44 protein-coding genes, 2 tRNA genes, 3 rRNA genes, 1 other RNA gene and 1 pseudogene (2 of these 51 cut by a window edge) are annotated in these 57,671 nt (G+C 58.7%); 19 read left to right on the top strand and 32 right to left on the bottom strand.

Translation table 11 applies throughout. The features are described 5' to 3' along the window. The 7 genes from AB4P97_RS27830 to rimJ form a co-directional block, all read left to right on the top strand. Positions 1-647: the final stretch of an FAD-binding and (Fe-S)-binding domain-containing protein gene (locus tag AB4P97_RS27830; RefSeq protein ID WP_042557570.1), read on the top strand. 2,164 nt of this gene lie to the left of the window's left edge; only the last 647 of its 2,811 coding nucleotides appear in the window; its start codon lies off the left edge, out of view; it ends in the stop codon at positions 645-647. 129 nt (positions 648-776) lie between these two features. After that, positions 777-1,058, top strand: coding sequence for a hypothetical protein (locus AB4P97_RS27825; RefSeq protein WP_047299691.1), 282 nt, complete (start codon positions 777-779; stop codon positions 1,056-1,058). Positions 1,059-1,255: 197 nt separating this feature from the next. Next, positions 1,256-1,531 carry a hypothetical protein gene (locus tag AB4P97_RS27820; RefSeq protein ID WP_042557568.1) on the top strand — a complete coding sequence of 92 codons (276 nt, stop codon included), beginning with the start codon at positions 1,256-1,258 and terminating at the stop codon, positions 1,529-1,531. 96 nt (positions 1,532-1,627) lie between these two features. Continuing rightward, positions 1,628-2,020: a transfer-messenger RNA gene (ssrA, locus tag AB4P97_RS27815) on the top strand. A 134-nt stretch (positions 2,021-2,154) separates the two neighbouring features. Next, positions 2,155-3,081, top strand: a complete 927-nt coding sequence (locus AB4P97_RS27810; RefSeq protein ID WP_395601896.1) for a hypothetical protein — start codon at positions 2,155-2,157, stop codon at positions 3,079-3,081. Positions 3,082-3,338: 257 nt separating this feature from the next. Further along, complete coding sequence (locus AB4P97_RS27805) at positions 3,339-3,710, top strand: DUF6124 family protein (RefSeq protein WP_210702710.1); 372 nt, start codon at positions 3,339-3,341, stop codon at positions 3,708-3,710. Positions 3,711-4,016: 306 nt separating this feature from the next. Continuing rightward, complete coding sequence (rimJ, locus tag AB4P97_RS27800) at positions 4,017-4,604, top strand: ribosomal protein S5-alanine N-acetyltransferase (RefSeq protein WP_395601895.1); 588 nt, start codon at positions 4,017-4,019, stop codon at positions 4,602-4,604. Positions 4,605-4,717: 113 nt separating this feature from the next. Here the strand turns inward: rimJ and AB4P97_RS27795 are convergent, their stop codons facing one another. After that, positions 4,718-5,551: a phosphatase PAP2 family protein gene (locus AB4P97_RS27795; RefSeq protein ID WP_042557565.1), complete on the bottom strand. Its 834-nt coding sequence runs from the start codon at positions 5,549-5,551 to the stop codon at positions 4,718-4,720. Then, positions 5,548-6,219, bottom strand: coding sequence for a histidine phosphatase family protein (locus AB4P97_RS27790; RefSeq protein WP_115147494.1), 672 nt, complete (start codon positions 6,217-6,219; stop codon positions 5,548-5,550). The genes AB4P97_RS27795 and AB4P97_RS27790 overlap by 4 nt, the downstream gene beginning before the upstream one ends. Before the next feature lie 252 nt (positions 6,220-6,471). Between AB4P97_RS27790 and AB4P97_RS27785 the strand changes: the two are divergent. Together AB4P97_RS27785 and AB4P97_RS27780 are read left to right on the top strand one after the other, a co-directional pair. After that, positions 6,472-7,485 (top strand): annotated as a pseudogene (locus AB4P97_RS27785) (methyl-accepting chemotaxis protein); the annotation flags it as partial. Positions 7,486-7,527: 42 nt separating this feature from the next. Then, a complete protein-coding gene (locus tag AB4P97_RS27780; RefSeq protein ID WP_395602971.1) occupies positions 7,528-8,391 on the top strand; it encodes a methyl-accepting chemotaxis protein in 864 nt (287 codons plus the stop codon). A gap of 179 nt (positions 8,392-8,570) precedes the next feature. Here the strand turns inward: AB4P97_RS27780 and AB4P97_RS27775 are convergent, their stop codons facing one another. The 6 genes from AB4P97_RS27775 to AB4P97_RS27750 form a co-directional block, all read right to left on the bottom strand. Then, positions 8,571-9,944: a DUF1329 domain-containing protein gene (locus AB4P97_RS27775; RefSeq protein WP_273877766.1), complete on the bottom strand. Its 1,374-nt coding sequence runs from the start codon at positions 9,942-9,944 to the stop codon at positions 8,571-8,573. A gap of 149 nt (positions 9,945-10,093) precedes the next feature. Beyond that, positions 10,094-12,052 (bottom strand): DUF1302 domain-containing protein, encoded by a 1,959-nt coding sequence (locus AB4P97_RS27770; protein WP_042557562.1) that lies wholly within the window; start codon positions 12,050-12,052, stop codon positions 10,094-10,096. A gap of 48 nt (positions 12,053-12,100) precedes the next feature. Beyond that, a complete protein-coding gene (locus tag AB4P97_RS27765) occupies positions 12,101-13,390 on the bottom strand; it encodes a phospholipase (RefSeq protein WP_395601894.1) in 1,290 nt (429 codons plus the stop codon). Positions 13,391-13,622: 232 nt separating this feature from the next. Then, positions 13,623-15,191, bottom strand: coding sequence for an FGGY-family carbohydrate kinase (locus AB4P97_RS27760; protein ID WP_395601893.1), 1,569 nt, complete (start codon positions 15,189-15,191; stop codon positions 13,623-13,625). A gap of 20 nt (positions 15,192-15,211) precedes the next feature. Next, the gene (locus AB4P97_RS27755) at positions 15,212-16,804 is read right to left on the bottom strand and encodes a glycerol-3-phosphate dehydrogenase/oxidase (RefSeq protein WP_395601892.1); all 1,593 of its coding nucleotides are present in this window, start codon (positions 16,802-16,804) and stop codon (positions 15,212-15,214) included. 5 nt (positions 16,805-16,809) lie between these two features. Beyond that, entirely contained in the window at positions 16,810-18,405 is a 1,596-nt protein-coding gene (locus tag AB4P97_RS27750) for an FAD-binding oxidoreductase (protein WP_395601891.1), read from the bottom strand. Between the two features lie 209 nt (positions 18,406-18,614). Between AB4P97_RS27750 and AB4P97_RS27745 the strand changes: the two genes are divergently transcribed. Both AB4P97_RS27745 and AB4P97_RS27740 read left to right on the top strand, forming a co-directional pair. Next, positions 18,615-19,631 (top strand): AraC family transcriptional regulator, encoded by a 1,017-nt coding sequence (locus tag AB4P97_RS27745; RefSeq protein WP_042557556.1) that lies wholly within the window; start codon positions 18,615-18,617, stop codon positions 19,629-19,631. A 513-nt stretch (positions 19,632-20,144) separates the two neighbouring features. Further along, entirely contained in the window at positions 20,145-20,510 is a 366-nt protein-coding gene (locus tag AB4P97_RS27740; RefSeq protein ID WP_115148397.1) for a DUF6124 family protein, read from the top strand. Between the two features lie 136 nt (positions 20,511-20,646). On the opposite strand, the gene AB4P97_RS27735 is transcribed toward AB4P97_RS27740, so the two are convergent. The 4 genes from AB4P97_RS27735 to AB4P97_RS27720 all read right to left on the bottom strand — a co-directional run bounded on the left by AB4P97_RS27735 (position 20,647) and on the right by AB4P97_RS27720 (position 24,818). Further along, positions 20,647-21,015, bottom strand: coding sequence for a glyoxalase superfamily protein (locus AB4P97_RS27735; RefSeq protein ID WP_042557554.1), 369 nt, complete (start codon positions 21,013-21,015; stop codon positions 20,647-20,649). A 118-nt stretch (positions 21,016-21,133) separates the two neighbouring features. Continuing rightward, complete coding sequence (locus AB4P97_RS27730) at positions 21,134-22,591, bottom strand: amidohydrolase family protein (protein WP_395601890.1); 1,458 nt, start codon at positions 22,589-22,591, stop codon at positions 21,134-21,136. Position 22,592: 1 nt separating this feature from the next. After that, the gene (locus AB4P97_RS27725; RefSeq protein ID WP_047299666.1) at positions 22,593-23,453 is read right to left on the bottom strand and encodes a MurR/RpiR family transcriptional regulator; all 861 of its coding nucleotides are present in this window, start codon (positions 23,451-23,453) and stop codon (positions 22,593-22,595) included. A gap of 15 nt (positions 23,454-23,468) precedes the next feature. Next, positions 23,469-24,818: a GntP family permease gene (locus tag AB4P97_RS27720; protein WP_395601889.1), complete on the bottom strand. Its 1,350-nt coding sequence runs from the start codon at positions 24,816-24,818 to the stop codon at positions 23,469-23,471. 351 nt (positions 24,819-25,169) lie between these two features. Here AB4P97_RS27720 and AB4P97_RS27715 point away from each other — a divergent pair, with 351 nt between their 5' ends. Beyond that, positions 25,170-25,331, top strand: a complete 162-nt coding sequence (locus AB4P97_RS27715; protein WP_273878320.1) for a hypothetical protein — start codon at positions 25,170-25,172, stop codon at positions 25,329-25,331. 9 nt (positions 25,332-25,340) lie between these two features. On the opposite strand, the gene AB4P97_RS27710 is transcribed toward AB4P97_RS27715, so the two are convergent. The 4 genes from AB4P97_RS27710 to AB4P97_RS27695 form a co-directional block, all read right to left on the bottom strand. Further along, entirely contained in the window at positions 25,341-25,958 is a 618-nt protein-coding gene (locus tag AB4P97_RS27710; RefSeq protein ID WP_395601888.1) for a Fic/DOC family protein, read from the bottom strand. Between the two features lie 139 nt (positions 25,959-26,097). Continuing rightward, positions 26,098-26,991, bottom strand: a complete 894-nt coding sequence (locus tag AB4P97_RS27705) for an NAD-dependent epimerase/dehydratase family protein (protein WP_395601887.1) — start codon at positions 26,989-26,991, stop codon at positions 26,098-26,100. Positions 26,992-27,094: 103 nt separating this feature from the next. Further along, positions 27,095-28,006, bottom strand: a complete 912-nt coding sequence (locus AB4P97_RS27700; protein ID WP_395601886.1) for a LysR substrate-binding domain-containing protein — start codon at positions 28,004-28,006, stop codon at positions 27,095-27,097. A 127-nt stretch (positions 28,007-28,133) separates the two neighbouring features. Next, a complete protein-coding gene (locus tag AB4P97_RS27695) occupies positions 28,134-28,724 on the bottom strand; it encodes an NAD(P)H-dependent oxidoreductase (RefSeq protein WP_042557548.1) in 591 nt (196 codons plus the stop codon). Between the two features lie 184 nt (positions 28,725-28,908). Between AB4P97_RS27695 and AB4P97_RS27690 the strand changes: the two genes are divergently transcribed. Next, positions 28,909-29,223 (top strand): putative quinol monooxygenase, encoded by a 315-nt coding sequence (locus tag AB4P97_RS27690; protein WP_273878323.1) that lies wholly within the window; start codon positions 28,909-28,911, stop codon positions 29,221-29,223. Here AB4P97_RS27690 and AB4P97_RS27685 read toward each other — a convergent pair. After that, positions 29,213-29,977 (bottom strand): sulfite exporter TauE/SafE family protein, encoded by a 765-nt coding sequence (locus AB4P97_RS27685; protein ID WP_395601885.1) that lies wholly within the window; start codon positions 29,975-29,977, stop codon positions 29,213-29,215. The two genes, AB4P97_RS27690 and AB4P97_RS27685, sit on opposite strands and share 11 nt — an antisense overlap. A 230-nt stretch (positions 29,978-30,207) precedes the next feature. On the opposite strand from AB4P97_RS27685, the gene AB4P97_RS27680 reads away from it, so the two are divergent. From AB4P97_RS27680 to AB4P97_RS27665, 4 genes are all read left to right on the top strand, one after another. Continuing rightward, positions 30,208-31,089: a LysR substrate-binding domain-containing protein gene (locus AB4P97_RS27680; protein ID WP_395601884.1), complete on the top strand. Its 882-nt coding sequence runs from the start codon at positions 30,208-30,210 to the stop codon at positions 31,087-31,089. Positions 31,090-31,134: 45 nt separating this feature from the next. Then, positions 31,135-31,710, top strand: a complete 576-nt coding sequence (locus AB4P97_RS27675; protein ID WP_395601883.1) for an NAD(P)H-dependent oxidoreductase — start codon at positions 31,135-31,137, stop codon at positions 31,708-31,710. A 48-nt stretch (positions 31,711-31,758) separates the two neighbouring features. Further along, positions 31,759-32,130, top strand: a complete 372-nt coding sequence (locus AB4P97_RS27670; RefSeq protein WP_042557543.1) for a MerR family transcriptional regulator — start codon at positions 31,759-31,761, stop codon at positions 32,128-32,130. Positions 32,131-32,236: 106 nt separating this feature from the next. Next, positions 32,237-32,587, top strand: a complete 351-nt coding sequence (locus tag AB4P97_RS27665; RefSeq protein ID WP_023969491.1) for a cupin domain-containing protein — start codon at positions 32,237-32,239, stop codon at positions 32,585-32,587. Positions 32,588-32,750: 163 nt separating this feature from the next. Here AB4P97_RS27665 and mmsB read toward each other — a convergent pair whose 3' ends face one another. Continuing rightward, entirely contained in the window at positions 32,751-33,653 is a 903-nt protein-coding gene (gene mmsB / locus AB4P97_RS27660) for a 3-hydroxyisobutyrate dehydrogenase (protein WP_042557542.1), read from the bottom strand. Positions 33,654-33,663: 10 nt separating this feature from the next. Further along, entirely contained in the window at positions 33,664-35,190 is a 1,527-nt protein-coding gene (locus tag AB4P97_RS27655) for a CoA-acylating methylmalonate-semialdehyde dehydrogenase (RefSeq protein ID WP_042557541.1), read from the bottom strand. 149 nt (positions 35,191-35,339) lie between these two features. On the opposite strand from AB4P97_RS27655, the gene AB4P97_RS27650 reads away from it, so the two are divergent. Beyond that, entirely contained in the window at positions 35,340-36,287 is a 948-nt protein-coding gene (locus tag AB4P97_RS27650) for a LysR family transcriptional regulator (protein WP_042557540.1), read from the top strand. On the opposite strand, the gene AB4P97_RS27645 is transcribed toward AB4P97_RS27650, so the two are convergent. The 13 genes from AB4P97_RS27645 to AB4P97_RS27585 form a co-directional block, all read right to left on the bottom strand. After that, complete coding sequence (locus tag AB4P97_RS27645) at positions 36,284-36,742, bottom strand: OmpA family protein (RefSeq protein ID WP_210624826.1); 459 nt, start codon at positions 36,740-36,742, stop codon at positions 36,284-36,286. The genes AB4P97_RS27650 and AB4P97_RS27645 overlap by 4 nt on opposite strands. A gap of 41 nt (positions 36,743-36,783) precedes the next feature. After that, positions 36,784-38,052 carry a diguanylate cyclase domain-containing protein gene (locus tag AB4P97_RS27640; protein ID WP_042557538.1) on the bottom strand — a complete coding sequence of 423 codons (1,269 nt, stop codon included), beginning with the start codon at positions 38,050-38,052 and terminating at the stop codon, positions 36,784-36,786. Further along, on the bottom strand, positions 38,049-38,624 hold the full coding sequence (locus tag AB4P97_RS27635; protein WP_042557537.1) for a YfiR family protein: 576 nt from the start codon (positions 38,622-38,624) through the stop codon (positions 38,049-38,051). The genes AB4P97_RS27640 and AB4P97_RS27635 overlap by 4 nt, the downstream gene beginning before the upstream one ends. Before the next feature lie 119 nt (positions 38,625-38,743). Next, entirely contained in the window at positions 38,744-40,852 is a 2,109-nt protein-coding gene (gene recD / locus AB4P97_RS27630) for an exodeoxyribonuclease V subunit alpha (RefSeq protein ID WP_395601882.1), read from the bottom strand. Further along, positions 40,849-44,538, bottom strand: a complete 3,690-nt coding sequence (gene recB / locus AB4P97_RS27625) for an exodeoxyribonuclease V subunit beta (RefSeq protein WP_395601881.1) — start codon at positions 44,536-44,538, stop codon at positions 40,849-40,851. The genes recD and recB overlap by 4 nt, the downstream gene beginning before the upstream one ends. Next, positions 44,535-47,987 (bottom strand): exodeoxyribonuclease V subunit gamma, encoded by a 3,453-nt coding sequence (gene recC / locus AB4P97_RS27620; RefSeq protein WP_395601880.1) that lies wholly within the window; start codon positions 47,985-47,987, stop codon positions 44,535-44,537. The genes recB and recC overlap by 4 nt, the downstream gene beginning before the upstream one ends. A gap of 154 nt (positions 47,988-48,141) precedes the next feature. Then, a 5S ribosomal RNA gene (rrf, locus tag AB4P97_RS27615) occupies positions 48,142-48,257 on the bottom strand. 157 nt (positions 48,258-48,414) lie between these two features. Continuing rightward, positions 48,415-51,308, bottom strand: a 23S ribosomal RNA gene (locus AB4P97_RS27610). Between the two features lie 241 nt (positions 51,309-51,549). After that, positions 51,550-51,625, bottom strand: a tRNA-Ala gene (locus AB4P97_RS27605). 10 nt (positions 51,626-51,635) lie between these two features. Then, positions 51,636-51,712 (bottom strand) — tRNA-Ile (locus AB4P97_RS27600). A 123-nt stretch (positions 51,713-51,835) separates the two neighbouring features. Beyond that, a 16S ribosomal RNA gene (locus tag AB4P97_RS27595) occupies positions 51,836-53,372 on the bottom strand. Together the 16S, 23S and 5S rRNA genes with 2 tRNA genes alongside form the textbook arrangement of a ribosomal RNA operon. 630 nt (positions 53,373-54,002) lie before the next feature. Next, positions 54,003-55,496 carry a CoA-acylating methylmalonate-semialdehyde dehydrogenase gene (locus AB4P97_RS27590; protein ID WP_115145860.1) on the bottom strand — a complete coding sequence of 498 codons (1,494 nt, stop codon included), beginning with the start codon at positions 55,494-55,496 and terminating at the stop codon, positions 54,003-54,005. Between the two features lie 76 nt (positions 55,497-55,572). Then, complete coding sequence (locus AB4P97_RS27585) at positions 55,573-56,922, bottom strand: aspartate aminotransferase family protein (protein WP_042557532.1); 1,350 nt, start codon at positions 56,920-56,922, stop codon at positions 55,573-55,575. A 138-nt stretch (positions 56,923-57,060) separates the two neighbouring features. Between AB4P97_RS27585 and AB4P97_RS27580 the strand changes: the two genes are divergently transcribed. Continuing rightward, positions 57,061-57,671: the 5' portion of a LysR family transcriptional regulator gene (locus tag AB4P97_RS27580; protein WP_042557531.1), read on the top strand. It continues 310 nt past the right edge of the window; only the first 611 of its 921 coding nucleotides appear in the window; it begins with the start codon at positions 57,061-57,063; its stop codon lies beyond the right edge, outside the window.

Below are 57,671 nucleotides of genomic sequence, written 5' to 3'. Positions count from 1 at the left end.
AGCAGATGTCGCTGTACGACAAAACCCGTGGACTGCTGGAAAAGGCCGGTTACCAGGTAGTCTTTCCCGACAATCAGGACAATCTTTGCTGCGGCCAACCATTCGCCTCCAAAGGCTATGCCGAACAAGCCGAGCATAAGCGTCAGGAGCTGATCAGCGCGCTGCTCCACGCAAGTCGCGGCGGGCTCGATCCGATTTATTGCGACACCAGTCCGTGCACGCTGCGGTTGGTGCAGGACGTGGGAGATGTTCGCCTGGATCTGTACGACCCGGTGCGTTTCATTCGTACGCATCTGCTCGATCGGCTGGATTTCACGCCTCAGGAAGCACCGATCGCCGTCCACGTGACGTGCAGCACTCAGCATTTGGGCGAAAGCCAGGCGTTGATTGATCTGGCGCGCAAGTGCAGTAAGAACGTGGTGATTCCGGAAGGCATTCATTGCTGCGGTTTCGCGGGGGACAAGGGCTTTACCACGCCGGAACTGAACAGCCACTCGCTGCGCACGCTCAAGGACGCGGTGCAGCATTGCAGTGAGGGGATTTCCACGAGCCGGACGTGCGAAATCGGACTGACGCAACATGGCGGGATCGACTATCACGGCCTGGTTTATCTGGTGGATCGGGTCACCCGAGCGAAGGCCTGCTGAAGAAAATCAGAACCCTTGAGCGGGACGGTAGTCCACAGAACAGGCCTCGAACAGTCGGGGCCTGTCCTTCTTTCGTTGACCCTACTCACGGTCAGCGAAGTCCGGATTCCTCAGTGCAAGGAGATTCCCATGAAGCGTTCTGTACTGTTCGGTCTGTTCGTTACTGCCTCGATGATGGCGTCCACTTCGTTCGCCGATAGCAAACCGTCCAGCTTGTGCGATGCGAATTTGCAGACAATCGACAACTCCAAGGCCCAATACCAGACATCACCGGATCTGAATGCGCGCGTCTCGGCGAGTGTCAGCAAAGCACAGGCTCTCAAGGCCCAAGGCAAAACAGACGAGTGCCTTGTTGAAACCCAGCAGACCCTTCTGGAAATCCAGAAGTCTACGGGTGACACCAAGAAATGATCACGGACCGACTGGGTTGGCCTCATCGACATGTTTTGGTGAACCAACCTTTTCATACCATGTGTAAAAAAAAACCGAATTCCTGAGCGCAGCTATAGTCGATTGATCAAGCCCCAAGCAAACGAGGCTTGTAGCGACCTCGGAATAGCCGCCAGACCGCCCGGCAGCACCGAGACCAACCGTTCTAGGAGATACCTATGAAGCATTCTGCAATAGCTGGATTGTTCATCGCTGGTGCCCTGCTGACGTCGCCGGTATTTGCGGCAGACAAAGACCTTTGTGCCGGGAATCTTCAAATTATCAAGGACTTCGAGACCAGCCAGCCGGCTCTTTCGGAAAATACCGACGACAACATCAAAGCCGCCCGGGAAAAAGCTGAAATGGCTCAAAAAGCCGGGAATGACAAGGAATGCGTTGCGATCACCTCCAACGTGGTCACGAAAATACAAACTCGTAATCCTGAAAATAAATGACGTACCAGAAGGCCAACCTTCGGGTTGGCCTTGTCCGCCGATTGGCGTACACTGCGCAGGCTTGTTGCTCACCAAGATGTACAGAGCAATGAGTTCGGGGCCGTTTAGGATTCGACGCCGGTTGCGAAACTTTAGGTGCATGCCGAGTTGGTAACAGAACTCGTAAATCCACTGTTGCAACTTCTTATAGTTGCCAATGACGAAACCTACGGGGAATACGCTCTCGCTGCGTAAGCAGCCTTAGCCTTCCCTTCTGGTACCTTCGGGTCCAGCAATCATCAGGGGATGTCTGTAAACCCAAAATGATTGTCATATAGAACAGAATCGCCGTGCAGTACGTTGTGGACGAAGCGGCTAAAACTTACACAACTCGCCCAAAGCACCCTGCCCTTCGGGTCGCTGAGGGTTAACTTAATAGAAACGGCTACGCATGTAGTACCGACAGCGGAGTACTGGCGGACGGGGGTTCAAATCCCCCCGGCTCCACCAACTCAACGACAAAGCCCGCCCAGTGCGGGCTTTGTCGCATCTGGAGATCGGGATTTGATCACCAGCCCGGTTGGACGCGCGTGCCGCCCCGGATCTATGCTTCGGAGCACACAGGCAATAACCCAAGGAATCTCATGAACATCTGGCTCGGCGCCGCACTGGCTGCCCTACTTTCACTGTCTGCCCACGCCGCGACTACCGACATCTCGCCAAGAATCCAGCAGGTCAACTACAAAAGTGGCTATGGCAGTGTGCAGTTCAAACAGTCGATCAAGGGCTATAAAACGGCTGAGTACAAACTCAACGCCAAGGCTGGGCAGATACTGACCGTGGACTTCAAGCCCACCAACACGTCTGCCTACTTCAACATCACCGCCAAAAACTCCGATTACGCCCTGTTCAACGGCTCGATGATGGGCAATCACTTTCTCGGCTCGCTGCCCGCCGATGGCGAGTACACGGTGCAGGTCTATCTCATGCGCAATGCTGCCCGGCGCAATGAAGTGGCCGATTACGCGATTTCACTGAGCCTCGCCAACGGCGACGCTGTGGATAACAACGCGGCATTCGACCAGAACCTGGAGCTGCAGGGCATCCACTTTCATGTAAAGACGGATCAGGTGGATGGCAAATCCATCGTGCGTATCGAACCCAAGGGCCTGGAAATCGATAACACGGTGCAAACCCGTCCGCTCAACGGCAACATCGTCCGCGCCGAGATTGGCGACCTGAATAACGACGGCTCACCTGAGATCTACATTTTCACCCGTACGCCTGGACGCAGTATGCCGGGCGAACTGATCGCCTACTCCGCCAACAACAAAAAATCCCTGAGCGAAATCTATCTGCCGCCCATCAGCGAAAACCCGAAAATCGCCGACGGATATCAGGGAGAAGATTCATTTGCCGTAGTGGAGAACACGCTGGTGCAGCGCTTCCCGGTTTACAACAACGCCGACGCGGGTGCCGGCCGGACGGGGAAGATGCGGCAGGTTCAGTACAAGTTGGTGGCGGGAGAGGCAGGGTGGATTTTGCGTGAGGATAAGGTGACGGAGTATTGAGCCAGACGCTCTTTCCAGTCGACAAGAAAAAGCTCGCTGCAACGAGCGTTTCTGCACTCACAGTGCCCCCGACAGTTATCCATCCATTGCTCTCACTTCCTACATTTCACGTCCTAGGAAATTTCCCTCAACACGCGTCGACTTTCATGAACTGGTGCACCAATTTCCACGGCGCTACCCTCCACGCTTCGCTGCCATCCAGCGGGCGGTTTGCCAGGCCGCAGCCGCCGAGATCGTTCACTCCACGGAGCTACGTCATGAAAAAAATCACCCGACTCACGCTTGTCGGTCCGGTCCCGGCCGACGCGCAAACGCCCGGCCAGAAAACCCACGCCAGCGTCACAGGCTCAAACCAAAGAAAACCCCGCCGTACCGTGCCACTCAAGCAAATGTTCAGCGTGCGCGAAGATGTCGACACGATGACCCTGCTCACGCATGCCAGTGATCTTCTCGAATCCCTCGCGCTCATCAGCGCAAACTTTGCGGATGAGTGCGACGGCTCCCAGCGCCATATTGCGGTGGCCATCAAGCAATTGAGCGCATTGGCCGAGATTGTGGTTTGCCGGGCACGGGATCAAGTTGTGCAGCAGGGATCGCCCGCTTCACCGCCCCCTGAAGTGCGCCATTGATGATTGAAGTGGGCGCGGACCGACCGCTTGTCAGACCGGGTCAGGGCAGCTCATCGAGATGAATTTTTCTTCACTGCTGCGACTCAACCAACGTTGTAAAGTCCGCTCGCTCATTCAAGAAACTACGGTTCGCCCGCGGCTCTCCCGCGGGCTTTTTTTTGCCTGTTGTCTGGCTCCCTTCAGAAAACCGACTCACCTGAGATCCCCCCACAACTTTCCGTAGAGGATCAGGCAACTCACAACCCGTTTGTATTTTTGGGCGCTCCGGGCAATTCTGTCCTTTGACACCCCTGCCCGGAGCGACCGATGCCGTTGTTGACCCTGCCCTGCCAACGCCTGACGCTCGCCATCCTTGCCCCGGATCAGGCCGAACTGGAAAGCGACTTCTATCAACGCAACCAGCGCCACCTCGCGCCGTGGTCGCCTATTCGTACGACCGACTATTTTTCCACTGCACAGATTCGCCGTCGTCTAGAGATCCAGGGCAGCGCCTTCGACGCCGGGTTGGCGATGCATTTCGCGCTGCTGAGCGCGGACGGCCAGCAGATGATCGGCGCCTGCAATTTCAGCGGCATCATTCGCGGGGCGTTTCAGGCGTGTTATCTGGGATACCACATCGACGCAACGCAGCAAGGCCAGGGCCTGATGCAAGAAGCGCTGGAGACCGGTATTAGTTACATGTTCGAGACCCAGAACCTGCACCGGATCATGGCCAATTACATCCCCGGCAACGAGCGCAGTGCACGGTTGTTGGAGCGACTGGGCTTCGAGCAGGAAGGCTACGCCAAGGCGTATTTGAACATTGCCGGACGTTGGCAGGATCATGTGCTGACTGCGCTGGTCAATCCGGGCTTCGAAGCACCGGATCAGCGCTGGTCACGACGGCTGGGGTGAGATTCACAATTTGTTCAGCATTGGCGGCTTATGGTCGGGCGGCACGCTGATTCGTCAGCGACTGAATCAGTGTGGCGAGGGAGCAAGCTCCCTCGCCATCGCTTATCCGCTGGTCAATTGAACGGCATTTCCAGACCTGACGGGGTTTGGGCGGGCAGACATTGTTCATGTTTCTGCAACACAGGTCTCTCCAACCGCGCCCGCCCATAAAACGCCAGCGCCGTCAGCAAACACGCGAACCAGACAAAGATTGCGGCCCAGAACGTGTGGGACATGTAGTGCCAGCCCTGCAGAACTCGCGTCGTGCCGTAGATGAAACCAAGCAACAACGAGCCCCACAACAGCGCGCTGGAAAAGCGCCACTGATACCGGCGCCCCACAAAGTACAGCGCCAGCATGGTGAAGCCGCCAGAGGCGTGCCCGCCCGGCCAGCATCGGCCGCTACCGGCTTCATGGAACAGCTGAAAATTGCTGTACCACTCGATGTGGGCCATTTTGCCGCCGTACAACGTCGTCTCGATCGGGCAGTAAACGCTGGTGTGGGATTTGAGGAAATGGATCACACCCGTGCAGACCGCAAACGCGACCACCACAAACAGAAAATCCCTACGGTGATCAGCGGTAAATCGCAACACGGGAGCGACTTTGCTGCGTTCCAGAAATGCGCCAAGTCGCTGATGCTTCTGCGGATTGACCAGCGGCCAGACCACCGACAGCATGGCGCCGATCAGGGCAATTTCGGCGGTCCAGTTGGGGATGATCCGCGCCCATTTGTGGGTGATTTTTTCGAACAAGTGAATCTTGTCGAGCGGAAAGGTCTGGGTCAGCGGATCGAACAGAAGGTTGCTGAAGGCGATGTCGATGCGGGTCATGTCGAACAGTAAAAACACCAGCGCCGCACAGGCCAGCGGGATGCCGAAGTTATAAGCGTAAAAACGAGCGTTCATCGGTTGGTCACCGTGCGCCAGTCGGAGGCTTCAATAAAACCGAGCATCTGTGGAGCCGCCGGGTTGGCAGCGGAGACGAACAACGAAGCGCCGTAACCGAGATCGGAGCCCGCTACTTTCAGATCTTTTTCCAGTTGTTCCATGCATTCGCTGTGCGTCACCAGAATCAGGTTGCGACCGGCGATCTTGTGGGCAAGCGCATCGCGCAACATGCGACCCTTGCAGTTGATCAGCCAGTCGTCGCCAGTGGCGGCATGGTTGAACATGTAACCGGCGGTCTGCACGGTACGCATGGTCGGGCTGTTGTAGATATCGGCGTTAGTCAGGCCCAACTGCTCGAACTGCGCACCGACGCTAACAGCTGCACTGCGTGATCGGTCGGTGATGCCATCACGGCCACTCAGACACGGCGCTCTGGAGTGATCGCAGCGCTCGACGTGGCGCACCAGCACGATCATGTCGCCCTCTGCCCATCCCCGCGCCAACGCCTGCGCGCCGGTGATGTTGCCGTGGGCAAGATCCGGCACCGCGGCCGGTGCGAGCAGCCACAGGGTCAACGGAATCACCAGCACCGATGCCGCCAACACCACCCAGGTGTTTCGAAAACGGGCCAGACCACTCAGATCAATCGAGCGATTGACGCCAAACAGATTCAGTCTCAATTCCACAAAAGCCGCCTCGCTAGCATGCATCACTTGTCATTCGATGCGACAAAGCTACCGACGCCCGCGTGGGCAGCCAGTGAAACCCATGTGAAAAAAGTCTTGGGATAGCTTGTTACAAATTCTGTCCGACAAAAAACCTTTCAGCTCTCGCGTTCGCTGCCGATACAGACCTGCTAACACCATTGCTGGCTCAAAAAACAACAATCTTCCAGCTTACCGACGATCAAGAAACACAAGTTTCTGGAGGATATTGTGATGAATAGCTGGTTCGGCAACATCAGCGTGAACATGAAACTGGGCCTGGGCTTCGGCCTTGTCCTGGCACTGACCTGCGTTTTGGCCCTGACCGGCTGGACCAGCCTGGGCGGCCTGATTGACCGCAGTAACTGGATGAGCGACATCACCCAGCTCAACTCCGGCCTGACCAAACTGCGCGTGGTGCGCCTGCAATATATGCTGACCAACGGCGACGAAACCGCCGCGCAGAATGTACAGACCACCCTCGACGGTTTCGCCGCGCAACAGCAGAAGCTCATCAGCAGCTTCAAGAGTCCGGAAAACGTCAAGCTGCTCAAGGAGCAGGCGGCGACCATCGCCGAATACCAGACGTCCCTGAACAAAATGCGTAACGCCTATCGCACCGGCAACACCGCGCGCGACACCATGAGCGTCAACGCCGAGAGCGCGTACAACCTGATCGAATCGATCAGCAAGCGCGTTCAGCAAATGGACATGAGCGAGCAGCGTTTCGAGCAGTTCCAGGCCATCAGTGCCGCCAAGGAAGCGTTCATCCTCGCCCGTTACGAAGTGCGCGGCTACACCGCCACCACCAACGCCGAAACCGAGCAGAAAGCCATCGCCCAAATCGACGTGGCGATCGCCAGCCTCAAACAGCTGAATGTGCATTTCGCTGATACTCAGCAAGATGCCCTGCGTCAGCTGGAAACGGCGTTGACCAATTATCGCAGCGCGTTGATGGCCTATAAAAACGCCAACAGCGAAGCCGTGCAGGCGCGTAAGGAAATGACGGATCAGGGCGCCACCATCGTGACCCTGAGCGAGCAGCTGTATCAGATTCAGCTTGATCGTCGCGACATCGAAAGCGCTCAGGCGCGTACCTTCCAGTTGATCAGCACCCTGCTGGCCCTGCTGGTTGGCGTGATTGCCGCGGTCATCATCACCCGTCAGATCACCCGCCCACTGCGAGAAACCCTGGCCGTGGTCGAGCGCATCGCCAGCGGCGACCTGACCCAGAACGTCACCGTCACCCGCCGCGACGAACTCGGTGTGCTGCAACAAGGCATCGCGCGTATGGGCGTCACCCTGCGCGACTTGATCAGCGGCATCCGCGACGGCGTGACCCAAATCGCCAGTGCTGCCGAAGAGTTGTCGGCCGTTACCGAGCAGACCAGCGCCGGTGTAAACAGCCAGAAGATCGAAACCGATCAGGTCGCCACCGCCATGCACGAAATGACTGCCACCGTGCAGGAAGTCGCGCGCAACGCCGAGGAGGCTTCGCAAGCAGCCGCTGCGGCTGACGGCGAAGCACGTGAAGGCGACAAGGTCGTGAACGAGGCCATCACACAGATTGAGCGTCTGGCCAGCGAAGTGGCGCGCTCCACTGAAGCCATGAGTGTGCTGCAACAGGAAAGCGACAAGATTGGCAGCGTCATGGACGTGATCAAAGCCGTCGCCGAACAGACCAACCTGCTGGCGCTCAACGCCGCAATTGAAGCGGCACGTGCCGGTGAAGCCGGTCGTGGTTTCGCCGTGGTCGCCGACGAAGTTCGTGGCCTGGCCCAGCGCACGCAGAAATCCACCGAAGAAATCGAAGGCCTGGTCGCCGGTTTGCAGAACGGCACCCAGCAGGTCTCGACAGTGATGAACAACAGCCGCGCCCTGACTGACAGCAGCGTCGCCCTGACCCGCAAGGCCGGTGCATCGCTGGAAAACATCACCCGCACGGTGTCGAACATCCAGTCGATGAACCAGCAGATCGCCGCCGCTGCCGAACAACAAAGCGCCGTGGCCGAAGAGATCAGCCGCAGCATCATCAACGTGCGCGACGTGTCTGAGCAGACCGCCGCGGCGAGTGATGAAACCGCCAAGTCCAGCGTTGAACTGGCACGGTTGGGTGGTCAGCTGCAGCAGATGGTGAGCCACTTCCGCGTTTGATCCTGATTTCGCGCTGAAGCTAAAAACCAATCGCGGGCAAGCCCGCTCCCACAGGGTTCTGAGTCGTTCACAGATGTTGTGTTCGACTCAGAACGTGTGGGAGCGGGCTTGCCCGCGATTGCGTTAGAACAGCCACCTCAGAATTCCCCCGCCTTATGTAGGGGGGCGTGGTTCTTTCTTTATCGAGTGCCGCGTTGGCGCAATGCCGACGGCATGAAGTACGCGTCCTCAGGCGCAGGTTGGGCGAAGTCCACGGTTTCCGATTCTTCGTTGTCGAGGTTCTGCACGTAGTAACGGCGTGCCTGCAAGTCGTGGAAAACGTCGAGCGCACTCCAGGTGGTGGGCAGGTCGTAGAAGTTTTTCAGGTAGGCCATCGACACGCGCCACAACTCCCCTCGCCCGTCGTATTGATCGACCAACGCAGCCCCCCAACTGTCCTCATCCAGAAACAGCACGCGCTTGGAATAGATGTGCCGCGAACCCGGCTTGAGGTTGCCTTCCACCACCCACACGCGGTGCAGCTCATAGCGGGTGAATTGCGGGTTGAGGTGGCCGGGGGTAAGCAGTTGCGCGTACTTCACGTCGGGGCTGCCGACTTTGTAGTTGTTGTAGGGAATGTAGATTTCCTGCTTGCCCTTGAGCTTCCAGTCGTAGCGATCCGGCGAACCGTTGAACAGGTCGGTGTCATCGGCAGTGCGCAGGCCATCGGACGAGGCGATCGGCGTGTCGTACGCAAGGTTCGGCGCGCGGCGCACGCGGCGTTGGCCGGCGTCGTAGATCCAGGCCTGGCGCGCATCCTTGAGCTGATCGAGGGTTTCGTGCACCAGCGCTGCACCGCCCGCCAGCCGTGCCGGACTTTTCACAAATGCCACGTAGTAGAAGAGGATGTTTTTCAGGTCGGCAAACTGTCCACCGGGACGGTAATAGTTGAACAGCGCTTCCTGCTGCGAGGTCACCAGTGCGAAGCTGCCATTGCGCTGGACCGGCGCCTCGGAGGCACGGCGTACGACGTAGATGCCGCGATAACGGGTGATGTGATTCCACAGCACTTCGACGCCATCCTTGGGCACCGGGAACGGCACGCCGCCATAGGCATCGGAGAACCCGCTGCCACCTTCGAGCAGCTTGGCCGAGGTCGCATTCTTCAGGGTGTTGTCATACAGCCATTGCGGCGCCGAACCTGATCGACGCGAAGGATAGACCGGCATCTGGAAGGTGTCAGGGTAGCTGTTGAAAAGCGCAATCTGGCCCGGGCTGAGATGGGATTTGTACTGGTCGAGGTTGGCTTTGGTTATGGTGAACAACGGTTTGTCCGCTGCAAACGGATCGGGGTGATGCTGGCCCGGTTTGTAGCCTGCCGGGGCCTGGGTGATGCCGCCGGTCCAGGCCGGGATAGTGCCCGCTGCGTTGCCGGCGCGCTCGGCACCGAGTGGGGTCAGGGTGGTTTTCAGTTGTTCGGCTTGCTGGGGGGTGATGGCGGCCAGTGCAGTGCCGGCGGCCAAACTTAGCCACAACGCGAGTGATGTTTTTGTCAGCCTTGAAGTGTGAAACATGATCTTCTCCAGAATGCAGAAAACTGTGGGAGCTGGCTTGCCAGCGATAGCGGTGGGTCAGCCACCATTGATGTCGAATGTGCTGCCGTCATCGCGGGCAAGCCCGCTCCCACAGGGAAAATGAGTGCCCCAGAAACTGCGTCTGAAACTCAAAGGAAATACTTGAGGTTGAACCCGACGTTGTCGCGATCGCGAATGCCGTTGTTCTGCCCGCCGCCGTAGAACTCGGTGTACTGCAACTCGGCCTCGAGCTTGTTCTGGTAGTTGGCCTTGATCCCCAGCGTGTAGGCCTTGCGACCTTCGATGGTGTTGCCTGCCTGATAGCTGTTGCCCTTGAAATCATCCTTGTAGACGACGTACGGCGAGACGTTGACCCCGGCGTAGACGTCGTTCCACGTGCCGTTGAGCATCGCCGTGTAGCTGTAGGAATCGCGGTTGACCTGATCGTCACGCTCACCGCCGGACACATAGGAATAGTTACCGGTGCCGGCGTAATAACGATTGCTGCCGTCGAAAGCGGTGTATTGCAGGTTGCTGCCGCGCAGGTGCTCGGAGGCCAGTTCGAAGATGCCGAACAACGAGTCGAACGACCCGGTCGGACCAAAGTTGTAGATGGTGCCCAGCGAGGTATTGAACGCTTCAACGCGCTCGGCGTTGTTGATCTGGCTGTCGAGGGTGACCATTTGCCCGCCGACATTGATCGACTGGCCCGTTACCGCCGCAGCCGCACCGTTGGCCAGATCGCCGATCAGGTCGTTGGTGGCCGCAACGCCGATGGGCAGGTTCGGCCGATAGGCCACTTCACCGAACACCGAAGCCTCGCCCAACGTGGTGTTGAAGCTGAAACCGTACATGCGGATGTCTTCGGCATAGCGCCGATGCGCCTGGATGTTGCCCATCACATCCGCCGTGGCCAGACCATTGGCGAGTGCCCCGGCCTGACTGCCGGCGACACCGGCCAGCAGGTTGGTCAGGGCGTTCATGTCGATGCCGTTGTACCCACCCAGATCCGCCGCAATGGTCGGCTCCTTGGCGTGGTAATTAACCAGGTACAGGCCAAACTCAGTGCTGTTGAGCTGCTCGGCGATGTAGCGAAAGGCAAAACCAAACTGGCCGTCGTTGCGCGCGTTGTAGTCCTTGCCGACAGACGCCACTTTGAGCGTATTGCCGTACGCCGGAGTCACGCCGTTGGCGTACAGCCCGGTGGATTGCAGGACCGGGCCGAGCAACGGGTTGTTGCCCAATGCGCTGTACAGACCGATGACGTTGCCAAATCCTGGCACGGGTGTGTCGAGAGCTGTGCCGCTGAAATCGTTGTAGCCAGTGTTGCCACCGTCGGCGAACAGATCGGTTTGCGAGTAGAACGTGCCGACCGGATCGATGCGGGTTTCCTTCCAGTTGGTCTGGTAGAAGCTCTCCAGGGTCAGGCTGTCAGTCAGGCCGATGTTGAAGCTCAGCGCCTCCACCGGCACCAGCACTTCCTTGACCTCGGCGCCGGGCAAACGGTACTTGGCCGCGTCCACCGGATTGGTGGTGTTGATGCCGCCGCGATAGAAAATCCCCTCGCCCCAGTTGAACACCTGACGGCCAACGCGCGCCGTCACAGGCATCTGCGCCACGTCCCAGCTGCCGTGGACGTAAGCGTCGAGCATCTCGATCCGGCTGCCGGCGATGTCGCGGGTCTGGCTGGTGAAGCGGTCGTCCTGCGGGTAGCTCTGACTCGGTTGTGACGGATTGTTGTTGCGGTAGTAATCGTTGCGTTTATCCATCAGCTGGGTGTCGTAGAACGCGGTGCCGCGTACGAACAGGCCGTAGTTCTGATAGTTGGCCTCAAGCTCCGAGGTGATTTTGTACACCTCGGAAACCAGCCCTGTGTCGAAGTTGCGATTGCCGTCGTTGGTATTGACGTCATCGTTGGTTTTGTCGCGCCCCTGCACCCGCCACAAACGACCATAAGACAAGGTCGTGTCAAACGAACCGGTGACCTGTTTATCCAGCACACTGAACTCGGCGGCCTGCACCCCGTCGACCGCGCAGAGTTGCAGCAGCCCTGCCAGGCCGACACCGGGTAGCACCGCACCAGACAGGCGCAATCGAGTGTTGATCATCTCTTCCTCCTTCCCTGTTTTTTATTGTTTTTGGTCCTGCCGCGATGGCTAGGGCGCTAGTCCCGCACTGACATAAATCCGGCTGTGCGCGCCGAAATGGCCGAGCAGTCTGAACAGCTGTTGATTGAGTGCCGGATGGTCGAAATCTTCCCGGCGCAACTGATTGCCGCTGCTGAAATCATTGGTGACCGGCGCCGTCTCCAGCCACTGGCCGATGGCTTCATCGAACGCGGCGGAGTCATCAACAGACTCGGCGCTGACCACCTCGCGCAGGTAGTCCACGGAGTACGGTGGATACTGTTTGTCCTGGGAAAAATCGGTGTAAGCGTCGAGCATCGGATGCGCTTGCCCGGCGCGCAGCAAACGTCGCAGCCAGGTCGTCTGGTATTTCTCGACCTCCATATGCCGCGTCGCAACACGCTCGATTGACGCCTGTTTGTCGCCCGCGAAACCGGCCAGCGCCTTACCTTCCAGCAGCAAAAGACTGGCAAGATCGACGCCGGGCAACGGCTTGGCGTGATACGGCTGGGTCAGGTCCTGGACGTGGTGCAGGCCCCAGCCGAGAAAGCGATAGCCCCAGTAGGGATGGCCGCTGGCAAACGCCAGTCGTGCCAGGCCCATGTATTGATACGCGCGCCAGTGCGGCCAACTGCGCTCAAGAAAACCGGCAGCGGCATACACCACCGGGCTCTCGTGGAAGAACCCCATGTGGAAAGGAGCCTGGGAACTGTACTGAAACCGCGCATCGCCAAAAGGCTGCGGGCCGAAGCCGTATACCGCGCCGACTTCGCCCGGGTTGTCGCTGAACAGATTGATGTCGTGACCGTAATCCGGTTCGTCGGCAGCGCTGGCCAGCACCGCAAGCGGCGCGACTTTTTCGCCGTCAGCGACAACGATGAAGCGCTGGCGATTCCATGGCGAGAGCGTCTGCTCGACCATGACTTGCTCGGCGCTGAGGTGTTCGCGTTCGGGCAGATCCTTGCCCGGCAAAGGCTGGATCACCATCGCCAGATGTATCTGTGGATTGATGCGCAGCGCGGTGAGGAAATCGTGGCGCAGGTTGCCCCCCGGCACAGCGGGCAATTGCAGATTGTCGGGGCGCGGAGGGTATTGGGCGAAGTGCTCGCGGGCGAAGCGTTCCTGTTGATCGAGCAGCGCAACCACGGCCGGATATTGCTGCGCGAGAAACTGCTCCAGCGGCTCGACTTCGACCTGCGGCGCATCACGCAGCGCGGGCAAATCCTGCAACGCCAGGTAGCTGCCCACCGTATGGTTCGACCAGCCCCAAGCGCTCGGGGCCGTTGCAAAAAGCAGCAACAGGAGGAATGTCAGCTTCATTGCTTGTGATTCTTATTGGAGATGCCGTGGGGGATGAGCCTAACAACCGACCCCGCCGCTGACACTGTCCAATCTCACCAGAAAAGGTCTCCGATAGCGCCACGCGCAATATGCAAATAACGCCACCGTATCCTGTGGGAGCGAGCCTGCTCGCGAAAGCAGAGTGTCAGCCAACATTGATTTAATGGATACACCGCCTTCGCGAGCAGGCTCGCTCCCACAAGGGGATGGGCTAGGCGGGGTAACCGGTGATTTTCCGGATGCTTTGATACAGCGGCTTGAGCTGGCGATACATGCGCAGGTAGACCTCTTTGTACAGTTGCTCGTAGATTTTTTGCGCCTCCGGTTGCGGCATGAACACCGCGCCCACCCGGGTCATCGCCGCGATTGCCGTGGGGAAATCCGCATGCAGTCCCAACCCCACCGCGCAGCAAATCGCCGCGCCCAGGCCCGAGGCTTCGTACACATGCGGACGCTCAGCGGGCAGGCCAAAAATGTTCGCCGTCAGCTGCATCGCCGCATCACTTTGCGAACCGCCGCCAGCAACACGCAGCCGTTTGACCGACACCTTCGAACGCCGCTCGATGTTCTCCAGGCCCTGGCGCAAGGCATACGCCAGCCCTTCCAGAATCGCCCGGTATATATGCGCGCGGGTGTGCACATCGCCGAAGCCGATCATCGCGCCTTTCGCTTCCACGCCCGGCTCGCGAATGCCTGGCGACCAGTAGGGTTGCAGCATCAACCCCATCGATCCAGGTGGCACCGCATCCACCAATGCATCGAACAATTGCTCGGGCTCGATGCCCTGCTCCTTGGCCTGCTGCATCTCGCGCAAACCGAACTCGTTCTTGAACCAGCTGACCATCCAGTAGCCGCGATAAATCATCACCTCGCAGTTGAATTGATCCGGCACCGCCGACGGATAAGGCGGGATCAGCGGGACGATTTCCAGATAGCGCGAGCGGGTGCTGGTGATCGTCGCCGTGGTGCCATAGGACAGGCACACCGTGCTCGCATCGACCACGCCGGCACCGACCACCTCGCAAGCCTTGTCGGCCCCCGCCGCAATCAACGGCAGACCTTCGGGGATTCCGGTGTGGCGGCTGGCTTGCGCGGTAATGTAGCCAAGGGTTTCACCGGGTTTGTGCAGGGTCGGCAGTTGCTCGGGGCGCACGGCCAGGGCCTGCCATTTCCAGTCACTCGGTGCGGCCCACTTCAAGCGTTTGAAGTCAAACGGCAAGTAGCCGACGCAACACCCCACCGAATCGACAAAACGCCCACACAAGCGATGGGTGAGAAATCCCGAGAGCAGCAAAAACTTGTCGGTCGCCGCCCACACTTCGGGCTGATGGCGAGCGATCCAGTTGGCCTCGGCCTGGGCGCGAAAATGGTCCACGGTGGCCTGCGCGCCGACCAGTTTGAACAGCCAGCCCCACGGCCCTTTTATTCCACCTTCGACCTCACTCTGGCGTTGATCGAGCCACAGGATCGCCGGGCGCAACGGTTTGCCTTCGGCATCGACGTTGATCACGGTGCCGCGCTGCGTGGTCAGGGAAACGCCGGCAATCTCTGAGCGATCAATGCCGGTTTGTTGCCAGACTTGCTGGCAGGCCTCGCCGAGTTTCGCCCAGTAATATTCCGGGTCCTGCTCGGCCCAGCCCGGCTGTGTCGAGTAATAGGCCTGCAACTCGACTTTGCCCTTACCGAGCAAATTACCCTGCAGATCGAAGAGCAGCGCGCGCACGCTTTGGGTGCCGTTGTCGATAGCCAACAGGTAGCGCTTGTTCGGGTGGTTATCCATGGAGCTCTCTTCAAGGGGCATCAAGGCGTGGCATCCGGCAAACCGTGATGGCGTTGCCACAACGCCTGATAACGCTGTAACTCATGCTGCCAGTATTCGTCGCTCCAACCCAATCGCGGCTGACAGAGCTGGCGGATGGCGGCGAAATAATCTTCGCCACCGCGTGGCAGCAACAGCCCCAATCGGGTGCGGCGCAGCAGCAGGTCATCCAGGTGCAGGACCATTTCTGCTTCGCAGGCGAAGGCCAGTTCAGCCCACAAGGTGTCGGTGTTGCCGACCGTGTCGTGGCCCAGTTCCGTGAGCAGTTGCGCCAGCCTTGGCAGGTCCCGGCCATGCCGCCCGGCCAGACGCCGCCACTGCTGCGCGCCCAGTCCGGGGATCGCCAGCGGCGGCACGGCGGCGAATACCGGCGCGGCGTCATCATCAAACGGCCGATCAAGCATCGCCGCGCAAGCCTTGAGTACTTCGATGGCTTGCGGGCGAAACGTCGTCAGTTTGCCGCCGGCCAGGGTCACGCAACCCGGCTCCTGCCACAGCACGTGCTCACGGGTTTCGTTAGAGGGTTTATCTTGATTCGCCCCCGCGCCACCGACCACCGGACGCACGCCCGACCAGGTCGACAGCACATCGGCTGCGATCACTTCTGCGCCGGGGAACTGTTGCGTGCAAGCCGCCAGCAAGTAGTCGAGTTCTTCAGCACTGATGCTCGCGCTTTGATCCAGATTTTCGTGATGATCCAAATCCGTGGTGCCGACCACTGTCGCGCCCTCCCACGGAAAAACGAACACCGGTCGCCGATCACGCTCGTGCAAAAAGGTGAAAGCCTGCGCCACCGGCAGACGCCAGCCCGACAACAACAAATGACTGCCGCGCAAGGGGCGCAACTGCCGTGGTGCCTCGGCTGGTCGTAGGCGTTCAGCCCAGGCGCCGGTGGCCACGGCCAGCACGCCACAGCGCAATTGCAGGGACGCGCCAGCCTCGCAGTCCTCAACCTGAACCCCGCGCACGCGCCCGTCCTCACGCAGCAAATGCTCAACGCGCACACCGTTTAGCACCACCGCACCGTCGGCCCGCGCCTCGCTCAACACACGCATCACCAGCCGCGCATCATCGGTCAGCGCATCGACAAAACAGGTGCCGCCGAGCAGTTCGGTTTCCTTCACCCCCGGCGCCAGATATCGCAGTTGCTGCGCGTCATGAAAACGATGGCTGCGCCGCCCGGCCAGAGCGTCGTACACCGAAAGTAAACCACCCAAAACCCGTGGCCCGGGAAAGCCGCCGCGATAGTGCGGCATCATGAAACTCATCGGCTCGACCAGCCCCGGCGCTTCGTCGAGCAGGCGCTGACGTTCGCGCACCGAATCGCGCGTCAACCGCCATTGCCCCTTGGCGATGTAACGCAAACCGCCATGGACCATTTTCGACGATCGGCTGGACGTGCCCCAGGCAAAATCGCGCTGCTCCAGCAGCAGGCAGCGCCAGCCACGGCGCGCGGCTTCACGCAGGATTCCGGCGCCACTGATACCGCCGCCGATGATGATCAGATCCCAGGTTTCATCGGCCAGCGTCGGCAAAACCTGCTGGCGCCACGCGGCGTTCCAGTGCGCAGTCATGGTCGTCACTCCGGCAACAGCGTGCCGGGGTTGAGGCGCCCGGCCGGATCGAAGTGCCGGCTCAGCGCCTGCAAGGTGTCCATCGCCAGCGCACCTTTCTCGCGTAGCAGGTACGGCGCGTGATCCTTGCCCACGCCGTGCTGGTGACTGATGGTGCCGTGGTTGTCGACGATGGTCTGGCTGGCCGCGTGCTTGAGCGCCTGCCAGCGCGCCAGCGTCGCGGGGTAATCCGCCGCTGGGCGAAACACGTAGGTGGTGTAGATGCTCGAACCCTCGCCGTAGACGTGGGACAGGTGAGTGAACACATGCACCCGCTCGCCTTCAGCGGCCAAGGCATCGCGCAGGCTGTTTTCGATGAGGTTGAGCAGGTTGTCGACGTTGCTCCAGTCGGTGGCGGTTTCGAGGGTGTCGACCACGTAACCGGCGTTCCACAGGTTCTCGCGCAGGTAAGGAAAACGGAAGCGATTCTGTGCCCATTTCTTGCCGAGCAAGGTGCCGGTGAATACGCCGCCAAAGGCTTTGAGATGCTGCCGCGCTTGCCTGAGCGACAGCGCATTTTGCCGACGATTGCCGGTCACGCCGAAGGTCAGCAGGCACTTGCCCTCGCCTGCTCCACGCAAGCTCAGGTACTTTTCCAGCCAGGCAATTTGCTGCGGATGGCCGGCCAGCGCCAGTTGCGTTTCGGTCTCCACCGCGTTGGACAGGCGCAACATCGACAGCGGAACCCGCGCCTGAGCTAATTGGCGGATGGCTTGCAGCGCTTTGCTCCAGCTCGGCAGAAAAACGCCGTAGAAACGTTCATCGGCGGGCAGTGCGCTGACCCGCACCTTAACCTCGGAAATAATCCCGAAACGGCCCTCGCAGCCCAACACCACTTCACGCAGATCGGGGCCGGCGGCCGAGGCCGGGAACGTGGGGATTTGCAGAGGGCCGGCGAACGTTTCCAGCGTGCCCCCGGCGAACAATTGCTCGATCCGTCCATAACGCAGCGATTGCTGGCCGCTGGAACGGCTGGCAACCCAACCGCCCAACGTCGACAGCTCCCACGACTGCGGAAAATGACCCAGCGTGTACCCCCGCGCCCGCAACTGACTTTCCACCTGCGGACCACTGGCGCCGGGGCCGAAAGTCGCCAACAGGCTATGTTCATCAAGGTCGATCAGACGATTCATCCGCGCCAGCGACACCGTCACCACCGGCCGCGCGGAATCCGGCGGGTTGATGTGCCCGGCCACCGACGTGCCGCCGCCGTAAGGAATCAGGCACAGGTCTTGTTCATGGGCGAGCCCCAGCAATTGGCGAATCTGCTCGGCTGTCTCGGGGAATGCCACCGCATCGGGATAATGGCCCAACGAGCCTTCGCGTAATGCCAGCCAATCCGGCAGGCTCTGGCCGCGAGCGTGCAGTAACCGGTCATGAGCATCGACGCTGTACAACGTGTGAGCCCGCAACCGCGATTCAGGCACGCGGGCCAGCGCTGTTTCCAGCGTCGCATCAGGCAGCGCTCGACCGTCGCCCAACCGTTCGGCGAGAAAACTCGCGCCCTGGGCCGGCAGTTCGACCACCGTGGTTGCATCTCCCCAGCCGTTCCAGCGTCGCATGCGTGTGTCCTTTTTCGGTTCTTATCAGCGATATTTCAGGCGTCCATACTAGTCGGCGGCCGAAAAGTGTCACGGTCGCATCCGGCCAGTTCGTGTAGCCAATTGAGTCAAACGTCGCGCAAGCGTCAGCCATTTACTTTAGCCGTGGTTTCAAATTACCTTTCAGGCATTCATCCGCTCATGCACGCTTTGATCAAGGGAATACGATCATGCAATCGCTCGGCTTCACCTCCGTTCCGCCGCTGCTCAAGTACCTGCGCCATGCCGAGCAATTGGGCATGGCCATCGAGCCTGCGTTGGCGGCGGCCGGATTGCAGGCGCAGCAGCTGAGCGACAACACCCTGCGCTTGCCGGGTGAGGCGCATGAAAAGTTGCTCGATTATTTCTGCGAGCACTCGGGCGATCCGCTGTTCGGGCTCAACGCCGCGAATTTTGTGCTGCCCAATTCATGGAGTGTGCTCGGTTACATCACCATGAACTGCGCGACCCTGGGCGATGCGATGAGCCGCATCATGCCGTTCGAGAAGCTGGTAGGCGACATGGGCGTCAGCCGCGCCGAGGTGCAGGATGGCCAAGTACACCTGATCTGGACCTGCCGTTATCAGCGCCCGCGGATTCGTCGGCATCTGGTGGAAAACGTCCTCGGTTCGTGGCTGCAATATGCGCGCTGGATTGCTGATACGCAGATGTCGCCAGCGGCAGTCTGGCTGGAACATTCTTGTCCTGACGAGGTGACGCTGGCGCAGTACGAAGCGTTTTTCGATTGCCCGGTGCTGTTCGATCAGCCGTATTCGGCGTTGATTGTGCCGCCGGCGTATTTGCAGTTGCCCTTGCGTCAGGCCGATGCGCAATTGCTGCGCACGCTGGAAGAGCATGCGATGGGTTTGATGGCGACCCTGGAGGATGCGTCGCTTGCGCAACAGGTGAAGAGCATTTTGCGTCAGTTGCTCAAGGAGGGCCTGCCGCGCAAGGAGCAGGTGGCCGAGCATCTTGCTGTGTCGGTGCGCACGTTGCAGCGGCAGTTGCATCAGGCGGGGACGTCTTATCAGCAAATTCTGGATGATCTGCGGCAGGAGTTGGCTGAGCACTATCTGTTGAACAGCACGTTGCCGATTCAGGACATTGCGCAGTATTTGGGGTTTACCGAACCGAGGTCGTTTCATCGCACATTCAAGAGCCGGCGGGGGATGCCGCCCGGGGAGTTTCGGCAGACGCATCGGGGGTGATTGCGCGGGCCTCATCGCTGGCAAGCCAGCTCCCACAGGTTTCTCGGTGAACCACAAATTCTGTGTACGACTCGGTCACTGTGGGAGCTGGCTTGCCAGCGATGGCGTCAGTGGCCGCACCAAAAACCCGACAGGCAAATCCCCAATTTCCGATCGCAATAAACATCTTTTAGCGCAGACGTTTAAGGACACTCAGCGTTACGCGAAACCACCCACAAATCCTTGCGCCGCGGCCTACGCCTAAGCCAGAATCCGCCGGCTTGTGCGCCCTGGAGCCTATCGGTAACTTGATTCCGTCACTGATTTCCAGTGATCGGGTTTAGTAGCCCGAGGTAACTCGGCTGGTCGTACATTCATCACAGGTGCTTTCGTACCTGAGCTTCATGGTGGCTGTACGTAGGGCGCTTCGGCGCGCCGGCTTAAGCTGAGTTCCCCGGTCTACTAACCTGCGTACAGCTGCCACCCTTTCGTTTAGTAGCAAAAGGGTTGCCGCTCAACAACGGGAACACAGCTATGTTCAAAATCACGCCAAACCCGCCGGTCACCGACCCGGCCTCTCCCTACGAATCCCCCGATTCAAAGAAATTCCACGAAGCCGCCGAGCGCGCCCTCGACCACTACCTCGGCCCACCAACCGCCGAAATCATGGCCGCGCCTTACAAACCCAACGCGCTGTACATGGCCAGCCCCGAGTCCGATAACGAATCCCTGCTGGCAGATGCCAGTGAAACGCTCGGCTCGGCCACCGTCATGCTTAACAACCACGTAGCCATGGTGGAAGGCACACACCGCAAAACCCTGCAAGGCATCGCGCAGGTGGTGATGCTGGCAGAGCTGGCGGTTAACCGGGTGCTGGACAGATTAGTGCCGACCGAGTAGCGAAAAAGCCCGCTGGCAGACCGTAGTGGTTGGGCAGCGGGCTTTTTGGTTGGCTTGCGATTTTTTACCCTCACCCCAGCCCTCTCCCGGGGGGAGAGGATTAGGCGGGCGGCGTTCCGATGAGGGGCTTCCAGGCTCAAACACTAATCGCATTGGTAAACACCAACCGATTCCCAAACGGATCGGCAATGGTCATGTCCTGGCTACCCCACGGCGTCGCCTGTATCTGCGGATGCGAGAACTTGTATTCCTTGGCCACCAATTGCTGCTGAAACGCCTCAAGCTCATCGGTCTCGATGCGCAACGCCGAACCCGGCGAGGCATCGCCATGATGCTCGGATAAATGCAGCACGCATTCGCCACGCGACACCTGCAGATATAACGGGAAGTTCGCTTCGAAACGATGCTGCCAGTCGATCTTGAAACCGAGGAAGTCGACGTAGAATTCTACGGCTTTGGCTTCATCGAAAATCCGCAGGATCGGGGTGGTTTTGCCGAAGCTCATGGGTTGCTCCCTGACTGGTTGGCCCAAGAGTGTAGCCGGGCTGGATGTCAGCACTTCGGCTTGTTGATGGTTTTCTTTAGTCGCAATGTGCCACTACTGTGACGCACTGCGCGAAACATCAACTAAAGCCGTCGCGCAAATCGCCCTGGCGCGCAAGAAACCGTCCTTCCCTTCGACCATTCGCCTGACCATCGCTGTAACTCAAAACGCCGTTGATCCACACCCCGTCAATCCCCTGCGCCGCCCGTTGCGGATCATGGAAATCCGCAACATCGCGCACGGTCGCCGGATCGAACATCACCAGATCCGCCCAGTTTCCTTCACGAATCTCGCCTCTTTCCTTCAAGCCAAACCGCGCCGCCGACAGACCGGTCATCTTGTGCACCGCCGTGTGCAGCGGAAACAGTCCGACGTCACGACTGAAATGCCCGAGCACCCGTGGGAAAGCGCCCCACAGGCGTGGGTGCGGGAACGGGTCTTCCGGCAGTCCGTCAGAGCCCACCATCGACAGCGGATGCGCGAGGATTCTTCGTACATCCGCCTCGTCCATGCCGTAGTACACCGCGCCCGCCGGTTGCAGGCGTTTGGCGGCGTCGAGCAGCGGCACGTTCCATTCGGCGGCGATATCGATCAGGTCGCGGCCACTGACTTCCGGGTGTGGCGTCGACCAGGTGATGGTGATGCGGTGGGCGTCGGTGACTTGTTTCAGATCCAGCGTCGAGGAACTCGCCGCATACGGATAGCAATCGCAGCCGACCGGATGGGTTTTCGCTGCCTCTTCCAGTGAGGCGAGCAACTGCGGACTGCGCCCCCAGTTGCCGACACCTGCACACTTGAGGTGGGAAATGATCACTGGCGATTTAGCGTGGCGCCCGATCTGAAATGCCTCATCCATCGCCTCCAGCACCGGGGCAAATTCGCTGCGCAGATGAGTGGTGTACACCGCGCCGAATGCCGTCAGTTCTTCGGTCAGTTGCATGACTTCATCGGTGGAGGCGCTATAGGCGCTGGCGTAAGCCAGACCTGTGGATAATCCAAGTGCGCCAGCCTCAAGACTTTCGCGCAACTGCGCGCGCATCGCGGTGATTTCGGCAGGGGTTGCGGTGCGAAACAGGTCGTCGAGGTGATTGCTGCGCAGCGCCGTATGACCGACCAACGCGGCAACGTTCAACGTGGTGTTGGCCGCTTCGACCGCCGCGCGGTAATCGCTGAAGCGTGGATAAACAAACGCCGCTGCGCTGCCGAGCAGGTTCATCGGATCCGGCGGATTGCCTTTCAAACTGACCGGCGACGCGCTGATTCCACAGTTGCCGACAATCACCGTGGTCACGCCTTGACTGAGTTTTGGCAGCATCTCTGGCTGACGGATGACCACGGTGTCGTCGTGGGTGTGCACGTCAATAAAACCCGGCGCCAGCACGCGGCCGGCAGCGTCGATTGCTTCGGTGGCCTGGGCATCGCGCAGGTCGCCGATGCGCTCGATTCGACCGTTGAGAATCGCCACGTCAGCGCTATAGCCGGGTGTATTACTGCCATCGATGATCAGGGCGTTGCGAATCAGGGTGTCGTACAGCATGTCAGTCTCCCAGCGGCAGGTGATCGTCGCCGCCACGGTATTCGTCGAGAGCGAGTTTGATGCGCCGCAAACGTTCTTGATTGTCTTCAGGACTGGCCAGCGCCAACTCGGTCGCGAGCACGTCGATGGCGAGCAACATGCCGTAACGCGCCGCCGTCGGTTTGTAGATGAACGATGTCTCTGCGCCTTGCAGCGGCAGGACGATGTCGGCCAGTTCCGCCAGCGGCGAGTCGGCGCGAGTGATGGCGAGGATGCGCGCGCCGTAGTTGCGCGCCAGTTCGACGGTCTCCAGCAATTCCGGGGTGATGCCGGTCAGCGAGCAGACGATGACTACCTGTTCGGCGTTGAGGCTGGCGGCGGTGACGCGCATCATCACCGCGTCGTGGCAGACCGCAATCGGATAACCGAGCCGTACCAGACGCACCTGCAATTCATCGCTGCACAGGGTCGAGCAGCCGCCCATGCCGAAGGCGTGGATCATCCGCGCTTGGCCGAGCAGTTTTACCGCATCAGCGAAACGCGATTCATCAAACCCGGCCAAGTGCTGACGCAACGTTGTCTCGATGTCGCCGACAATCTGGCCATAAAACGCCGACTGTTCAGGCGTGCCCGCCGGGTCGAGAAAACGACTGCCCACGCCGCTGGCCTGGGCCAGTTGCAGGCGCAGATCACGCAGGTCGCGGCAACCGACGGTACGGGCAAATCGCGACAGCGTGGCGGTGCTGACTTCTGCTCGTTGCGCCAGCTCTTCGAGGCTGGCGGAGGCGGCAAAGCCGACGTCGTCGAGCATCAGTCTGGCGATGCGGCCCTCGCCGGCGCTGAAGGAATCCTGACGGGCGCGGATCTGGTAGAGGATGTCCATGGCGGCGGGCTCCGGTTACAGCAGGTAAGAAAGGCCGACGGTCAGACCGAAAGCGACCAGCGAGATCAACGTCTCAAGCACGGTCCAGGTCTTGAACGTCTGCGCGACCGTCATGTTGAAGTATTCCTTGATCAACCAGAAGCCGCCGTCGTTGACGTGGGAAAAGATAACCGACCCGGCCCCGGTCGCCAGCACCAACAGTTCGGGGTGTGGATATCCCAAACCAATGGCCACAGGCGCAACCACGCCGGACGCGGTGGTCATCGCCACAGTCGCCGAACCCGTAGCGATACGCATCAGAGCGGCAAATAGCCAACCCATGAGCAGCGGCGACAGATGAAATTCGTGAGCGAGGCCGACGATTTGATCGGTGACGCCAGCGTCGACCAGTATCCGGTTCAAACCACCGCCCGCCCCCACCAGCAAGGTGATGCTGGCGGTTGGTGCCAGACATTCATTGGTGAATTTGAGGATCGATTCGCGGTTGAAACCCTGGGCAATCCCAAGCGTCCAGAAGCTCAGCAACGTCGCCAGCAACAGCGCGATCACCGAGTTGCCGATGAACAACAGGAACTGGTTGAAACCGCTGCCCGGCGTCGAAATCAGGTTGGCCCAACCGCCGATCAGCATCAGCACCACCGGCAACAGAATGGTCGCCATGGTGATGCCGAAGCTCGGCAGCTTGTCGCGTGGTTCGCGGTCGAGGAATTGTTTTTCCATCGGGTTATCCGCCGGCAACTGAATGCGCGGGACGATGAATTTGGCGTACAGCGGGCCAGCGATGATCGCCGTAGGAATCCCGATCGCGATTGCATACAACAAGGTCTGCCCGACCGATGCCTGATACGCCTGCACCGCCAGCATTGCGGCCGGGTGCGGCGGCACCAATGCATGCACCACCGAGAGGCCGGCAACCATGGGCAAACCAACCATCAGGATCGAGACACCCACCCGTCGCGCCACGGTGAACGCAATCGGCACCAGCAACACAAAACCGACTTCGAAGAACAGCGGCAGCCCGACCAGAAACGCGATGCAGACCATCGCCCAGTGCGCGTTCTTCTCGCCGAACTTGTCGATCAACGTGCGCGCCATCTGATCCGCGCCACCAGACTCGGCCATCATCTTGCCGAGCATCGTCCCCAGCGCCACCACCAGCGCAATGTGCCCGAGCGTCTTGCCGACCCCGGCCTCATACGCACCCACCACACCCGACGGCGGCATGCCCGCCACCAGTGCCAGACCAATGGAAATCAGCGTGATGACAATGAACGGATTGAGTCGATAACGGGCGATCAACACGATCAAAGCGATGATGGCCACGGCGGCATACACCAGCAGCCAATAGCCGAAAGAAGGCGTCATGCGGTACTCCTCGAAAGGGTCACGTTCGAATGGGTTGTGAAACTCATAAATCATTTCGAGATCGAGATTTCAAACCGCATGAAAGTAATTTTCGTGGAGAGGCAAGAGGTGTCGCGGATGGATATGTCTTGTCGTGATTAATGAAAATTGGGGGGCGGGATTTTCATGGCTTTGCGGCAAACACAAAACCCTGTGAGAGCTGGCTTGCCAGCGATGACGGCTGCACATTCAACATCGATGCTGGCTGGTCGGCCGCTATCGCTGGCAAGCCAGCTCCCACAGGTTTAAGGGGTATTCTGAAAATTGAGGCAAGCGCTATACTCGCCTGACGTTCTCTATCGAGCCCTCGCCATGACAACTGCGCGCCGCACCAGAAAAAAGCTGACTGCCGAAACGTTGATCCGCGCGATCGCCAGCTCGACAGCCATAGAGACCGGTCAAAGTGTCGAGACAATCGAGCGCAAGCTCAAAGTCAGATCCAGCAAGTTTCTGCACCTTTCCCTGGCCAAATAGCCTTTTATCTCAAGTCCACAACGCCTGCCGCACCCAATACTCCATGGGTTCGTAGTTGCAGTTCAGCCCCTGATTGATTGCTGCAAAATAAGCCTCCCTGTTTCGTTCCCAACTGCTGTAGTCAAGCGGCACGTAGCCCGCCTGCACGGCCATGACATCCGCCAATAATCGCGAGAGGCGCCCATTACCTTCGCGAAAAGGATGAATCAGGATGAACTCCACGTGCGTTACAGCGATGGCCCGAATCAGATTTTCATCCAGATCAGGTCTACACGGTGTGTATTTGGTAAGACAGTCCTTTTCAAATCCATCGAGCAATCGAGCGATCTGCGGCGCAGCGGCGAAGAAGAAGCCATCCTTGCCCAAATTTACCGCGCGGATCTCGCCAGCCCATGGATAGATATTGCCCAGCCAGTGTCGATGCCAATCTTTCAAATCCTGGACAGTTATTGGCCGATCAGGCAAATGCTCTATGAGTACAGATTGGTAAAGCTTTTCTAGCAGAATAAGTTCTGCATCATCCATGTCTTCAGGATCGGTAATTCCCAGCTTATTGCTCAGTACTTGCTCATTCGAACCGGCCTGAAAGCTGCTCTGAGCCCCTTCTGCGTCGTAACGATTAATCATCCCTGTACCTGCTGAACTGCAATGTTCAGAGCACCATAGGACTGACGTAATACAAGAGCAAAGCCTGAAACAAAAACGGCTGCCCGATGGCAGCCGTTCTGAAGGTTGATGACAAAGCATGGCGGGGCCTAAACGCCAATCACACCATTTCGTTACGAATCCATTCAACCACCGAGGTGCGTTTCGGCGTCCAGCCCAGCAGTTCGCGGGCGTGTTTGCCGCGTACCCGGCTGTTGGAGCCGAGGCCGTAGTTGGCCATTTCATAGCCCCACTCGGCTTCGGCATCTTGCAGTGGCCAGTCTTGTGGCTGGCCCAGGTTGAGGGCTTCGGCCATGGCGGTGGTCATGTCGATGAACGACGCTTCGCCGCTTTCGACAAAGTAGAACGTGCCCGGGACGTTTTTGGTCAGCGCCAGCAGGTACAGGGCGACGACGTCTTCGATGTGTACGTTGGACCAGATGTTCTGACCCGTGCCGACGTGGCGAACCACAGCGCTTTTGCGCGCCTGTTTCAGCAAGCGCGGCAATTGCACGCTGTCACGGTTGACGCCCAGGCTGTGGCCGTAGATCAGGGTGTTGCAGACGACGGCCGAATTCACGCCGTCCTTCGCTGCATCGAGGATCAGGTTGTCGATGGCCACGCGTGCGGCTTTGTCGACGGTCGGCTCGGGAAGGTTGTCTTCGTAGTAGATGACGTCGCTCGACTTGCCGCCGGATGCATCGCCGACGATGCTCGAACCGCTGGTGTGCAGGAATACTTTGTTGGAGCCGCGCAAGGCGTCGAGCAAGGCTTCGACCGCGGCGCGATGGTCGCTGCTGGCGGCGTTGATCACTGCGTCGGCAGCGCGGGCCTGTTCGGCGAGCAGTGTTTTGTCGTCGAGGGTGCCGATCACCGGGGTGATGCCCAGTGCCTGGAGTTCATTGGCCTGTTCGGCGCTGCGCACCAGACCCGTAACATTGTGGCCGGCCTGAACCAGACCGGTAGCGATGGAGCCGCCGATAAAACCGGCAGCGCCGGTGACGAACACGTTCATGGAGAAACTCCCTGCGTGAGTAAGTGATGGGACGAGTATTGACCGACGACGGCGGCCGAAAAACCCGCGCTCGCCCAAATCACTGTTGCGCAGAGGTCACGAATCAACCTTTGAAATCGGCGCTGGCGTAAGCCGCAAGTTTGCTCTGGATGAAGTCGAGGAAGCACTGAATCCGCAGCGCCAGTTGCGAGTTACGGTAGTAAACGGCGTTGATCGGTTGGCGATAACCACTGTTGAATTCCGCCAGCACGACCTTCAAACGCCCGGCGCGGATGTCGTCGATGGTCATGAAGTGCGACAGGCACGCGATGCCCTGCCCTTCCAGCGCCAAGTGCCGAACGGTTTCGCCGCTGGAGGCGCTGATGGCCGGGGTGATGGGCCAGCGGTCACCGTGCACGTAACGCAACGGCCACTGATTGAGGCCTTCGTTCTGGGTAAAACCGAGCAAGGCGTGATCGCTGAGGTCGGCCACTTGCAGCGGCGTGCCATGGGTTTTCAGATAGGCAGGGCTGGCGACGATCAGCAGCGGGCTGCAACCCAGCGACCGCGCATGCAATGTCGAATCAGAGAGGGTGCCGATGCGGATGGCGACGTCGGTGCTTTGTTCCAGCAGGTCAATGATCAGGTCATTGCTGTTGAGTTCGAGCTGGATGTCCGGGTAGAGCTGACGGAATTCGTCGATGTAGGGCACGACGGCGTGCAGCATGAACGGCGACGCGGCGTTGATCCGCAGGCGTCCGGACGGGGTTTGCTGGCGTGAGGACAGGCGTTCTTCGAGTTGCTCCATCTGATCAAGAATCAGCTTGGCCTGCTCAAAGAAATACTTGCCCTCCTCGGTCAGGTCCATGCGCCGCGTGGTGCGGTTGATCAGCGTGGTATCAAGCTTGGCTTCCAGCCGCGACAACGTGCGGCTGACGGCCGACGGCGTCTGCCCGACCTGCTCGGCCGCGGCGGAAATCGAACCGCACTCGATCACACAGACGAAAATCTGCAACTCATCGGATCTGGCTTTCACAGGTGTCCTCTTTGAAATCGCCAAGATCGCAGCCTTCGCCAGCTCCTACAGTGAAATGCGTTCCCCTGCAGGAGCTGCCGAAGGCTGCGATCTTTTGCTGTTACAACCGATAGTAGCCCGAAACCACTCAAGCCTTGAGGCCAAACACCTCGCTCAAATGCTGCTCGTAGCGCGCCACATCATTCTCGATGTTCGGGCGCTTCATCACGTCAACACACAGAAACGTCGGTAACCCGGTCATGCCCAGAAACTCATTGGCCTTGTGAAACGGGAAGTACACCGCGTCCACGCCCTTGGCTTCAAAGAAATCAGTCGGGTCATCAAACGCTTGCTGCGGCGCGTTCCACGTCAGTGAGAGCATGTATTGCTTGCCCTGGACCAGCCCACCACTGCCGTACTTCTGCGACGCATCGGAACGGGTGCGACCATCGCTGGCGTAAAGGCTGCCGTGGCCTTCGGTGAAGACTTCGTCAATGTACTTTTTTACCGTCCACGGCGCGCCCATCCACCAGCCTGGCATTTGATAAATGATCACATCGGCCCAGAGGAATTTGGCGACTTCTTCAGCGACGTCATACCCCTCGTCGATGAAGGTCGTCTTGACGTCGACACCGCCGCGATCCAGCACGCTCAGCGCGGTTTCGTGCAGGGTGGTGTTGTAGCGACCGTCGGAGTGAGCGAATTTTTTACCGCCATTGAGCAACAACACTTTTTTCATGAGAAAGCCTCGGCGCAGCCATCGGGCTGGGTGAAGAAGGGAAAGTTGAATGGCGGCAGGTTAACGATCGGCCTCGCGCGGAATAAGCCGTGGTTGCGCAAAATACATTTGATTAAAAAGCACGAATCGACAGCAGATTGTTGCCGTAGCATTCGCAGCCATCTGAATTTGAGGAGTTGTTCCGATGAGTGAACGCCTGGGTTTCATCCTGCACGCCAAGACCCGTCCGGAAAAAGCCGCGGCTTTCGAAGCGCTGTTCCGTGCCTATGTCGAGCCAAGCCGCGTCGAGCCGGGCTGCATCGAATATCACATGCTGCGCGACAAAGAAGATCCGACACTGTTCATCTTCTACGAGATCTGGGCATCCCAGGCGCATCTCGATGTGCACTCGAACCTGCCGCACATGAAGCAGTTTTTCGAGCAGCGCATGGAGTTTCTGGAGCGAGATTTCGACATTCGCTCGATCGACATGCTCAGTGAATCGTCGGCTAGCCGCTGATCAGCAAGTGGGCGCCGAGCGCGCCCAGACCGATGAAGAACACCCGCTTGAACAGCACCGCGCTGATTCGCTGACGCAGCCATTGGCCGAGCAACATGCCAAGCACTGCCGGAACCAGCGCCAGCAGCGAGGCGCTCAATTCACCGCCACCCAGCGCGCCACGCCAGAGCAAGCCGCCGGCCAACGCCAGGGTCGAGACGGTAAACGACAGCCCGAGCGCCTGCACCAGTTCATCACGATTCAAACTCAGCGCTTGCAGGTATGGCACTGCGGGAATCACGAAGACCCCGGTGGCCGAGGTGATGATGCCGGTGATCGCCCCGCAGACCGGGCCAAGCCATGGCTCATGGCGCGGATGTATGTGCAGCGTCGGCAGGAACAACCCGCTCAACGCATACAGCAACAGCGCCGCCCCCAATCCGCGCACCACCCAATGTCCGCCGACCATGCCGATCGATAACGTGCCGATACCGGTGCCGAGGAAAACCATCAAAAGCATCGGCCAGAGGCGTTTGATCAATCCTTTCAAGTGACCGCCGAATGCCAATTGCCAGGCGTTGGTTAACGTTGCCGGGATAATCAGCAACGCGGCAGCCTGTGATGGGGCCATAGCCAGACCGAGCAGCCCCATGGCGACGGTGGGCAGGCCGAGGCCAATGACGCCTTTGATCAGACCGGCGAGCATGAAGGTGGCGATGACCAGCAGTGAAAGGGCCATACCGAGGTTCTGGTAGAAGCTTGCGAGTGTGTTCATGGCGCAACTGTGCGCCAGATGAGTCGGGCTGAAAATCTGCCATATACTGAGGCTGCCTCTGCCAATGCAAGAGGCTTGGAAATTCATTAAGTCAACTGGCCCCATCGCTGGCAAGCCAGCTCCCACAGGTTTATCGGTTGCATTCAAAACCTGAGTACACACAAAACCCTGTGGGAGCTGGCTTGCCAGCGAGAGGGCCAGTCCAGACACTGCAAACCCAGGCTGACAACATGCACTTCGACCTCACCGATCTGCGCCTCTACCTGCACATTCTCGACACCGGCAACATCACCGCCGGCGCTGCCCGCAGCCATCTCTCCCTCGCCGCCGCCAGTGCGCGAATTCGTGCAATGGAAGCCTCACTCGGCGCTGACTTTCTGGAGCGCGGTCGCCGTGGCGTCACCCCGACACCGGCCGGCAAAGCGTTGGCCCACCACGCACGCGTCCTCCTGCAACAAGCCGAACGCATGCAGCAGGATCTCGCCGAATACGCACAAGGCGTCAAAGGTCAGGTGCGGTTGTTGTGCAACACCACCGCAATCACCGAGTACCTGCCGGAAGTGCTCGCGGACTTCCTGCGCAGCCATCCCAATCTCGACATCGACTTGCAAGAGCTGCCCAGCGCCCGCATCACCCACGCCTTGCGTCAGGGAGCGGCGGATCTTGGGATTGTTTCCGACGCGGTCGACACCAGCGACCTGCAAACCCAGCCCTTTCGCGACGATCCGCTGGTACTGATTCTGCCGCTGGATCACCCATTGTCTGACGCCGTCGAGGTCAGTTTCAGTGATGCCTTGCGCTACGACTTCGTAGGACTGAGCGCCGACAGCGCACTGGCGATCTATCTTGAAGAACAGGCGTTGCACAGCGGCTCGCGCATGCAGATACGCATTCGCGCCGACGGTTTCGACGGCGTGATGCGCATGGTCGGCCAAGGGGCCGGACTGGCGATCGTGCCGCTGGCTGCCGTCGAGCGCGCAACGCCACGCTCATTGAAAAGCGTTGCCCTCGACGAGCCTTGGGCGCGCCGCACGTTGCTGCTGTGCGCGAAGGATTTCAGCGCTCTGCCGAGTTACGCCAAAGCGCTGCTCAAAGCCTTGACTCTCCCCTAAGGGGCAGACTTCATCCTTGGCTTTTTTACAGCAGGGACGATGACCATGGGCAAACGCATTCTGCTGATTCTCGGCCATCCTTCTACCAAGAGTTTTTGCGCTGCACTCGCTGAGCGCTACGCACAATCAGCACTCGATGCCGGACACGAGGTGCGCCAGTTGCGCCTTGGCGAGATGGTTTTCGACCCGGTGCTGCGCGACAGTTATCAACAGATCCAGCCGCTGGAAGATGACCTGTACGCGGCACAATCCGACATCCTCTGGGCCGAACATCTGACACTGGTTTACCCGATCTGGTGGGGCGGTATTCCGGCGCTGCTCAAAGGTTTTTTTGATCGGGTGTTTCTTCCGGGTTTCGCCTTCAAATATCGCCCGGGTAAAGCGTTTCCCGAAAAACTGTTGGCCGGACGCACCGCCGATTTACTGGTGACCATGGATACTCCGCCCTGGTATTACCGCTGGATCTATCGCATGCCGGGGCTACATCAGGTGCGCAAGACGACCCTCGATTTCTGTGGGATCAAACCCTTGCGCACGCTGACTTTCGGGCCGGTGCTCGGCTCAAGCGATCAACAACGGCAAGCCTGGTTGGGACAGGTGCAGGCTATCGCCAGTCGCTGAGTCTGCCGATAATGCGCTGCGCTGTTACTTGTTGAAAAAAGGACTTATATGTACATCGGCCAAGCCGCGCAACGTTCCGGCACCACCATCAAAAGCATTCGCCACTACGAGTCGATCGGCCTGTTGCCCACACCCCGGCGACAGGGTAACTACCGCCTCTACGATCAGCAGAGTGTCGAACTGCTGATCTTCATCAAGTGCGCCAAAGACATGGGTTTTCGGCTCAAGGAGTTGCAGGCGATCTTTTGCGAACATCACGGTGAGGCGATGCCGTGGGCGTTGGCGCAACAAGCCATAGAAGCGAAAAAAAGCGAGATCAACCGCACCATGGCCGAACTCACGCGCCAGTACGCGCAACTCGAAGGCTTTGAAGTCGAGCTGGAGCGAGCCAGAGTTGAATGCCCGCTGGAGAAACTCTAACGATCTGCGCGTTTCTGAGCAGCTTGATGTCGAGTACAGACAACTGACCGGCGACCGGGCGCTATAGGGTGCGACTTCAGTTCACAGCCCACAGCCCGGAGTTCTCATGACCGCGACCGCCCCTATCACCGTTCTGCGCGATACCCATCCGCTGCCGGTACTCGACGCCTGCAAATGGGAAAAACTCGAAGGCGACCCGCACACCGTCAACCTCAACGCCTACACCAGCGAAGACGGCAGCAAGATCATGGGCACCTGGATCTGCACGCCGGGCAAGTGGCGAGTCGATTATGTGAAGTGGGAGTACTGCCATTTCCAGGAAGGCTACTGCGTGATCACCCCCGACGGCATGGAACCCATCCACCTGCGCGCCGGCGACATCTTCGTGGTTGAGCCGGGGATGAAAGGCACGTGGGAAGTGGTCGAGACGGTGCGCAAATATTTCGTGTTTGCCTGATGCAAAAAAGCCGGGAAACCACCCGACGTGGTTTCCCGGCAAACAATATCAAATACACGCAATTCTCTTGTGGGAGCGAGCCTGCTCGCGAAAGCGGACGGTCAGTCACTTCCTTGTTGAGGCGACCGCCGTCATCGCGAGCAGGCTCGCTCCCACAGTTTTTTCAGCGCTGCCCTTCAATTGCAGGCTTGCGATAGCTGTTGATAATCGCCGAGAAATCTTTCCCGCCGTCCCCGCGCTGGCTCATCGCCTGATACAACTGCTGCGCCACCGCGCCCAGTACAACTGGCTGATGTGCCTGACGCGCCGCTTCAGTCGCAAGGCCCAGATCCTTGAGCATCAATTCCGCACCGAAACCACCGGTGTACCCACGAGAAGCCGGTGCTGTTTCGACGATGCCCGGCCACGGGTTGTACATTTCCGAACTCCAGCAACGCCCGGTCGAACTGTTGATGATCCCGGCCAGCACTGACGTATCGATCCCCAGCGCATCACCCAGCGCCATCGCTTCACTGACGCCGACCATCGAAATCGCCAGCAGCAGGTTGTTGCAGATTTTGGCGATCTGCCCGGTGCCCACTTCACCACAATGAACGATGTTGCGGCCCATCTGCGCCAGCACCGGTTGCAGGGTGGCGAACAGTTCCGGCGTGGCGCCGACCATGAAGGTCAGGGTCCCGGCAGTCGCACCGCCCGTACCGCCGGACACCGGTGCATCGGCCATGGCCACCCCTTGTTTGGCGGCAGCCGCGGCGACGTCACGAGCAGTCTGCGGATCGATGGTGCTGCAATCCACCGCCGGCACGCCTTTGCCGATGCCGGCGAGAACACCGTCTTCACCGAGCCAGACGCTGCGCACGTGCACGGCGGCCGGGAGCATGGTGATCACCAGTTCGGCGTCCTCGGCAGCCTCGCGGGCCGAAGCGCGGATGGTGCCGCCCATTTGCTCCAACTCCGCCAACACGGTTTTGTTCAAGTCGACCAGATTCAGCGAATGGCCAGCCTTGATCAGGTTGCGCGCCATCGGCGCGCCCATGTTGCCCAGACCGATAAATGCGATTTTCATGGCACGTTCCTCAGCGCAGGTTGATGGTGGTGTTCACGCCGTCGTTGACGCTGTCGTCATCGAACCAGCGCGCCGTGACCGTTTTGGTCTGCGTGTAGAACTGCACCACTTGCTTGCCGTACGGGCCGAGGTCGCCGAGTTTCGAACCGCGCGAACCGGTGAAGCTGAAGAACGGCACCGGCACCGGAATCGGGATGTTGATGCCAACCTGGCCGACATCGATTTCACTCTGGAATTTACGCGCCGCCGCACCGCTCTGGGTGAACAGACCTGTGCCGTTACCGAAAGGGTTGGCGTTGACCAGCGCAATCGCCTGATCAAGCGTATCGACTTCCAGCACCACCAGCACCGGGCCGAAGATTTCCTGGGTGTAGATCTGCATGTCGGTGGTCACGCCCGAGAACAGGGTCGGGCCGACGAAGTTGCCTTGCTCGTAACCCGGCACGCTGATGTCGCGACCGTCCAGCTCAAGCTTGGCGCCTTCCTTGATACCGCTTTCGATCAGCTCGAGAATCCGCGCCTTGGCCTTTTTCGAAATCACCGGGCCGACATCGGTGCCCGGCTCGTTACCGGCGTTGACGGTGAGTTTCTGCGCCAGCGCTTTCAGGTCCGGCAGCCATTGTTTCGCCGCGCCCACCAGCACCACTACCGAAGTGGCCATGCAACGTTGTCCCGCCGCACCGAAACCGGCACCGACCAGCGCATTCAGCGCTTGCTCGCGATTGGCGTCCGCCAGCACCACGGCGTGGTTCTTCGCACCCATCATCGATTGCACGCGTTTGCCGTGTTTGCCGGCCAGGTCATAGACGTGAGTACCGACAGCGGTCGAACCGACGAAGGACACGGCTTTGATGTCCTTGTGGGTGCACAGGCCATCCACCACGTCTTTGCCGCCGTGAACCACGTTGAGCACGCCCGCTGGCACACCGGCTTCAATCGCCAGCTCCACCAGCAGCATGGTCGACAGCGGATCTTGCTCAGAGGGTTTCAATACGAAAGTGTTGCCGCAAGCGATGGCCATCGGGAACATCCACAGCGGAATCATCGCCGGGAAGTTGAACGGCGTGATGCCGGCGCAAACGCCGATCGGCTGGCGCAGGGTGTAAGTATCGACGCCACCCGCGACGTTCTCGGCGAACTCGCCCATTTGCAGGCTGCCGATGGAGCAGGCGTGCTCGACCACTTCCAGGCCACGGAAAATATCGCCCTCGGCGTCGGCAATGGTTTTGCCCTGCTCGGCGCTCAGCACCACGGCGATACGCTTGGAGTGCTCGCGGATCAGCGCTTGCAGCTTGAGCATGATGCGCATCCGCGCGCCAATCGGAGTCAGTTTCCAGGTCTGGAAGGCACGCTGGGCGGCGCTGACGGCGGCATCGACTTCAGCGGCGGTAGCGAACGGGACTTTGGCCAGCACTTGCTGGGTCGCCGGGTTGACGATGTCGTGCCACTCGGTGGTTTGCGACTCGACCCACTCGCCGTCGATCAGCAGCTTGACCTTCTGCAGCGTGGTTTCGTTGGGCGTAAGCGATGCGTTCATGCTGGTCTCCGAAACTTGTTTTTATCGTAGGAGCCAAGGCGAAAGGTTCGCCTTGAGATGAGGCGTGTGTCACGAGTTGGTTGTCGGACTGTTTTTGGAGTATAGATGTGCAAACTTCTAATAAGAACGCACATATAAGCCCGTCCATCATGCAAAAAAACATCACCTCTCTAGGTTCGCTGAACTGGGACGACCTCAAGTTTTTCCTCGAAGTCGCCCGCACCCGCAAAGCCAGCACCGCGGCCAAACGGCTGGCGGTCGACTACACCACCGTGTCGCGGCGGATCAGTTCGCTGGAAGCGGCGTTAGGCACGTTGCTGTTCGAGAAATCGCGGACCAGCGGCTTCGTGCTCACCACCGAAGGCCAGCGTTTGCTGGGTTACGCCGAATCGATTGAAAGCACATTGCACATGGCCTGCGAGCAGGTTTCAGGCTCTGGCGTGGCGCTGTCCGGGCATGTGCGCATGGGCTGCACTGAAGGTTTCGGCAGTTTTTTCATCACGCCGCAACTGAGCCATTTCGTCGACGCCTACCCGGCAATCTCGGTGGACATCCTGCCGCTGCCGCACTTCATCAGCCTGTCCAAGCGCGAGGCCGACATCGTCATCGCGCTGGAACGCCCGGAGCACGGACCGTACGTCTGCTGCAAACTCTGCGACTACCGCTTGCAGCTCTATGCGACCCAGGACTACCTCGACAAACACCCACCGATCCGCCGCCCGGCAGACTTGGGCAAGCATCAATTCATCAGTTATGTGGATGACCTGGCGTTCAGCTCGGAGCTGCTTTACCTGGCGAATGCGTTACCAGGTGCCAGCGCGAACTTGCGCAGCACCAGCGTGATCGCGCAATTCGTCGCGGCGCAGCAAGGTCGCTCACTGGCGATTCTGCCGTGTTTCCTCGCCGCACAGGACCCGCGTTTGTTGCCGGTGCTGCCGGAAGAAATCGACATTACCCGGCAGTTCTGGATGTACTGCCGGGAGGATCTGCGCAAGTTGAAGCGGATTACCCTGTTGTGGGATTACATCCGTGAGGTGACCGAGCGTAATCAGGGTCTGCTGATGGGGCAGACCCGCGAGATGCAGTTCGCCGATTAATCGGCGCTGACCACAATCGAAACCCGGCGGTTTTCCGTGCGGCCTGCGGCAGTGTCGTTGGATGCCACCGGCTCGCTGCTGCCCAGCCCACGTAACTGTATGTTTTCTTGCTTCATGCCAACCGTGCCCAATACGTTGGCGACGCTCTTGGCCCGGCGCAATGACAGTTGCTGGTTGTAGGTTTCCTTGCCCGACGCATCGGTGTGGCCGTCGACCCGTACCCGCTCAATGCCCACGCCCAACAGGGCTTTGCCGATGCGCGAGACGATCTCGGTGCTCTGTGTATTGAGGCTCTCGACATCGCTGCCGAACAGCACTTTGCCGGACAGGCCGAACTCCCAGCCATCGTCAGTCAGCTCGAAGCCTTGTTGCTTGAGCACGGCAACCTGCGCCGCAGAGAGGCCTTTTTGCGGGGCGGTCTGGCAACCGGTCAGCGCCAATATGGCCATCAACATCAGCGTGGAAAACAGTCGAGAAGGAAAAGTGAACACGGAAATTAGCTCCTGGTTTGAACGGGATTGACCGGGTACTCCGACCCGGCCGTGGATTGAGCGCCACGCGACAGGCGCTTGGCTTGATACATCGCCGCGTCGGCAGCGTTGAGCAGCGCACCGGGGGTGACGCCATGATCGGGGTAAACCGCGATGCCGATACTGAGCGACGTCACAACACTGGCATCACCCGGCAGGGCGATCGGCATGTCCATGCTCGCGAGAATCTTGTCAGCGATGCGTTCGGCGTCTTCGACCTTGTGCAGAGGCGCGAGCAGTACGGCGAATTCGTCCCCGCCCAGTCGCGCGACCAAATCTTCTTCACGCAATTGCGCGCGCACCCGATTGGCAACCGCCACCAGTACCGCGTCACCGGCCGCATGGCCAAAGTTATCGTTGATGCCTTTGAAACGGTCGCTGTCCAAAAACAGTACAGCCACACGCTCCTTGAGTTTGCCGGCATTGCGCAGTGCCCGAATCAAGCGGCCCTCGAAATAGGCGCGGTTCGGCAACCCGGTAAGACTGTCGTGACTGGCCTGGTGGGCCAGGGTCTCGTTTTCGCTTTTCAGATGGGTTTGCCACGATTCCAGTTCGTCGAGCAAGGCGTTGAAGTCGTTGCCGAGGTTGTCGAGTTCGGCGATCTGCGCTGGCGGCACGCGTCGATCCAGCGCTCGTTCGCTACGGGCGGCGTGGGCCACGGTCGCCAGGCTGCGCAACGGGCCGATGATCTCGCGCAATTGTCGCCGCGCCAGATAAATCGCCACCCAGGCGCTGATGGCGGTACAGAGAATGATCCCCGCCAGACCGCTGAGCAGAAACCGCATCAGACTGCCGCCGTGACCGGTGAGCAGAACACGTCCGATCTCGCGATTCTGATGGGTGATCGGCAAGTCGATCGGCTTTTCCAGAATCGCCCGGGCGAGTTGCATTTCCAACTCAGAGATCAAACCGGTTTCCGGTCGCTGCCATCGCGCGAGCAGTTGACCTCGGGCATCCAGCACCTGAGCGTCTGCCACTTCTTCGGCCGATGCGATCATTGCCAGCGACTCAGTGGCGGCAGCCTTGTCGTTGAACACGACCGCCGCTTCCACGGTGTAGCTGATCGACCGGGCGATCAAATGCAGGTTGTGATCGGCATACACCCGCAACGCCAGAACGCCCAGCAGGGTCAGGGAAACACTGGCCATCGCCACTGCCACCAATGCGACCGTCAGGTGCCCACGGCCGAGAACCGAGCCTAACGTTGGGCGCGTATTGGACCTGAACAGTCTCATTGTGCCGCCGATTTGCGGCGTGACAACTGCAGCACGCTTGGATGAATGCGCACGCCACTGCGGGCAACAGAGTCGAGATTGACTTCGAAGGACACCTGCTCATCGCCGACGCGCAGACAGAACAGACTGCCGACCGTGCACTGATCGTCGCCCTCGCTGATGCTCAGCACCGGGTGCCCTGTCAGCGAAGCGAACAGCCGACTGCGTTCATCTGCGGTGAGTTTGCCGATATACACCGCATCGCATTCGGTGACGATGGCCGGGTTGTCGGCCAGCAGACGATGCACGACAACTGGCCTGCCGGTGGCCTGAGTAGTGCCCTTGACCAGATCATCGGTGTATTCAGTGGGGCCGACGATGCACAGGCGCAGTTGCGCAGGCTCTACCGGCCAGCGTGCGTAGCTGAGAATACCCAGCACAACCTGGGTGACCGCCTGCGCCCGCTGTTCGGCCATGCCGGGCGGCGTTTGCGGTTGCGCGACGGCAGCGCCCGCCAGCAAACAGAGCAGACCGACAAGCACTGCGTGCTTGCAGCGAAATACGCGCTCTGTCGCCCAGACAGCCACCTTCATGCAGGGATTCTCTTGGATCGTAACGGAATGATGCCGCAACGATAGCACAGCGCTGAATCACCAGCGAGGCGCGGACTCCTGACCGGATGGTCAATAGTCAGCCTCATTCAACGAAACCTTCATCCCCGGGGCTCGGTGCCCTCCTCCAGTTCCAGCATCAACCCGCTCAAGCGTTTTACCTTGCGCTGCACGGCCTCTTCAAAAACTCCGGCACGCGGTTCGATCAAGGTGAACCAATGCTTGGCCCGGGTGATGCCGGTATAGATCAGCTCCTTGGTCAGCACGGGGTTCAAGGCGTCCGGCAGGATCAATGCGGTGTGGGCGAACTCCGACCCTTGAGACTTGTGTACGGTCATCGCGTAGACGGTTTCGACATCATTTAAACGACTCGGCAACACAAAGCGCACGCCACCCTGGCCGTCGTTGCGCGGAAAAGCCACGCGCAACACCGGTTTACCGGCGGCAGGACCTTCGCGCTCGGGCAGCTTGAGGGCAATGCCAATGTCACCGTTCATCAGGCCCAGACCGTAGTCATTGCGGGTCATCAGCACTGGCCGACCTTCGTACCATTGCTGGTCGTTATCGATCAGTCGCGCCTTGAGCAATGCAGCGGTGATGCGCTGGTTCAAACCTTCCACACCCCACGGCCCCTTGCGCACCGCACACAACAGCTGGAAGGTGTCGAATGCCTGCAAGACCTCGCGGGCCCAGTTGATCCAGTCAGGATGTTCGAGCGGCCTGTCCAGCGGTGGGCGCTGATCACGCAGCACTTTCAGGTAATGCCGATAGCCTTGTGGTCCGTCGCCATGCCCCTCAAGCAAGAGTCGCTCGAGGTGCAGATCGTGCTCGCCCTTGAGCGGCAACGAATACACATCCTCATACTGCCCCGCCACCAGCAACTGACGCGCCTCATCCGGCAACTGTTGATTGACCCGGCGTGCTAGCTGGCCAATACCGCTCCCTTCGCCAAAGCGCCGGGAGTGACGCAGCATCACCACTTGTTGCGCCAGCGGATGGGAGCCGTCGAGGTCCTCATGCAAGCCGCTGGCCTGCAACGATTCACCGCTGACTGACTCCAGCCATTGCCGAGTCTGCGGGCTGTACCAACCGCTTTCGGCGTCACGGCACAAATCCCCCAACACGGCGCCGGCCTCTACCGAGGCCAACTGATCCTTGTCACCCAGCAGCACCAGACGTGCATGGGCTGGCAGGGCGTCGAGCAGGTTGGCCATCATTTCCAGGTCGATCATCGACGCTTCATCGACCACCAGCACATCCAGCGGTAAACGGTTGCCGGCATGGTGGCGGAAGTGTCGCGTACCGGGACGACTGCCCAGCAAGCGGTGCACAGTGGTCACGTCGCAGGGGATTTTTGCGCGTACGTCTTCGGCGACTTTCAGCGATTGCACTTGTTGGCTGATGGATTCGGTCAATCGCGCAGCCGCTTTGCCTGTCGGTGCAGCCAAGCGAATTCGCAGCGGATGACCAGCCTCCACCGCTGGCGCTTGCAGCAACGCAAGCAAGCGCACCACTGTGGTGGTTTTGCCGGTGCCCGGGCCACCGGTGACGATACTGAATGCACCGCGGGTAGCGAGGGCACAGGCGAGTTTCTGCCAGTCGATCACCTCATCGGTTTTGGCCGAACCGAACAGCTCATTGAGCCGTTGCGGCAGGTCATCCGGCGTCGCCTCGCCCTGGGCGAGACGCTGGCGCAACGCCGTATCGATGCGGCGTTCGTAGGCCCAGTAGCGCCGCAGGTATAAACGTTTTCCGGACAGCACCAGTGGGCGATTCTGCGCGGCTTCGCGGGTATCGGCTGCCAGCGCGACCAGGCCACTGCCCGCCAACGCCTTGCACCAATGCGCGCCATCGAGCGCTTCAAGCAATTGTGAAGGCAGCAACAACACGCCACCTTGCACGTCGCCTTCGGGTGGCAGCGACAACGCAAAGTCAGGCGCTTTAAGGGTTTCGAACAAATCCAGACAAACATGACCGTGGCCGAGTTGATGACTGGTCAGCGCTGCAGCGAGCAGCACCAACGGATCGGTATCGGGCTCAAGCTCGTGAAGAAATGCGACGAATGCCTTGTCCAGCGCACGCAACCAGCCACGCTCGACCCAACGGGTGAGCAACAGCAGCAAGTCATCGGCGCTTGTCAGGGGCGAAAGTCTCGACAGACTGTCGGCTGCCAGCGGTGTCGGCAACAGATCGGCAAACGTGCGGCTCATAGCAGGACTCCCTGTTCCCATGCGGGTTCGGCCTTGGGTTCGGGTTTGCCCTGGAACATCCGGTCGAGACGCTCGATCAACTCACGAGGCGGTCGGGCAAAGTACACACCGCGGCTGTCTGAGCGAGTGCCGCGCAAGAACAGGTACAGCGCCCCGCCAACATGCCGGTCGTAATCGTAGTCGGGCAAACGGGCCTTGAGCTGACGATGCAACGCCAACAGATACAACACGTATTGCAGGTCGTAGCGGTTGTCCAGAATCGATTGTTCCATGGCGTGCTCGGTGTAGGCCAGATCGTCCACACCCAGCCAGTTGGACTTGTAGTCGGCCACGTAATAGCGGCCATCGTGTTCAAAGGTCAGGTCGATGAAGCCTTTGAACATGCCGTTGAGTTGCACTGGCTCTGCACCAACCCGGGCCACACCATTGTGGGTGAACTGGCGTACCAGTTCGTCGAGTTTCAGCACGTCGACTTTATGGCTGGCGAACCAGAACTCCATCTCGACACGGTACTGTGTCAGCTGTTCGAGAATCACCGGTGGCCGCCCATCAGCGATTGGCAGTGGCGACTTGAGCAGGTGTTGCAACCAGTCACTGAGGGTGGTGATCCAGCCTTCCCAGCCACGCAGGTTGCAGCGCCGGCCAATCGCGTCCTCCAGCGCCTCGCGGGAGACGGCGAAACCGTCATCACCCGCCCACTCCAGCAAACCGTGAAGAAACGTTCCCGGATTGGGACCACGGGGGAAGCGATGGATATCGGCGCCGCCGGTTATGATTTCTCGCGGCGCATCCGGGTCGAGGCGTTCGTCATCGAAAAGCTTTTGCGCTTGCGGGCTGTCCGGTGCTTCATCGCTGCCGACACTCAGCACATCACTGATACGCAGCGCGCTATACGACGCGATCCACCAGTTCTCACTGGCCTTGCGCTTGGGCAGCAACGTGGCACTGAGGACGGCTTCATTGCGCGGAGGTTGGTAATGCTCGTCGGTAGGTTGCGGCATTTCGCCGATGTCGATAGCCGGGCAGTCTTGCTGCAGGTCTTGCAACCATCGGTTGAGTCCACTGGATTCACCCAGAGAGGCACCGCCACCCAGCAGATAGCCCAGCGCAGAAAGGTGCAGCACCGAGCTGTTGTTATTGCCCCGTTTGAGATCCGTCACGCCTAACCAGCAGGCATGTTGCGCACGAGTCAGGGCGACATAGAGCAAACGCAGATCTTCGGCGAGACGCTCTTCGTCCGCTTGCGCAATCAACTCGACGGTCGGCTTGAGACTCACCTGAGCCTTGCCCGTAGCGTCGTGGTAATGCAGCGGCAATCGACTACCGTCTACGGGTTTCGCCGAGCAGATGAACGGCAGGAACACCAGCGGATACTCAAGGCCTTTGGACTTGTGGATGGTCACGACCTTGACCAGTTGCTCGTCACTTTCCAGGCGCAGGATCTGCTCTTCACCCGCCTGACCCGACAATGCCAGAAGCTCGGCCAGATGGCGGATCAGCGCTTGCTCACCGTCCAGCTCTGCGGCGGCCTGCTGCATCAGTTCGGACAGGTGAAGAAGGTTGGTCAGCACCCGCTCGCCATCGCTGCGTGTCATCAAGGTCTGTGGCAAATGGAAGTCGTGAAGCAGGCGACGCAACATCGGCAGCACGCCTTGCTTGCGCCAGAGTTCGCGATAGCCACGAAACTGCATGACTCGAGCTTCCCAAACCAATTCGTCCTGATTCAGCCGCTCCAGTTCAGCCAGTGGCAAGTTCAGAGTGATACAGGCCAGCGCAGCTTTCAGCGAACGTTCGACATCCGGCTCGGCGCAGGCTTTGAGCCAGGACAGCAGGTCGTGGGCCTCTTGGGCCGCAAACACCGAATCCTTGTCCGACAGATAAACGCTGCGCACACCGCGGGCGGCAAGCTCGCCGCGAACCGCTTGAGCCTCTTTACCGTCGCGGACGAGGATCGCGATGTCCGAAGGCCGCAGCCCTCTGAAATCTTCACCGTCCTGAACAAACCCCGCACTGCCGGATTGCCCGCCATTGAGCAATGCCGTTATTTGGCTAGCACAGGCGGCCGCCAACTGTTGCCGATAAACCGCTCCCGACAGCGGTTGGTCTGTGGACAATTGCCAGACATTCAATGCGCCAATGTCTTGTCCGGCAATCTGCAGTTTCTCTTTACGACCTTGCGATTCCACCGGCTGAAACGGCACGGGGTTCTCGCCGTTTTTCTCCCGGAACAAAAACGCGCCGCGTCCCAGCTCTCGGGACTCGGCGCGTTCGAATACATGGTTGACCGCTTTGACCATGCCGTGACTGGAGCGGAAATTGGTGCCCAGCGTATGCAGTCGGCCGGTGGTGGCCTGACGGGCACGTAAATAGGTGTAGATGTCCGCACCGCGAAAAGCGTAAATCGCTTGCTTGGGATCGCCGATCAGAAACAAACCGGTATCGGGGTTGTTGTCTTCGATGCGATAGATGCTTTCGAAGATGCGGTATTGCACCGGGTCGGTGTCCTGGAACTCGTCAATCAGCGCGACCGGGAATTGCTCACGGATCAACGTTGCCAGACGCTCGCCGCCGTCGGATTGCAGCGCGGCATCCAGGCGTAGCAGCATGTCGTCAAAACCCATCTCGGCACGACGGCGCTTCTCTTCTTCAAAGCGTGTGCCCACCCAATTGGCGGCGTGTTGCAGGACAGCGGCATCAGGCGTTGGCAGTGCATCAAGACTCGATTTGAGCCCGGACATAGCATCGAGACCCGGGTGACTTGGGGCAGGCCCCTTCCACGCTTCGGCCATGCCGTCGGGGGTCAGGCGGGTGAAGCCCGTGCCGATGTCCAGTTGCTCCAAAGACTCGTCTTCGGCCCAAGCCTTGAGCTTCTCGAACCAGGGCTCAAAGTAACGCGCCTGCATCTTGCGACCATCCACAGTCTTGCTGGCAACGCCTTGATGGCAGATGGCGAGCAACTCGTCCGCCCATTGACGCCAAGGCATCTTCAACTCGATCAATGCCGAGCGGCGCTCCTGCAAACACTCCTCGATAAGCTCAGCGGGTGCCTTGCCTTCGTCGCTGTCGCGCTCGCTGGCGAACAGTCCGCGTACTCGGGGTAGCAACGCTGCAGGTCCACCCCAGTTGCTACGAACCCAATTCAGCGCATCCCCCTGCATCGGGTAACAGAACAGCCGCCAGTAATCGCGCAGCACTTCACCGAGCAAATCGCTGTGATCGGTTTCCAGGGATTGAGTGAACAGGCTGCCGCTGTCGAACGCATGCTCGCGCAGCATGCGCTGACACCAGCTGTGGATGGTCGAGACGGCGGCTTCATCCATCCATTGCGCAGCGATATCGAGGCGATTGGCACAGCCGGGCCATTGCTGAGGATCGAACTGATCGCGCAGGTCAGCGATCAATCCGTCAGGGGCCGGGGTCTCGTCGCGAAAAAACCTCGCCGCCTCGGCCAGCCGCGTACGAATTCGCTCGCGCAGCTCTTTGGTCGCCGCGTCGGTGAACGTCACCACGAGGATCTGCGGAGGCAACAACTCGCGGGCAAACCCGCTCAACTCACCGCCGTGCCCGAGAATGAGCCGCAGATAGAGCGCAGAAATGGTGAAGGTTTTGCCGGTACCGGCACTCGCTTCGATTAACTGGCTGCCACGCAGCGGAAATGCCAGGGCCAGCGGTGTCTTCGTGCTCATGAGCGGGGGCCTTCGCTGGACAATGAACGCCAAGGGGCTTCATGCAGGGGGCGGTACAGGGTGTCGCACCAACCGGAAAACGTCTCATCCGCGAGTAATGCGTCGAAGTCGGCAAATTGTCGGGACAACGCAGGGCTTTCACGGCGCTCACCCTCGCTGGTCTGCCCGTCACCCTCGTAGACTTTACGGGCCGCAGCGTCAGCTTTGACTGGATCGGTCTGCGACAGCCAGGCGAATGCGGTCTTTACCGCAACCGGCAATGGTTGGCGCATGCCGGCCTGCCAGGCGAGGAGTAAATCGCCAAGGAGGCTAAACGCGCGGGCTGGCTCCATCGGCTCCAGCAGCAACGTGTCGTCACTGGCGACCAATGCCGTGGTCAGTGAAAGTCCGCTGGCGCAAGCGGCAAGATGATTGACCCACGGTTTGGTCAGCCGATGCCACTTACGACTTTTGATCGAGCCAATGCTGTTGGGAATGGTCGTGACTGCTAACAGGCCACCATCAGCGCGCTGATGCAGGCCTGCGAGCCAGCCTTCAAGCCGCAAACCCTGAAAATCGAGATTGACCGGGATGGCGCTGGTCATCGGTGTCGGCCACAACATCAGTAGCTGTTGATAACGTTGCAACAGGTCGGGGAGCGGTTCGATCAGCTCCCGCTGCAGGCATTCGCCAAAACCGGCCATGGGCAACAATCCGCTGTTTTGCAGCCTTCGTGCCTGAGCCTCGAGTGCCTGATCGATATTGTCCGGCTGTCTGAGAGCGGCTTCGAGCAGGCTGTCGCTGAGCGTATAGCGCTGCAATGCGTCCAGCACGAAAGGTTCTTCATCAGCCAGCGGAGCTTCGGCGGCTTCGAAATACACCTTGAGTCGCTGGGTAAAAAAATGTCGTGTCGGGTTACGCAGGAAATCCTGTAGCAGGGCCAGGCTCAGAGGTTCTTCCTGAACATAGGGCGTAAGTAATTCTGCGTGGACCTGGGGCGCATGCTGTTGATGCAACACCTGCCACTCACTGGCATAGCTGAACAGTTGATCGCCCTCATGGAAATAACGCGCACTGAACGGCTGCAGCGGATGCTCTTGGGTCATGGCGCCTAACAGATCTTGGCTTTCGTCGATCAATCGCCAGCCGCTGGCGAGGTGATCACGCAACTGGCCAATCAGCACCGATGCCGGTCGCTCACTGTTGTCGCGAATGCTGCGGCCGACCCAACTGATATAGAGCTGATCACGTGCCGACAGGAGCGCCTCGAGCAACAGATAGCGGTCATCTTCACGCCGCGAGCGGTCTCCAGGGCGGTAGTCGCTGCCCATCAGATCGAAATCCAGCGGGGGTTGCGCACGGGGGTAATCGCCGTCGTTCATCCCCAACAAACAAACCAGCTTAAAGGGAATGGCGCGCATCGGCATCAACGTACAAAAGTTCACCGCACCGGCCAGGAAGCGCTGAGACAAACGCCCCTGATCCAGTCCGGCGAGCCAGGCTTCACGGACGACAGTCAGCGGCAGCTCATCTACCAGACCTACCGTCTCACAGGTCTCCAGCCAGGTTTCACGAAGCTCTTCCAGTTGGGTAAGCAAGTAGTCGTCATGTTCATTACTGGCTTTGAAGAACAGCTGCATCAGCGCTTGGAGTCTCTGCCCCCACTCTTTGGGTTGAGCCGCTTGTGTGAGCTGCTGATGGGCGAGTTCCAGAGCATCGAGCAACGCTACCAACGGCCCGATCAATGCGGCATCCAGTCCGCCGATTTCATCATACGGTTCAATCCCTGAGCAGGCATTGGCGGTACCGACGGCGTAACCCAAGAGCATTCGGCGCAGGCCAAAATGCCAGCTGTTCTGTTCAAGTTCGTCCGGCAGCCCGAGCCCGGCACGCTGCTCGGCGTTCATCCCCCAGCGGACGCCCGCCCCTTCGATCCAGCGATGCAGTGTTGGCAGGTCCCGCTCTTCTACGCCGAACCGGGCACGCAATGCCGGAACGTCGAGCAGGTCGAGGATTTCGCTGACGGGGAAACGACTGTCCGGCAGCTTGAGCAGGTGCTCGACCGCGATCAGTAATGGGTCGCGGCCACGCTGCCCCTGATCCGCCAATGTGAAGGGAATGAAGCGTGGGTCATACCTGTCGAGTTGACCAAACACCGCGCGTATATGCGGTGCATAACTGTCGACATCCGGCACCATTACGATCACATCGCGAGGGCGCAGATTCGGATTGGCACTGAAGCGCGCCAGTAGCTGGTCATGCAGGATTTCCACTTCGCGCTGAGCGCTGTGGGCAATGTGAAAACGGATCGAATCGTCTTCATTCAGATCAACAGCAGGCCAGTGCTCGCGGGTCTCGTTGAGTGGACGCAGCTCCAGGATATCGTCCTGAAGTTGATTGAGCAGATTGTGTGGCTCAGATTCGCTAAACAGGTCAATGCGACCGTCGCGAAATACGGCGCGGTAGCTGTTGGGATCGTCGTAACTGTCGAGCAGGTTGATGTAGTCACGACCTTGCTTACCCCATGCTGCCAATAATGGATGGGCATGCTGGTGCAGTGTTTCGGGATCCAGCACGACGGGCATTCCGCTCTTGCGGGACTGTCGCTTGTATTGGTGACGCAGCAAATCCTTGTCGGCGACGATATCGGCCCAGTGGTGACGGCAAGGGTTATGTACACACAACAGAACCTGGCTGAAACGCGCGAGTCCGGCCAGCGCTTCAAGGACCTGGGCCGGTAACGACGAAATCCCGAAAACAATCACTCGCGATGGCAGTCCTGCAGGAGCTATCGCAAGGTTGTTGATCCGCTCGATGAATCGCTGGTGAACGCCGGCGCGACTCTGCGCCATGCCTTGTTCCCCCACGTCATTCAGTAGTGCACGCCACAATTCGGCTTGCCAGCAGCTGGTAGCGGGCAAAGGTTTTACCTCGCCTCTGACATTTCGTAATTGATGCCGCCCTTCGGCCCAATCCTCAAGCCAGTCAGCCCGATACACCTGATATTGGTCGAAAAGATCCGCTAGACGCTCAGACAATTGATAGCGCTTGCGCAAGTCAGTGTCGTGGGTAAGGAAGCGTTGCAGCGGCTCGAAATGCGCACGGTCGATGACCTGGGGTAGCAAACGCATGAGGCGCCAGGTTAGTGGCGCTTTATCGAGCAGGGATTTGGCCGGAATTTCTTCTCGCCCCAAAACCATGCGATAGAGCTGCCACATAAAGCTACCGGGCAGTTGCACATCAATCGCTGCGGCGATGCCGCAACCACCGAGGTCGTCTTCTTCTGGATCTTCAGCCAGGGCCAGCTTTAGCCATTGGGCGATGCCGTTACTCTGCACCAACGCAATTTCGTTCTCCAGGGGAGCCAGCGGATAGCGCCGCATGATGCTGACCACCAAGCTGCGCAGTTCGTCCAGGCTATTGCTCTGAACCACCATGAATGCAGCGTTGAGGGACTGGGCGTCCGGCATAAAGACTTCCTTGGAAAAGTACGAAAACCAGGTCAGAACCTTAGCATTGTCGACAGGCTATGACAGCCGGACGAGGTCCGTGAATGCTGTAAGAACTTTCCTGCGGGCAAAACAAAACCCCAACTGCTTTCGCAATTGGGGTTTCGGAATTTAATCTTGACGATGACCTACTCTCACATGGGGAAACCCCACACTACCATCGGCGATGCATCGTTTCACTGCTGAGTTCGGGATGGGATCAGGTGGTTCCAACGCTCTATGGTCGTCAAGAAATTCGGGTACCGAGTCGTGGCCAGATGGCCTCGCTTCAGCAAATTGGGTATGTGACAGCTTTCGGTGTTTTGTGAACATCGAACTTTCGGTTCGTTTCGTCTTCACACACCGCAATCTGATGCTCTTTCGAGTAGTCAAATTGCTTGGGTGTTATATGGTCAAGCCTCACGGGCAATTAGTATTGGTTAGCTCAACGCCTCACAGCGCTTACACACCCAACCTATCAACGTCGTAGTCTTCGACGGCCCTTCAGGGAACTCAAGGTTCCAGTGAGATCTCATCTTGAGGCAAGTTTCCCGCTTAGATGCTTTCAGCGGTTATCTTTCCCGAACATAGCTACCCGGCAATGCCACTGGCGTGACAACCGGAACACCAGAGGTTCGTCCACTCCGGTCCTCTCGTACTAGGAGCAGCCCCTCTCAAATCTCAAACGTCCACGGCAGATAGGGACCGAACTGTCTCACGACGTTCTAAACCCAGCTCGCGTACCACTTTAAATGGCGAACAGCCATACCCTTGGGACCGGCTTCAGCCCCAGGATGTGATGAGCCGACATCGAGGTGCCAAACACCGCCGTCGATATGAACTCTTGGGCGGTATCAGCCTGTTATCCCCGGAGTACCTTTTATCCGTTGAGCGATGGCCCTTCCATACAGAACCACCGGATCACTAAGACCTACTTTCGTACCTGCTCGACGTGTCTGTCTCGCAGTCAAGCGCGCTTTTGCCTTTATACTCTACGACCGATTTCCGACCGGTCTGAGCGCACCTTCGTACTCCTCCGTTACTCTTTAGGAGGAGACCGCCCCAGTCAAACTACCCACCATACACTGTCCTCGATCCGGATAACGGACCTGAGTTAGAACCTCAAAGTTGCCAGGGTGGTATTTCAAGGTTGGCTCCACGCGAACTGGCGTCCACGCTTCAAAGCCTCCCACCTATCCTACACAAGCAAATTCAAAGTCCAGTGCAAAGCTATAGTAAAGGTTCACGGGGTCTTTCCGTCTAGCCGCGGATACACTGCATCTTCACAGCGATTTCAATTTCACTGAGTCTCGGGTGGAGACAGCGCCGCCATCGTTACGCCATTCGTGCAGGTCGGAACTTACCCGACAAGGAATTTCGCTACCTTAGGACCGTTATAGTTACGGCCGCCGTTTACCGGGGCTTCGATCAAGAGCTTCGCGTTAGCTAACCCCATCAATTAACCTTCCGGCACCGGGCAGGCGTCACACCCTATACGTCCACTTTCGTGTTTGCAGAGTGCTGTGTTTTTAATAAACAGTCGCAGCGGCCTGGTATCTTCGACCGGCATGAGCTTACGGAGCAAGTCCTTCACCCTCACCGGCGCACCTTCTCCCGAAGTTACGGTGCCATTTTGCCTAGTTCCTTCACCCGAGTTCTCTCAAGCGCCTTGGTATTCTCTACCCAACCACCTGTGTCGGTTTGGGGTACGGTTCCTGGTTACCTGAAGCTTAGAAGCTTTTCTTGGAAGCATGGCATCAACCACTTCGTCATCTAAAAGATAACTCGTCATCAGCTCTCGGCCTTAGAATCCCGGATTTACCTAAGATTCCAGCCTACCACCTTAAACTTGGACAACCAACGCCAAGCTGGCCTAGCCTTCTCCGTCCCTCCATCGCAATAACCAGAAGTACAGGAATATTAACCTGTTTTCCATCGACTACGCTTTTCAGCCTCGCCTTAGGGACCGACTAACCCTGCGTCGATTAACGTTGCGCAGGAAACCTTGGTCTTTCGGCGTGGGTGTTTTTCACACCCATTGTCGTTACTCATGTCAGCATTCGCACTTCTGATACCTCCAGCAAGCTTCTCAACTCACCTTCACAGGCTTACAGAACGCTCCTCTACCGCATCATCCTAAGATGATACCCGTAGCTTCGGTGTATGGTTTGAGCCCCGTTACATCTTCCGCGCAGGCCGACTCGACTAGTGAGCTATTACGCTTTCTTTAAAGGGTGGCTGCTTCTAAGCCAACCTCCTAGCTGTCTAAGCCTTCCCACATCGTTTCCCACTTAACCATAACTTTGGGACCTTAGCTGACGGTCTGGGTTGTTTCCCTTTTCACGACGGACGTTAGCACCCGCCGTGTGTCTCCCATGCTCGGCACTTGTAGGTATTCGGAGTTTGCATCGGTTTGGTAAGTCGGGATGACCCCCTAGCCGAAACAGTGCTCTACCCCCTACAGTGATACATGAGGCGCTACCTAAATAGCTTTCGAGGAGAACCAGCTATCTCCGAGCTTGATTAGCCTTTCACTCCGATCCACAGGTCATCCGCTAACTTTTCAACGGTAGTCGGTTCGGTCCTCCAGTTAGTGTTACCCAACCTTCAACCTGCCCATGGATAGATCGCCCGGTTTCGGGTCTATTCCCAGCGACTAGACGCCCTATTAAGACTCGCTTTCGCTACGCCTCCCCTATTCGGTTAAGCTCGCCACTGAAAATAAGTCGCTGACCCATTATACAAAAGGTACGCAGTCACAGAACAAAGTCTGCTCCCACTGCTTGTACGCATACGGTTTCAGGATCTATTTCACTCCCCTCTCCGGGGTTCTTTTCGCCTTTCCCTCACGGTACTAGTTCACTATCGGTCAGTCAGTAGTATTTAGCCTTGGAGGATGGTCCCCCCATATTCAGACAAAGTTTCTCGTGCTCCGTCCTACTCGATTTCATGACTAAGAGATTTTCGCGTACAGGGCTATCACCCACTATGGCCGCACTTTCCAGAGCGTTCCGCTAATCTCAAAGCCACTTAAGGGCTAGTCCCCGTTCGCTCGCCACTACTAAGGGAATCTCGGTTGATTTCTTTTCCTCAGGGTACTTAGATGTTTCAGTTCCCCTGGTTCGCCTCTTGCACCTATGTATTCAGTACAAGATAACCATCTTATGATGGCTGGGTTCCCCCATTCAGACATCTCCGGATCAAAGTCTGTTTGCCGACTCCCCGAAGCTTTTCGCAGGCTACCACGTCTTTCATCGCCTCTGACTGCCAAGGCATCCACCGTATGCGCTTCTTCACTTGACCATATAACCCCAAGCAATCTGGTTATACTGTGAAGACGACATTCGCCGAAAATTCGATAATACTCAATTCAGAGTAACTCACAAATTTTACCTTAGCCTGATCCGTTACCAGTGAAAGTAACGTTCAGTCTATCTTTCTATCACATACCCAAATTTTTAAAGAACGATCTAATCAAAAGACTAGAAATCAATATTCAGCGCGAATATTCATTTCTAAACTCTCAAACTTACGAAGCAGTTTATGGTGGAGCCAAGCGGGATCGAACCGCTGACCTCCTGCGTGCAAGGCAGGCGCTCTCCCAGCTGAGCTATGGCCCCATAACAAAATTGGTGGGTCTGGGCAGATTCGAACTGCCGACCTCACCCTTATCAGGGGTGCGCTCTAACCAACTGAGCTACAGACCCAATTTCGAGCTTGTAACTGTTAGCTCAGAGCTATCAGCTTGGAGCTTAAAGCTGCTTCTATCGTCTTCTTCAATGAATCAAGCAATTCGTGTGGGAGCTCATGGAGCAGCTGATGTCGTCGATTAAGGAGGTGATCCAGCCGCAGGTTCCCCTACGGCTACCTTGTTACGACTTCACCCCAGTCATGAATCACACCGTGGTAACCGTCCTCCCGAAGGTTAGACTAGCTACTTCTGGTGCAACCCACTCCCATGGTGTGACGGGCGGTGTGTACAAGGCCCGGGAACGTATTCACCGTGACATTCTGATTCACGATTACTAGCGATTCCGACTTCACGCAGTCGAGTTGCAGACTGCGATCCGGACTACGATCGGTTTTATGGGATTAGCTCCACCTCGCGGCTTGGCAACCCTTTGTACCGACCATTGTAGCACGTGTGTAGCCCAGGCCGTAAGGGCCATGATGACTTGACGTCATCCCCACCTTCCTCCGGTTTGTCACCGGCAGTCTCCTTAGAGTGCCCACCATTACGTGCTGGTAACTAAGGACAAGGGTTGCGCTCGTTACGGGACTTAACCCAACATCTCACGACACGAGCTGACGACAGCCATGCAGCACCTGTCTCAATGTTCCCGAAGGCACCAATCCATCTCTGGAAAGTTCATTGGATGTCAAGGCCTGGTAAGGTTCTTCGCGTTGCTTCGAATTAAACCACATGCTCCACCGCTTGTGCGGGCCCCCGTCAATTCATTTGAGTTTTAACCTTGCGGCCGTACTCCCCAGGCGGTCAACTTAATGCGTTAGCTGCGCCACTAAGAGCTCAAGGCTCCCAACGGCTAGTTGACATCGTTTACGGCGTGGACTACCAGGGTATCTAATCCTGTTTGCTCCCCACGCTTTCGCACCTCAGTGTCAGTATCAGTCCAGGTGGTCGCCTTCGCCACTGGTGTTCCTTCCTATATCTACGCATTTCACCGCTACACAGGAAATTCCACCACCCTCTACCATACTCTAGCTTGTCAGTTTTGAATGCAGTTCCCAGGTTGAGCCCGGGGATTTCACATCCAACTTAACAAACCACCTACGCGCGCTTTACGCCCAGTAATTCCGATTAACGCTTGCACCCTCTGTATTACCGCGGCTGCTGGCACAGAGTTAGCCGGTGCTTATTCTGTCGGTAACGTCAAAACACTAACGTATTAGGTTAATGCCCTTCCTCCCAACTTAAAGTGCTTTACAATCCGAAGACCTTCTTCACACACGCGGCATGGCTGGATCAGGCTTTCGCCCATTGTCCAATATTCCCCACTGCTGCCTCCCGTAGGAGTCTGGACCGTGTCTCAGTTCCAGTGTGACTGATCATCCTCTCAGACCAGTTACGGATCGTCGCCTTGGTGAGCCATTACCTCACCAACTAGCTAATCCGACCTAGGCTCATCTGATAGCGCAAGGCCCGAAGGTCCCCTGCTTTCTCCCGTAGGACGTATGCGGTATTAGCGTTCCTTTCGAAACGTTGTCCCCCACTACCAGGCAGATTCCTAGGCATTACTCACCCGTCCGCCGCTGAATTCAGGAGCAAGCTCCTGTCATCCGCTCGACTTGCATGTGTTAGGCCTGCCGCCAGCGTTCAATCTGAGCCATGATCAAACTCTTCAGTTCAAACATCTTTGGGTTTTTAAGAAACCCTAAACTTGGCTCAGCAATCGTTGGTTACATCTTTGATTTCTCGCGGAGTAACTTGTGATGCTGATAATCTTGTTGACTATCAGTCTGACTCCACAAGCACCCACACGAATTGCTTGATTCAGTTGTTAAAGAGCGGTTGGTTAAGATCTTTCATCTCAACCGAGGCGCGCATTCTACAGCAGCCTCATTTGCTGTCAAGTGATTATTTTCAGAAGTTTTCGAAGAATTCTTCAACAACTTCAACCACTTGCGCTTCCGATCTCTCGTTAGCGGGAGGCGAATTCTACAGCGTTACTCGCTGTTGTCAACACCTCTTTTTCTCCGCTTTCGACCGAGAAGATCGAACCGTTAAAAGAGCCAAACATCACCGCTCTTTCAACTCCTTCCAGGCTTCGATGAACTGAAGCGACCCACTCTCGAAACCTACTTAACTCATTGAATCTCAAGGAGTTTTCCGTTTCGACTGCGCCGGAAGTGGGGCGAATTATAGACGTCTGGAATCTGCCGTCAACCGCTATTTTCATAATTCTGTCATATCAGTCAAAAAAGCCCGAAAACGCAAAGGCCGACCTTAAAAGGTCGGCCTTCTGCATGCCCCTCTGCTTATAAGCTAGGGAATGCGAACTGCGAAGCCTCATGGCTCGCACGCTGAGGCCAGCGCTGAGTGATCGCCTTGCGACGGGTATAGAAGCGAACACCATCCGGGCCGTAGGCATGCAGGTCGCCGAACAGCGAACGCTTCCAGCCGCCAAAGCTGTGGTAAGCCACCGGCACCGGCAGAGGAACGTTGACGCCAACCATGCCGACTTCGATCTCATCACAGAACAGACGCGCCGCTTCACCATCACGGGTGAAGATGCAGGTGCCGTTACCGTATTCGTGATCGTTGATCAGCTGCATAGCCTCTTCCAGGCTGTTGACGCGAACAACGCACAGCACCGGACCGAAGATCTCTTCTTTATAGATGCGCATCTCAGGGGTGACGTTGTCGAACAGGCAGCCACCCAGGAAGAAGCCTTCCTCATGCCCCGCCACGCTCAGACCACGACCGTCGACCACCAGAGTCGCGCCCGCCGCCACGCCGTCATCCACATAGCCGCTGACCTTGTCGCGAGCCTGACCGGTAACCAGCGGCCCCATGTCCAGACCACAGGAAGTCCCCGCACCGATTTTCAGCGCCTTGATCTGTGGAACCAGTTTGGCCACCAGCGCATCCGCAACCTGGTCGCCCACACACACGGCTACCGAAATCGCCATGCAGCGCTCACCGCAGGAACCGTAAGCCGCGCCCATCAGTGCGCTGACCGCGTTGTCCAGATCTGCATCCGGCATCAGGACCGCATGATTCTTCGCGCCGCCCAGTGCCTGAACGCGTTTGCCGCGCTTGGTGCCTTCGGCGTAGATGTATTCCGCAATCGGCGTCGAACCGACGAAGCTCAGCGCTTTGACTTCCGGCGCTTCGATCAACGCGTCTACCGCAGTCTTGTCACCGTGTACCACGCTCATCACGCCTTTTGGCAGACCCGCTTCCAGCAGCAGCTGAGCGATCAGCAGCGTGGAGCTTGGATCACGCTCGGACGGCTTGAGGATGAAGCAGTTGCCGCAGACGATCGCCAACGGGTACATCCACAGCGGCACCATCGCCGGGAAGTTGAACGGCGTGATACCGGCAACAATGCCCAGTGGCTGGAAGTCCGACCAGGCGTCGATGTTCGGGCCGACGTTGCGGCTGTACTCGCCCTTGAGGATTTCCGGGGCGGCGCAGGCGAACTCGACGTTCTCAATACCGCGCTTCAGCTCGCCGGCAGCGTCTTCCAGGGTCTTGCCGTGTTCTTCGCTGATCAATTGCGAGATGCGCGCCTCGTTCTGCTCCAGCAGTTGCTTGAAGCGGAACATCACCTGCGCACGCTTGGCCGGTGGGGTGTTGCGCCAGGCCGGGAACGCAGCCTTGGCGGCATCGATGGCTTTCTGGATGGTTTCGCGGGTGGCCAGTGGCAGCTTGTGGATTGCCTGGCCGGTAGACGGGTTGAATACATCAACCGCTCGACCGTTCTCGGTCACCAGTTCACCATTGATCAAATGCGGGATAACGCTCATCGAAAACTCCTGAATTTTTGTCCACAGACACCCGAGCGGGGTGCCTGTGTTTTGTAGGTATATATAGAAGGAAAAATCAGTCGAGCTTGTTCAGCACTTCGCCGACCGCGTCGAACAGACGATCCAGGTCTTGCGGCTTGCTGTTGAAGGTTGGGCCGAACTGCAGGGTGTCGCCGCCGAAGCGCACGTAGAACCCGGCTTTCCACAATGCCATGCCCGCTTCGAACGGACGCACGATGGCATCGCCATCACGACCGGCAATCTGAATCGCACCGGCCAGACCGTAGTTGCGGATGTCGATGACGTTCTTCGAGCCTTTCAGCCCGTGCAGCGCGTTCTCGAAATGCGGAGCGACTTCGGCGACGCTCTGCACCAGGTTTTCCTTTTGCAGCAGATCCAGTGCTGCCAGGCCAGCGGCGCACGCCACCGGGTGCGCCGAGTAGGTGTAGCCGTGCGGGAATTCCACGGCGTATTCCGGGGTCGCCTGGTTCATGAAGGTCTGGTAGATCTCGGAGCTGGCAATCACCGCACCCATCGGGATCGCGCCGTTGGTGATTTGTTTGGCGATGCACATCAGGTCCGGGGTGACGCCAAAGCTGTCGGAACCGAACATCGAGCCGGTGCGGCCGAAACCGGTGATCACCTCGTCGAAGACCAGCAGGATGTTGTGCTGATCACAGATTTCACGCAGACGTTTCAGGTAACCCTGCGGCGGCACCAATACACCGGCGGAACCGGCCATCGGCTCAACGAACACCGCGGCGATGTTCGATGCGTCGTGCAGTTCGATCAGCTTCAGCAACTCGTCGGCCAGAGCGATACCGCCCTGCTCCGGCATGCCGCGGGAGAACGCATTGCTCGCCAGCAACGTGTGCGGCAGGTGATCGACGTCCATCATCGACTGACCGAACAGCTTGCGGTTGCCGTTGACGCCGCCGAGGCTGGTGCCGGCGATGTTCACGCCGTGATAACCACGGGCACGACCGATCATTTTGGTCTTGGTCGCCTGACCTTTCAGACGCCAGTAGGCACGGACCATTTTCACCGCCGTGTCGGCGCACTCGGAGCCGGAGTCGGTGAAGAACACATGGTTCAGGTTGCCCGGGGTCAGGTCAGTGATTTTTTCGGCCAGTTGAAAGGACAAAGGGTGGCCGTACTGGAAGCCCGGCGAATAATCGAGGGTGCCCAATTGTCTGGAGACCGCTTCCTGAATTTCCTTGCGGGTGTGCCCGGCGCCGCAGGTCCACAGACCCGACAGTGAGTCGTACACCTTGCGGCCTTTGTCATCGATGAGCCAACTGCCTTCTGCACCAACAATCAGACGCGGATCGCGCTGAAAGTTACGGTTGGCGGTGTACGGCATCCAGTGCGCGTCCAGCTTCAGTTGGCTGGCCAGTGGCGACGGAGCGTTTTCGGGCATGTTCATCGGGCAAAACCTCGCAGGGCTTAAGCTTCAGGGAGATAAAAGTCGTTGTTGCAGCTAAATTGCCACGCGGATAAAGTCGGTGAAATCCAACTCTTCTAACCTTCAGTTAGACCATCACTAAACTTTGAGCGATTAAACATGAGCAGCCGCCGCCCCGATCCGCTGGCCCAGGTCAGTGACTTTGATATTCGCCTGCTGCGGATCTTTCGCAGCGTGGTGGAATCCGGCGGCTTCTCGGCGGCGGAAACCGTGCTCGGCATCGGGCGCTCGGCGATCAGCCAGCAGATGAGCGATCTGGAGCAACGCCTCGGTTTGCGTTTGTGTCAGCGTGGCCGCGCTGGATTCTCCCTGACCGAAGAAGGTCGCGAGGTCTATCAGTCAGCCCTGCAGTTATTGAGTGCGCTGGAAAGTTTTCGCACCGAGGTCAACGGTCTGCACCAACACTTGCGTGGTGAGTTGATCATCGGCCTGACCGATAACCTGGTCACCCTGCCCCACATGCGCATCACCCACGCCCTCGCCCAATTGAAGGAGCGCGGGCCGGATGTGCAAATCCAGATCCGCATGATTGCGCCGAATGAAGTTGAACAAGGCGTGCTGGACGGTCGCCTGCATGTCGGCGTGGTGCCGCAGGCCAGTGCGCTTTCCGGGTTGGAATATCAACCGCTGTACAGCGAACGCTCACTGCTTTATTGCGCGGTCGGTCATCCACTGTTTTATGTCGATGACAAACAACTCGATGACGAACG

This window comes from Pseudomonas sp. A1230 (assembly GCF_044218825.1).
Classification (GTDB): Bacteria; Pseudomonadota; Gammaproteobacteria; order Pseudomonadales; family Pseudomonadaceae; genus Aquipseudomonas; species Aquipseudomonas iridis.
This window is presented reverse-complemented; position numbering and strand designations above follow the sequence as displayed.

Coding starts and splice junctions, on each gene's coding strand:
- AB4P97_RS27820 (WP_042557568.1), top strand. CDS start 1,256: ATGAAGCATTCTGCAATAGCTGGATTGTTCATCGCTGGTGCCCTGCTG.
- AB4P97_RS27795 (WP_042557565.1), bottom strand. CDS start 5,551: ATGAACGCTCGTTTTTACGCTTATAACTTCGGCATCCCGCTGGCCTGT.
- AB4P97_RS27740 (WP_115148397.1), top strand. CDS start 20,145: ATGTTCAAAATCACGCCAAACCCGCCGGTCACCGACCCGGCCTCTCCC.
- AB4P97_RS27655 (WP_042557541.1), bottom strand. CDS start 35,190: ATGAACGCATCGCTTACGCCCAACGAAACCACGCTGCAGAAGGTCAAG.
- recB (WP_395601881.1), bottom strand. CDS start 44,538: ATGAGCACGAAGACACCGCTGGCCCTGGCATTTCCGCTGCGTGGCAGC.
- AB4P97_RS27690 (WP_273878323.1), top strand. CDS start 28,909: ATGAGTGAACGCCTGGGTTTCATCCTGCACGCCAAGACCCGTCCGGAA.
- AB4P97_RS27810 (WP_395601896.1), top strand. CDS start 2,155: ATGAACATCTGGCTCGGCGCCGCACTGGCTGCCCTACTTTCACTGTCT.
- AB4P97_RS27780 (WP_395602971.1), top strand. CDS start 7,528: ATGGGCGTCACCCTGCGCGACTTGATCAGCGGCATCCGCGACGGCGTG.
- AB4P97_RS27755 (WP_395601892.1), bottom strand. CDS start 16,804: ATGACTGCGCACTGGAACGCCGCGTGGCGCCAGCAGGTTTTGCCGACG.
- AB4P97_RS27635 (WP_042557537.1), bottom strand. CDS start 38,624: ATGAAGGTGGCTGTCTGGGCGACAGAGCGCGTATTTCGCTGCAAGCAC.
- AB4P97_RS27695 (WP_042557548.1), bottom strand. CDS start 28,724: ATGAAAAAAGTGTTGTTGCTCAATGGCGGTAAAAAATTCGCTCACTCC.
- AB4P97_RS27685 (WP_395601885.1), bottom strand. CDS start 29,977: ATGAACACACTCGCAAGCTTCTACCAGAACCTCGGTATGGCCCTTTCA.
- AB4P97_RS27705 (WP_395601887.1), bottom strand. CDS start 26,991: ATGAACGTGTTCGTCACCGGCGCTGCCGGTTTTATCGGCGGCTCCATC.
- AB4P97_RS27585 (WP_042557532.1), bottom strand. CDS start 56,922: ATGAACATGCCCGAAAACGCTCCGTCGCCACTGGCCAGCCAACTGAAG.
- AB4P97_RS27825 (WP_047299691.1), top strand. CDS start 777: ATGAAGCGTTCTGTACTGTTCGGTCTGTTCGTTACTGCCTCGATGATG.
- AB4P97_RS27805 (WP_210702710.1), top strand. CDS start 3,339: ATGAAAAAAATCACCCGACTCACGCTTGTCGGTCCGGTCCCGGCCGAC.
- mmsB (WP_042557542.1), bottom strand. CDS start 33,653: ATGAAAATCGCATTTATCGGTCTGGGCAACATGGGCGCGCCGATGGCG.
- AB4P97_RS27775 (WP_273877766.1), bottom strand. CDS start 9,944: ATGTTTCACACTTCAAGGCTGACAAAAACATCACTCGCGTTGTGGCTA.
- AB4P97_RS27650 (WP_042557540.1), top strand. CDS start 35,340: ATGCAAAAAAACATCACCTCTCTAGGTTCGCTGAACTGGGACGACCTC.
- AB4P97_RS27720 (WP_395601889.1), bottom strand. CDS start 24,818: ATGACGCCTTCTTTCGGCTATTGGCTGCTGGTGTATGCCGCCGTGGCC.
- AB4P97_RS27730 (WP_395601890.1), bottom strand. CDS start 22,591: ATGCTGTACGACACCCTGATTCGCAACGCCCTGATCATCGATGGCAGT.
- rimJ (WP_395601895.1), top strand. CDS start 4,017: ATGCCGTTGTTGACCCTGCCCTGCCAACGCCTGACGCTCGCCATCCTT.
- AB4P97_RS27645 (WP_210624826.1), bottom strand. CDS start 36,742: ATGTTGATGGCCATATTGGCGCTGACCGGTTGCCAGACCGCCCCGCAA.
- AB4P97_RS27680 (WP_395601884.1), top strand. CDS start 30,208: ATGCACTTCGACCTCACCGATCTGCGCCTCTACCTGCACATTCTCGAC.
- AB4P97_RS27770 (WP_042557562.1), bottom strand. CDS start 12,052: ATGATCAACACTCGATTGCGCCTGTCTGGTGCGGTGCTACCCGGTGTC.
- AB4P97_RS27725 (WP_047299666.1), bottom strand. CDS start 23,453: ATGGACATCCTCTACCAGATCCGCGCCCGTCAGGATTCCTTCAGCGCC.
- AB4P97_RS27710 (WP_395601888.1), bottom strand. CDS start 25,958: ATGATTAATCGTTACGACGCAGAAGGGGCTCAGAGCAGCTTTCAGGCC.
- AB4P97_RS27735 (WP_042557554.1), bottom strand. CDS start 21,015: ATGAGCTTCGGCAAAACCACCCCGATCCTGCGGATTTTCGATGAAGCC.
- AB4P97_RS27675 (WP_395601883.1), top strand. CDS start 31,135: ATGGGCAAACGCATTCTGCTGATTCTCGGCCATCCTTCTACCAAGAGT.
- AB4P97_RS27715 (WP_273878320.1), top strand. CDS start 25,170: ATGACAACTGCGCGCCGCACCAGAAAAAAGCTGACTGCCGAAACGTTG.
- AB4P97_RS27640 (WP_042557538.1), bottom strand. CDS start 38,052: ATGAGACTGTTCAGGTCCAATACGCGCCCAACGTTAGGCTCGGTTCTC.
- AB4P97_RS27590 (WP_115145860.1), bottom strand. CDS start 55,496: ATGAGCGTTATCCCGCATTTGATCAATGGTGAACTGGTGACCGAGAAC.
- AB4P97_RS27745 (WP_042557556.1), top strand. CDS start 18,615: ATGCAATCGCTCGGCTTCACCTCCGTTCCGCCGCTGCTCAAGTACCTG.
- AB4P97_RS27665 (WP_023969491.1), top strand. CDS start 32,237: ATGACCGCGACCGCCCCTATCACCGTTCTGCGCGATACCCATCCGCTG.
- AB4P97_RS27760 (WP_395601893.1), bottom strand. CDS start 15,191: ATGGATAACCACCCGAACAAGCGCTACCTGTTGGCTATCGACAACGGC.
- AB4P97_RS27670 (WP_042557543.1), top strand. CDS start 31,759: ATGTACATCGGCCAAGCCGCGCAACGTTCCGGCACCACCATCAAAAGC.
- recC (WP_395601880.1), bottom strand. CDS start 47,987: ATGCCGGACGCCCAGTCCCTCAACGCTGCATTCATGGTGGTTCAGAGC.
- AB4P97_RS27750 (WP_395601891.1), bottom strand. CDS start 18,405: ATGCGACGCTGGAACGGCTGGGGAGATGCAACCACGGTGGTCGAACTG.
- AB4P97_RS27765 (WP_395601894.1), bottom strand. CDS start 13,390: ATGAAGCTGACATTCCTCCTGTTGCTGCTTTTTGCAACGGCCCCGAGC.
- recD (WP_395601882.1), bottom strand. CDS start 40,852: ATGAGCCGCACGTTTGCCGATCTGTTGCCGACACCGCTGGCAGCCGAC.